Here is a 57,671-nt window from a genome sequence, read left to right on the forward strand (position 1 = left end):
TGCCGGTGATGGAAGGCAAAGCCGTGCTGTTCAAGCGGTTCGGCGGGGTGGACGCGGTGCCGCTGTGCCTGGCCACCAGCGACCCGGACGAGATCGTGGCGGCGGTGAAGGCGGTCGCGCCGTCTTTCGGCGGCATCAACCTGGAGGACATCAGCGCTCCGCGGTGCTTCGACATCGAGGAACGGCTCACTGCGGAGCTGGACATCCCGGTGTTCCACGACGACCAGCACGGCACGGCGATCGTGGTGCTGGCCGCGCTGCGCGGCGCGTCGCGGCTGACCAACCGGTCGCTGGACAGCCTGCGGATCGTCATCGCCGGTGCCGGTGCGGCCGGTGTCGCGGTGGCGCGGATCCTGCTGGCCGCCGGCGCGCACCACGTGGTGGTGACCGACTCCAAAGGCATCCTGCACACCAGCCGGCCCGACCTGAACCCGGTGAAGGCGGCGCTGGCCGAGGACACCAACCCGGACGGCATGGAAGGCGAGCTGTCCGACGCGCTGGCCGGCGCCGACGTGTTCCTCGGGCTGTCCGGTGGCACCGTGCCGGAGGAGGACGTGGCGCGGATGGCTCCCGGCGCGTACATCTTCGCGATGGCCAACCCCGACCCGGAGATCCAGCCGGACATCGCCTACCGGTACGCCAGCGTGGTCGCCACCGGTCGCAGCGACTATCCCAACCAGATCAACAACGTGCTCGCCTTCCCCGGCGTCTTCCGCGGCGCGCTGGCCTGCCGCGCGAGCCGTATCACCGAGGCGATGAAACTGGCCGCCGCCGAGGCGCTGGCCGGCCTGGTCGCCGACGAGCTGCGGCCCGACTACATCATCCCGTCGGTCTTCGACGAGCGCGTCGGCCCGGCGGTCGCGGCCGCCGTGGCCGCCGCCGCCCGCGCCGAAGGCGTCGCGCGCGCCTGACCGACGACGCAATCGGATTCCGATTGCGTCGTCTGCGGCGCTCTGACCAGCGCAAACTGTTTCTCCGGTCGCAATCGGACACCGGTTTCGGCGTCCGATTGCGACTTTGTTGACGCCTACCGGCGAGTAGCTGGGTAACAAAGTCACAATCGGACAGCGGTGACAGGGCCAGCACCGGAAACTAGGGTCAGAGACCATGCTTGCCGCCTACGCAGCCAGGATCGACGCAGACAACCCACTGTCCGGACTGGAGGTCGGCGAGATCGCCGACCCGAAGCCGCCGGCCGACGACTGGGTTGTGGTGGACGTACGCGCGACAGCGCTCAACCACCACGATCTCTGGTCGCTCAAAGGCGTCGGTCTCGGCGCCGACCAGCTGCCGATGGTCCTCGGTTGCGACGCGGCCGGCCTCGACCCGGACGGCAACGAGGTGGTCGTACACGCGGTCATCGGTGACCCGGCCGCCGGCGGCGGTGACGAGACGATGGACCCCAAACGCAACCTGTTGTCCGAGCGTTATCCGGGGACCATCGCCGAGCAGGTCGCGGTGCCGCGCCGCAACCTGGTCGCCAAGCCAGCCGAGCTCAGTTTCGAGCAGGCCGCCTGCCTGCCGACCGCGTGGCTCACCGCCTATCGGATGCTGGTCACCCGCGGCCAGCTGCCCGACGGCGGCAGCGTGCTCGTGCAGGGCGCGGGCGGCGGTGTGGCGACGGCGGCCATCGCGTTGGCGAAGGCACTCGGCGCCACCGTGTACGCGACGAGTCGCGACAAGGCCAAGCTGGAGCGCGCGGAGGAACTCGGCGCGACCGCGGTCGAGTCCGGCGGCCGGCTGCCGCAGCGCGTCGACGTGGTGATCGAGACGGTCGGCAAGGCCACGCTCAGCCACTCGATCAAGTCGTTGAAACCGGGCGGCCGCTGCGTGATCGCCGGGTCGACCAGCGGTCATCTGCCGGAGGTCGATCTGCGCCAGGTGTTCTTCAAGCAGCTGTCGCTGGTCGGTTCGACGATGGGTACGCGCGACGAGCTGGAGGCGCTGCTGCGGTTGGTGGCCGACACCGGCGTACGTCCAGTCGTCGACTCGACCTTCGCGCTGGCCGACGCTCGTGCCGCGTTCGAGCGGCTGGAACACGGCGACGTATTCGGAAAAATCGTCCTCACCGCGGGGTGACCTGCGGCAATCCTGGTGACACGGCCGACGAATCCGTCCACCCGGCTGCATAAGCGTGCGTCGCTGTGACACGATGGCTGCCGACAACCGCGTGACACGGGGGTGACGCTCGGCAGTTTGCCGAGCTGAAGCCGCTGTGTTCGGAGGACTTGTCCTGCTATTCTGCTTCCCGCTGAAAGGGGCAAGATGCGCGTTATGACCGTTTCAAAGAAGAATCGTCGACGCCTCGCCGGAGCTGGACTGCTGGTGTCCGGCCTGGTGCTCGCGGCGGTGGCGCTGACCGGTACGTCCGCCGCGGCCGATGACGCGCCGACCGGCACGAAGGCCGGCACCCTCGTACTTGGCCAGCCGAAGGCCGCCGCCAACGACAACGGCGGCTTGGTCGACGGTCTGGTGACCGTCGGCGGCAGCGACGACTCCGGTGGCCCCGGCTCCGGCGGCAGCTCGTCCGGCAACACCTCGTCGTCATCCAGCAGCTCCTCATCCAGCAGCTCGTCTTCCAGCAGCTCGTCGTCCGGCACTTCGGACACCGAGACCGGCGTGACGACGAACACGACGCAGACCGACCAGGGCACGACCGACCAGGGCACCACTGACCAGACGTCGCAGAGCACGACGCAGACCAGTCAGGGCACCACCGACCAGACGTCGCAGAGCACCACGCAGACGACGCAGAGCACGACCCAGACCACGCAGAGCACGACCCAGACGACCCAGAGCACCACCCAGACCACGCAGAGCACGACGCAGGGCACCACCAACAGCAGCACCACCAACTCGAGCACCACCAACTCCAGCACCAGCGGCTCGAGCAGTGGCTCGTCCGGCAACACGCCGGCGAGCACGACCGGCGCGGAGACCCCGGCCAACCAGCAGCAGGCCGGTGGCTCGCTGCCGGTGACCGGCTCGCCGGTAACCTCCATGCTGTGGTTGTCCGCGTTGATCCTCGGCCTCGGCGGTCTGTTCCTGCTGCTGGGTCGCCGGCCGGAGGTGGCGGCCGCGCTGGCCGCGCCGACGGTGTCGCTGATCAAGCCGGTCTCGCTGGTGAAGCGGTCGGCCAGGAAGTGACGCTCGCGGGAGCAGGTCGGCATGCCTGATCCCGCTGGTACGAGCAAGCTGCGCGCGGCCCGGGCCTGGATGGGCGACCTTCCGGCCCGGGCCGAGCGCACTCCGCTGGGACAGGGCGTGATCAGCGCGATCGTGATCTTCGTCGTGCTGTCCGGCATCGTGTGGAACCTGCCCGACTCGCCGCTGCGGACGCTCTTCCAAAACAACATGCAGCCGGCCGTCAACGCCGCGACCCTCGACCAGAACTGGGGTGTCTTCGCTCCGAACCCGCCGCGTCAGCTGACCTTCCTGACGGTCTCGGTGACCACCAGCAGCGGCCGCCAGCTGGTCTGGAAACGTCCGGCGTCCGACCCGGTGATCAGCCACTACTGGGTCTATCGCTGGCGCAAGCTGGACGAGAACCTGACGCGCACGGAGGACATCCGCAAACCGTTCGCACACTGGGTCATCGGCCAGCTGACGACACCGGCCGACCCGGCCGTACGCGTGAAGATCACCGCGAGATACGTGCCGATGCCGCCGCCCGGCGGTGGCCAGGTCGGTAAGGAACAGACGGCCGTCCTCTACGACGAGGTGTTGAGCGGCGAATGAGCGGTGCGGTGCGCGCGGTCGGCGACCGGCTGGCGAAGGCCGGCTCCGGAGTGCTGGCCGGCTGGGTCAGGTTCTGGTTCCGGCCGATGTCGATGTATCCGCTCGGCGTCCTGCGGATTTTCTTCGGCACCATCGTGTTTCTCTGGGCCTGGTCGCTGCTGCCCGGCCTCAGCTCGCTGATCGGGCCGCACAGCGTGCTGGCCGATCCCAACCGCGGCGGTCCGCTGACCTGGACGCTGTTGTCGGTCTTCAACACCGACACCGCCGTGCTGATCCTGTGGGCCGTGTTGGTGATCGGGTCCGCGGCGCTCGTGCTCGGCTGGCACAGCCGGCTGGCGGCGCTGGTCGTTTTCGTTGCGATCGTGTCCTTCGAGCGCCGGCAGCCGTGGATTTTCAACGCCGGCGACGGAATGCTGCGGATCGAGTCGCTCTTTCTCCTGCTGGCGCCAGCCGGCGCGGCGTTGTCGCTGGACCAGCGCCGCCGGACGGGCGCGTTCTTCAGCGCCGAGGACCGCGCGCCGTGGGCCCTGCGGCTGTTCCAGATCCAGCTGTCGATCGTCTATCTGGCGACCGTGTGGGACAAGGTGCGCGGCGACACCTGGAACGCCGGCACGGCCGTGTCGTACTCGCTGCGGCTGCTCGACCTGCAGAACTTCGTGGCACCCGAGTGGCTGGTGATGAACCCGCTGCTGATGAACCTGGCGGCCTGGGGGACGCTGGCCATCGAGCTGGGGATCGGGATGTTCGTGTGGCACCGCAAGGCCCGGCCGTGGGTCCTCGCGGCCGGAGTGGTGCTGCACCTGACGATTCTGCTGTCGATCGCGGTCGGCTTCTTTTCCTTCGCCGTCTTCGTCCTCTATTTGTCATTCCTGTCACCGGAAACGGCGCGCCGCGGGGCCGAATGGATGCGTGGCAGACTCCGCCGCCGGCCGCCACCGGACCCCGCCGAGGGCGACGTTCTGACGGTCGAGGTGCCCGAGGAGACCGTCAAAACGCCGACCTCGCCGTGACTCAGGCGCGGTCGATGACCGCGTGCAGGAAGTCGCGCGTACGTTGGTGGTCGGGGTCGTTGAACAGCTTGTCCGGTGGCGCGTCCTCCAACACCTGACCGTTGTCGAACATCAGTACGCGGTCGGAAATGTCCCTGGCGAACTGCATTTCGTGGGTGACCAACAGCATCGTGATGTCGGTGTTGGCGGCGATGTCGTGCAGCACGCCGAGCACCCCGGCCACCAGCTCCGGGTCGAGCGCGGAGGTGACCTCGTCCAGTAGCAGGACATCTGGCTGCATCGCCAGTGCCCTGGCGATCGCCACGCGCTGCTGCTGGCCACCGGACAGCTCGGTCGGATGCGCCTTTTCCATGTCCGCGAGGCCGACCAGCTCCAGCAGGTCGCGAGCGCGCTGCTCGGCCTCGGCGCGCGGCAGGCCGAGCGAGCGGATCGGTGCCTCGGTGATGTTCTGCAGCACTCGCATGTTCGGAAACAGGTTGAACTGCTGGAAAACCATGCCGATCCGTTTGCGTACGCGGTGCAGATAACGCTCATTGGCCGGCACCAGCCGGTCGCCGGACGGCATGTGGCTGAGGCAGTCGCCGTCCACGTAGATCCGGCCGCCGTCGACTTTTTCCAGCGTCATCAACAGTCGCAGGATCGTCGTCTTGCCGGAGCCGCTCGGCCCGATCAGCGTGATGCGTTCGCCGGGCTGCACCTGGAAATCCAGCTCGCGCAGCACGACCTTGTCGCCGAACTTCTTGACCACTTTCTCGAAGCGGATCATCGGGCCGTTATCAGCCGATTTCTTGTCAACGGTGACTGACACGGCGCTCCAATCTTCTCACCAGGATCGACGAGGGATAGCTCAGGATCAGGAACAACAGGCCGGCCAGCGTGTACGGCTCCACCACGCGGAAGCTCTCGCCGCCGACCTCCTTGGCCTGGTTGACGATGTCCAGCACGCCGATCGCCAGCAGCAGCGGCACTTCCTTGAACATCGCGATCGTGTAGTTTCCCAGTGCCGGCAGGATCCGCGGAATGGCCTGCGGCAGGATCACCCCGGTCCACACGCGATATCGCGGCAGGCTCAACGAAAGACACGCTTCCCACTGGCCGACCGGGACCGCCTCGATGCCGGCGCGATAGACCTCCGACGCGTAGGTGGCGTAGTGGACACCAAGCGCGATGACGCCGGTCGTCAGCGCCGACAGCCGGATGCCGGTGGTCGGCGGAAGGACGTAATAGAGGAAGAAGACCTGCACCAGCAGCGGCGTGCTGCGGACGAACTCGACGAACAACCACACCGCCTGGCTGAGCACCGGCACGCGGGATCGCCGGACCAGCGCGAAAACCAGGCCGAGCGCGTACGAGACCAGCGAGGCCAGCACGGTGATTTCCAATGTCACCAGCAAACCCTGCAGGAGGGCCGGGATGATCTCGGCGACGTAACTCCAGTCCCACTCCATTACGACAGCCCCGCGACATCCGGCTCGATCGCACGTGCCAGCAGGCCGGTGCGGGGGATCGGACGGCGGCCGATGTTGCGCGCGGTGATCCGCTCCAGCAGCCGCATCGCCGCGGTGATGAGCAACGCGATCAGCAGATAGAGCACCAGCTCGACCAGATATATCAGCAAAAGCTGGCTGCCGAACTGCGGCCGCAGGATCTCACCCTGGTTGGCGATCTCGGTGACCGTGATGAAGGACAGCAGCGCGGTGCTCTTCATCAGCTGGATGAACAGGTTGTTGAACGGCGGGATCATCTCCACCACCGCCTGCGGCAGGATGACCCGCCACATTCGTTGCGTGGCGGTGAGATTCAGCGCGATGGCGCCTTCGTGCTGCGGCTGCGGAACCGACTGCACCGCGCCGCGGACGATTTCCGCACCGTATGCGCCGTGGTTGAGACCCAGCACCAGAATGCCGGCCCACAGTGGCACGAGCTGGAAGCCGATCAGCGCCGGCAGCACGAAATAGATCCAGAACAGCTGCACGACCTCCGAGGTGCCGCGCAGGCCCTCGACGTAGACGCGGCTGATGAACCTTACCCACCGGTGCTTGGACAGCAGCGCCAGGCCGGCCGCGAAGGACAGCGGGATGGTCAGCAGGACACCGCCGACGGTCGCCGCGAGCGTCGCCGGGAGGCCGGCCAGGATGGTCGCGGCGATGTGTCCGAAGTCGTTGAACATGCGACCGTCAGGCCGTGCAGAGCTTCTCGGTGGTCAGGTCCGGCTTGACGAGATTGTCCTGCGTGAAGCCGAAAGGCTGCACGATCGTCAGCCACTGGCCGTTGCCGTGCAGCTTCTTGAGCTCGGTGTTGAATGCGTCGACCAGGTCCTTGTCGGCCTTACGAAACACGAACCCACCGGCCGAGACCTGCGGCTTTCCGCTGATCTCCGGCACGAATCCCTTGGTCACCTCGACGGCCGCGTTGGCGTTTTGCTTGACCAGCCACTTGAACGAGATGTCGGTCAGCGCGGCGCAGTCGACGCGTTTGTCCGTCACCGCGCGCAGCATGTCGTCCTGCGTGGCGAGCGTGGTGATCTGGCCGGCCGCGACACCGGCGCCGGTCGCGAAGTCCTTCTCGACAGCGGCGGAAAGTACGGCGATCTTCGCCTTCTTCGTCGCGACGTCCTGAAAGTTGGTCAGGCCCTTCGGATTTCCCTTGGGCACCAGCAAAGCCGTGAGCGCCGAGTAGTCAGGCAGTGAGAACGTCGCGCTTTTGCAGCGTTTCGGGGTAATGTTCATGCCGGCCGCGACCATGTCGAACTGCTTGGCGTTCAGACCGGGGATCAGCGAGTCGAAGGCGACCTGCTGCGCGTCGACCTTGTCGATGCCGAGTGCCTTGAAGACCGCCTTGGCCACTTCCGGCGCCTCTCCGGTCAGTTTTCCGGAACTGTCGGTGAAACCGTACGGTTGCTCGCCGGCGATGCCGACCTTGATGACCTTGTTCTTTTTGGCATTCTCCAGCGTGTTTCCGCTGCTCGTACTGGTACACGCGGCGAGCAGGCCAGGTCCGGCCACCGCGACCGCCCCGAGCACGGCCGAGCGCTTGAAGAAGGCACGACGCGACCACTGGACGTCTGACATGGGAATGTCCTCTCGTAAGTGACCCGTGCGCCGACCCTAAGACGGCACGCGAATCGCGTCAAAAGATGTTCATCCCGTTTGGCGCTCCAATGGAGATTTGCGCTGGTCAAAAGGTGGCGTAGTGGTGCGAGCGGTTGCGGATGTGGTGAAAACGGTGCTGTGGCGGGAAAAAGTGCGATTGGGAGAGTTCTCGTTTTTGTTGCGTTGGGGAGAGGGTTGGGTTTCATGATTGTTGCGTTGGGTGCGTGGTTGTGGCTTCTGGTTGTTGCGTCTGGGGTGGTTTCGCCTGCGCGGCGGGCGCTCCTGCGCGGAGGGCGACCTCAAGGGGAGGGTGCGCGGGGTTTGGCTGTTGGTCCGGTTGGGTGCGGCGCGTACGGTTGGTTTGTGGGTGGACCAGGAGTGTGGCTGGGGCGCCGGAGTTGCGGTGGCGTCTCGGTGGGTGGCGTGAAGGTCCACTTGTGGGACGAGAAGGCATGTGGAGCGCTAAATGTCCGGATTGCGAGGCTCGCTGATGGCATGAATGTCGAGTTACTTGCGTTGGACGCAAGAAACAAGGCTTTCACGCCGCCGCGACCCCCGAAGGCTGTGACGGGTGTGACCACTGAGGCTGATAATGCTGTTGTGACTGCTCGCCCGCGACAGATGTCCGTTTTGATGTCTTGTTAAACAAGTATTACGCAGTCAGCGGCTACAGCGCGATCGTTTGGCGTCCATCCGGACGGGTTGCTTCCCATACGTGACCCCTATGCACACCGATTGGCATCCACGCGCTCCCTCCCTTGAGGTCGCCCCACTCACCCGCGCAACCACCAAGAGACGCACCACTCACCAACACAACAATCAGCAACCACCCGCGTACTTACTCCTCGGCGTCGTCCAGGCGAGCCAGCCACGACGCCAGCCGCTCGACCGGCACCTCAAACTCCGGATTCAGGTCGACGAAATCCCGCAGCCGCTCGGCGAGCCAGGCCAGCGACACGGTTTCCTCGCCGCGCCGCTGGTCCAGCTCCTCGATCCCTTTGTCGGTGAAATACATCAGTCCGTCTTCGCCGGAGCGGCGTCGGTGGTCGTACGGGCACCGGCCGTCGCGCCGCCGAGGAGCGCGGCGGCGATCAGGTCGGACTGCTGCTTGGCGTGCACCTTGCCGGAGCCGGTGGCTGGCGCGGCCGCCGACTTGCGGGAGACGCGGCGCAGGCGTACGCCTTCCAGGTGCTCCAGCAGGTTGAGCGCGATGAACGACCACGCGCCCTGGTTGGCCGCCTCCTCCTGCACCCAGACGTGGTCTTCGGCGTTGGGGTAACGCGACAGCGCCGCGCGCACCTCGTCGATCGGCAGCGGATAGAGCTGCTCGAGCCGCAGGATCGCGGTGTCGGTGATGCCTTGCTCGTCGCGCGCGGCGACCAGGTCGTAGTAGACCTTGCCGGAGCAGAGCAGTACGCGCTTCACGGCCTTGGCGTCGACGCTGTTGTCGTCGATCACCGGCAGGAACGTGCCGGAGGTGAAGTCCTTCACCTCGCTGACCGCCGCCTTGTGCCGCAGCAGCGACTTCGGCGTGAAGACCACCATCGGCTTGTGCAGCGTGGTCAGCGCCTGCCGGCGCAGCGCGTGGAAGTAGTTGGCCGGGGTCGTGCAGTTGACCACCGTCATGTTGTCTTCCGCGCACAGCTGCAGATAGCGCTCGATCCGGCCGGAGCTGTGGTCGGGGCCCTGGCCCTCCAGGCCGTGCGGCAGCAGCAGCGTGACACCGGAGGTCTGGCCCCACTTGGCCTCGCCGGAGGAGATGAACTCGTCCACTACCGACTGCGCGCCGTCGGCGAAGTCGCCGAACTGCGCCTCCCAGAGCACCAACGCGTCCTTGTTGGCGACCGAATAGCCGTACTCGAAGCCCATCGCGGCGTATTCGCTCAGCAGCGAGTCGTAGACGAAGAACCGGCCCTGGTCCTCGGCCAGGTTGCTCAACGGCGTGTACTCCGTGCCGTTGTGCCGGTCGACCAGCACCGAGTGCCGTTGTACGAACGTGCCGCGCCGCGAGTCCTGGCCGGCCAGCCGTACGTTGACGCCGTCGAGCAGCAGCGCGCCGAAGGCGATCAGCTCACCCATGGCCCAGTCGATGTGACCGTCGCGGGCCATCTCGGCACGGCGCTGCAGCAGCTGCGCGATCCGCTTGTGCGGAGTGAAGCCCTCCGGCAGGTTGAGATGCGCGTCGCCGATCTTGCGCAACACCTCGGCGCTGACCGCGGTGCTCACCGGCTCCGGCCGGTTGGACACCGGCTGGCCGTTGGCCTGGTCGCCGCGCGGCGGCTGCGCGTCCTTGGTGGCGCGGAAGACCCGCTCCATCTGCTCCTGGTAGTCCTTCAGCGCCGCCTCGGCGTCGGCCAGCGAGATGTCGCCGCGGCCGATCAGCGCCTCGGTGTAGAGCTTCCGTACGCTGCGCTTGGTGTCGATGATGTCGTACATCAGCGGCTGCGTCATCGACGGGTCGTCACCCTCGTTGTGGCCGCGCCGGCGATAGCAGACCAGGTCGACCACCACGTCCTTGTTGAACGCCTGGCGATACTGGAAGGCCAGCCGCGCGACGCGTACGACCGACTCCGGGTCGTCGCCGTTGACGTGGAAGATCGGCGCCTGGATCATCCGCGCCACGTCGGTGCAGTAGAAGGACGACCGCGAATACTCCGGAGCGGTGGTGAAACCGACCTGGTTGTTCACGATGACGTGTACGGTGCCGCCGGTGCGATAGCCGCGCAGCTGCGACAGGTTGAGCGTCTCGGCGACCACACCCTGACCGGCGAAGGCCGAGTCACCGTGCACCAGCACCGGCAGGACCGTGTAGCCCAGCAGCCGCTTGTCGATCAGGTCCTGCTTGGCGCGTACGACGCCTTCCAGCACCGGGTCGACGGTCTCCAGGTGGCTGGGGTTGGCGACCACCGAGACGTTGGTGGTGTATGTGCCGTCCGGGGTGGTGAACTTGCCCTCCGCACCGAGGTGGTATTTCACGTCGCCGGAGCCGTGTGAGGAGCCCGGGTCGATGTTTCCCTCGAACTCGGCGAAGATCTTCTCGTACGGCTTGCCGATGATGTTGGCCAGCACGTTGAGCCGGCCGCGGTGCGCCATGCCGATGACGACCTCGTCCAGCTCGGCCTCGGCGGCGGCCTGCAGCACCTCGTCCAGCGCGGCGATCACGCTCTCGCCGCCCTCCAGCGAGAACCGCCGCTGGCCGACGAACTTGGTCTGCAGGAAGGTCTCGAAGGCCTCCGCCGCGTTGAGCCGGCCGAGGATGTGCTTCTGCTTCTCGGTGTCCGGCTTGTCGTTGTGCACCTCGACGTGCTCCTGGATCCAGCGGCGCTCCTCCGGATCCTGGATGTGCATGTATTCCACGCCGACGCGGCGGCAGTAGGAGTTGCGCAGCACGCCGAGGATGTCGCGCAGCTTCATCACCTGCTTGCCGGCGAAACCGCCGACCGGGAACTCCCGGTCGAGGTCCCACAGGGTCAGGCCGTGCTGCAGGATGTCCAGGTCGGGGTGCTTGCGGACCTTGTATTCCAGCGGGTCGGTGTCGGCCATCAGGTGGCCGCGTACCCGGTAGGAGTGGATCAGCTCCAGCACCCGCGCGCTCTTGTCCAGGTCACCCTCGTGCTGGCGGCCCATGTCGCGGACCCAGCGGACCGGCTCGTACGGCAGCCGCAGGCTGGCGAAGATCTCGTCGTAGAAACCCTCCTCGCCGAGCAGCAGCTGGTGGATCTTGCGCAGGTATTCACCGGAGACCGCGCCCTGGATGATCCGGTGGTCGTACGTGCTGGTCAGCGTGATGATCTTGGAGATCGCGCGGTCGGCGAGCGACTCCTCGGCCATGCCGGAGAACTCGGCCGGATATTCCATCGCGCCGACGCCGATGATCGTCCCCTGGCCCGGCATCAGCCGCGGCACCGAGTGCACCGTGCCGATGCCACCGGGGTTGGTCAGACTGATCGTGACGCCCTGGAAGTCCTCGGCGGTCAGCTTGTTGCCGCGGGCCTTGCGGATGATGTCCTCGTACGCCTGCCAGAAACCGCGGAAGTCCATGTCCTCGCAGTTCTTGACCGCGGCGACCACCAGCGAGCGCGAACCGTCCGGCTTCTTCATGTCGATCGCGATGCCGAGGTTGACGTGCTGGGGCTCGACCAGCGTCGGCTTGCCGTCGACCACCGCGTACGAGTTGTTCATCTGCGGATATGCGGCCAGCGCCTTGACCATCGCGTAACCGATGATGTGGGTGAAGCTGGTCTTGCCGCCGGCGCTGCGCGCGAGGTGGTTGTTGATGACGATCCGGTTGTCGGCGATGATCTTCGCCGGCACCGCGCGCACGCTGGTCGCGGTCGGGATCGTCAGCGAGTTGTCCATGTTGCTGACGATCCGCGCGGCGGCACCGCGCAGCTGCTGCAGCTCGGCCTGCGCCGGCACCTTGGTGTCGGCTGGCTTGGGTGCCGCCGGCTTGGTCTGGACCGGCTGGGGCGCGGCCGGCTTGGGCGCCGCCGGTTTGGCGGCGGCCGGCGCCTGCGGTTTCGGCGCCGACGGCGGTGGCCCCGGCTTGGGGATCGGCCGCGCCGGCGGCTCGGTCACCTTGGTGGCGGTCTGGCCGTTGGGCGACTGGGTCGCCTGGCCGCCGCCCTGACCTGCCGACTCGCCGCGGATCGGCTTGTAGTCGGCGAAAAAATCGTGCCAGGCCTCGTCGACCGTTGCTGGATCGTTCAGGTACTTCTCGTACATCTCCTCGACGATCCACTCGTTCGGTCCGAACGAGGTGAGGGATGGGTCCGCGGAACTGCTCTCGGTCGACACGGCCGTAAATTCGCCTTCTTCCATCACGACGACTGCGGTGTCAAGGCTACGCGGTAGGTAAACCCCGAGAGAAACCTGTCCGTACGCACGTACTGGCTGATCTGTCACAGTTTGGTGGCATGGCCCCGCGCGTGCGTCCGACGCACACGTGGGGCCATGCGGTCAGCCGTTGGCGAGCGCCTGCAGCCGGTCGTATGCCCCGTTGAAGGTGTCCTGGTCGCCGGGGAAGGTGCCGCTGTCGGCGTACTGCCAGATCGTCCAGACGCCCCAGTTGTAGGGCAGCGTGCCGGGGGAGCCGTTGTAGTTGGCCACCCACAGCGGGTTGGTGGAGCTGAAGTCGCCGGTGTTGCCGGTGCACGCGCTCCACCACGAGGTGGCCGTGTAGATGACCGGCCAGCGGCTGGTCTTGGCGTGGTACTCGTCGCTGAACGCCTTGATCCAGCTGACCATCTGGCCGGCGCTGAGGTTGTAGCAGGAGTTGCCGGAGGCCGGATACGGGTTCCACTCGATGTCCAGCGCGCCAGGCAGCGTCTTGCCGTCGCCGGACCAGCCGCCGCCGTGCGCGACGAAGTAGTCGGCCTGCGCGGCACCGCCGGACTCGTTTGGCAGCGCGAAGTGGTAGGCGCCGCGGATCATGCCGACGTCGTACGAGCCGTTGTACTGCTGCGCGAAGTACGGGTTGGTGTAGCCGGTGCTCTCGGTCGCTTTCACGTACGCGAACCGGCCACCGTTGTTCCACGCCGTCTGCCAGTCGACGTTTCCCTGGTGCGAGCTCACGTCCATGCCGGCGACCGTCGCGGTGATGGCCGGTCGCGGTGCTTTGCTGGCGGTGCCGGTGAGACTGTGGTTGGCGAGACCGGAGCCGGCGTGGTCGGCGTCCGGGTGGCTGGCTGCCCCGTGCACCGCGGCGAGCGCTGCCGCTTGGGCCGGGATGGCTCCGGCGACCAGCGTCAGCCCCGCCGCGGCACAGACCAGACCGACCGCGGTACGCAGCCCGCCGGTCCGCAGCACCGGAACTCGACACGACAAACCGAACATGTCAGGGCCTCCCTCGTGTACCCCGAAATATTGGGAATCGCGTCCGCGGCGCTGGTAACACTTTGCACCGCTAACCTGATTTGCGGAAGTCTTTCCCTACGAACCGGAAGATTTCGCGGTACGTGCGCGAGGAATGTCCGAATAGACCTTGTTGGTCGATCGGATCGCTGGTGATCGCTTAGGCTCGGCAGGGATGACGAAGACTGGCGCGTTGGCCGGGGTCGTGGTGGCCGACTTTTCCCGCATCCTGGCCGGTCCGCTGGCCGCCGCCGCGCTCGGCGACCTCGGCGCGACGGTCGTGAAGGTCGAGCGGCCGGAGTCCGGCGACGACACCCGGCAGTGGGGTCCGCCGTACGCGAGCGACGGCACCGCCACCTACTACCTGTCGGCCAACCGCAACAAGCGCAGCGTCACCCTCGACCTGGCCGATCCGGCCGGCCTGGCCAAGGCCGTACGGCTGGCGACCAGGGCGGACGTGCTGATCGAGAACTTCCGGCCCGGCGTGGCCGACCGCCTCGGCCTCGGCTACGAGCGGCTGCGGCAGGCCAATCCGCGGCTGGTGTACGCCTCGGTGACCGGTTTCGGCAGCCGCGGCGAAGGCGCCAGGCTCGGCGGATACGACTTCCTGGTGCAGGCGGTTGGCGGCCTGATGAGCATCACCGGCTGGCCGGACGGTGAGCCGACCAAGGTCGGTGTGGCCGTCGTCGACGTGCTCGCGAGCCTCAACCTGCAGGTCGGCATCCTGGCCGCGCTGCAGGCTCGCGAGCGAAGCGGCCGGGGCCAGCACGTCGAGGTCAGCCTGCTGAACGCCGTGTTGGCCGCGCTGGTCAACCAGGCCTCCGGCTATCTCAACGCCGGCAAGGTGCCGGGGCGGCTCGGCAACGAACATCCGAGCATCGTGCCTTACCAGACGTTGCGCGCGGCCGACCGCCCGCTGGCGGTCGCGGTCGGCAACGACGCGCAGTTTTCCAAGCTGTGCCACACGATCGGCGCGCCGGAGCTGGCACGCGATCCGCGGTACGCGGCGAATGCCAGCAGGGAAGCCAATCGCGCGGATCTCGTGGTGGCGCTGGAAAAAGCGCTCGCCGCGAAACCGGCCACTGAGTGGACAGCCGTCCTGCAGGCCGCCGGGCTGCCGGCCGGTGTTGTCAACGACCTCGCGGAAGCCTTCGCGTACGCGGAAAATCTCGGCTGCGAGCCGGTGGTCGAGCTGCCCCGCGGCGTACGCCAGCCGGCCAGTCCGATCCGGCTGTCGGCCTCGCCGGTCAGCTACGAGCTGCCGCCGCCGCGACTCGGCGAGCATTCCGACTGGTTCGACGCCTGGCTGGAGGAAAAGTGAGGCAGTGGTGGCGCGACGCGGTGATCTATCAGGTCTATCTGCGGTCTTTCGCCGACTCAACCGGTGACGGCATCGGCGATCTCGGTGGCCTGCGGCGAAAACTGCGGCACCTGGTCGACCTCGGCGTGGACGGCCTGTGGCTCAACCCGTGCTATCCGTCGCCGCAGCACGACCACGGCTATGACGTCGCCGACTACCGGGACATCGAGCCGGCGTACGGAAATCTCGACGAGCACGCGCGTCTGCTGGACGAGGCACACGACGCCGGCCTGCGCGTGCTCATGGACCTGGTGCCCAACCACTGCTCCACCGACCATCCGTGGTTTCAGGCCGCGCTCAAGGCGGCACCCGGATCGCCGGAGCGCGAGCGTTTCCTTTTCCGTGAGGGCAACGGCGACCTGCCTCCGAACAGCTGGAAGTCGTCGTTTGGCGGACCGGCGTGGACGCGCGTGCCGGACGGCCAGTGGTATCTGAACCTTTTCGACTCCTCGCAGGCCGACTTCAACTGGCGCAACCCGGAAGTCGCCGAGATGTTCGACGACGTCGTACGGTTTTGGTTCGACCGCGGCATCGACGGCTTCCGCATCGACGTGCCCGACTCGATGATCAAGCAGAAGGACTTCCGTGACCACGACGGAAGCCGCCGCGTCAATCCGTACACGCACGGCCAGCCGGAGCTGCACGACATCTATCGGCGGTGGCGGCGGATCGCCGAGTCGTACGACCAGACGCGCGAGCTGAGTTTCGTCGGGGAGATCTGGACCGGCGACATGGACCACCTGGCAGCGAGCCTCACCGACGACGAGCTGCACCAGGCCTTCTATTTCGATCTCCTGCTGCAGCCGTGGGACGCGACCGACGTTCGCAGATCGCTGGAAAACGCCAACGGCGTGCTGCGCGCCGGCCGCAGTTTGGCCTGGGTCCTCAACAATCACGACGTGTGGCGGACGCCGAGCCGCTATGGTGGCGGCGAGCTCGGGCTGCGACGCGCGCACGCGGCGGCGCTGTTGATGCTGGCTTTGCCCGGCACCGCGTACGTCTACCAAGGCGAAGAGCTCGGTCTGCCGGAGGTCGTCGACCTGCCGGACCAGGCACGGCAGGATCCGCGGTGGATCCGGTCCGGTGGCACCGATCTCGGCCGCGACGGCTGCCGCGTACCGTTGCCGTGGACGCCGGATCCACCGACTTTTGGCTTCTCCACGGCGAAATCCAGTTGGCTGCCGCAGCCGGACTGGTTCGGTGCGTACGCTGCCGCCGGCAATCCGACCCTGCGGATCTATCGGGCCGCGCTGGCCGCCAGGCGTACGGTTTTCCCCGCTGGCGGCGAGATCGCGTTTCTGGAGACCGGACGCGACGACGTGCTGGCGTTCAGGCGCGGCAATGCCGTCAGTGTCACGGTTTTCGGCGGCGACGCGTACGAGCTGCCGGCCGAGTGGGGATCGGTGGTGGCCGCTTCCGCCGAGGTGACCGGAGCCGTGCCGGCGGCGACAACCGTCTGGCTGAGTGCCGCGTGAAGCGCGCGCAACCGGAGTGCGTGATAATGCGTGGATCGAGGGGTGAGAACGCAGCGAGTTGCGCATAGAGCAGAGGAGTGCCGATGGCCCGGCATGAGCGGTTGAGTACGTTGTTGAGCCTGCTGGGTCAGCGGGAGACGCTGGACGTGGAGGAGGTCGCCGAGGAGCTGCGGGTCTCGCCGTCGACCATCCGGCGCGACCTCGACCACCTCGCCGAGCAGCAGCTGCTGACGCGTACGCGCGGCGGTGCGGTCGCCAACGATCTCGCGTACGACCTGCCGTTGCGTTACAAGACCGCGCGGCACGCGCCGGAGAAGCAGCGGATCAGCGCCGCGGCCGCCGCGCTCGCGCAGCCTGGCACGGTTGTCGGTCTCAACGGCGGCACGACGACAGCGAGCATCGCGCGCGCGATCGCGATGCGGCCGGATCTCGCCAACCGCGGCGAGGGGCCCGGCCTCACGGTGGTCACCAACGCGCTGAACATCGCCCACGAGCTGGCCGTACGGCCAAACATCAAGATCGTCGTGACCGGCGGCGTGGCGCGGCCGCAGTCCTTCGAGCTGAGCGGACCGCTGGCGACCTGGGTCCTCAACGAGCTGACCCTCGACCTGCTTTTCCTTGGCGTGGACGCGTTCGACGCCGATGCTGGCGCCTTCGCCCACCACGAAGGCGAGGCGAGCATCAACCGGCTGATGGTCGATCGCGCGGAGCGCGTGGTCGCCGCGGCCGACGGCTCCAAGCTCGGCCACCGCGCCTTCGCCCGGATCTGTCCGGCCGACCGCGTCCACACGCTGGTCACCGACACCGACGCCGATCCGGCGCAGATCCGCGCCTTTGAGGCGATCGGCGTGGAGGTCGCCGCCGTCTAGACAGGTCCGCATTGGCGGACTGCCTTTTCCGACATAACCGGCAAGCCGGATCGGCCTGGTGACATCCGCCAGGATCTGCGCTATACACAGTGCGCCATGCTTACGGATGCGCGAAAGGTGCTGTGAGTGAGCAGAGTTGCGCAATCGATGTTGCGTCTCGCCGCCGCGGTCGCACTGGGTCTGCCGGCACCGGCCTACGCCGATCCGGCGCCGCCCGGCCAGCTCGGTGAGCTGGCGAGCGTCGCCACCGACGGCCCGACGACCACGCTGACCTCGGGAAACGCGGCCGTACGGGTGAGCTTTCCGGTGGCCGGCGCGGTGCGGGTCTGGCTGGCGCCGGACGGTGCGTTCACCGATCCGGCCGGCAGCAGGATCGTGCTGCCGCGCGACGGCGCGCCGGTGACGCCGACGCGCGTCGACAAGGGGACTTATTGGGCCGTTTCCACGGCAAAGGCGACTCTGCGCGCGTACAAGCATCCGCTGACGTTCGCGCTCTACGACGGCGCTGACCGCCGGCGGATCTGGTCGGAGAGCGCGCCGATGTCATGGACCGCGACCACGACGACACAGACGCTGGCGCGCGGTGCCTCCGAGCAGTTTGTCGGCGGTGGCGAGCAAAACGGCCGGTCCAGCCATCGCGACCAGACGATCAGGATCTTCGCCGACGACAACTGGAACGACGGTGGTGCACCGAACTCGCAGCCGTTCTACGCGTCGACGGCCGGATACGGCGTGCTGCGCAACACTTTCGCGCCAGGCAGCTATTCCTTCGCCGATCCGGTGCGGACGACCCACGACGAGCGCCGCTTTGACGCCACGTACGTCGTCGGCGATCTGAAGGACACCATCTCCGGCTACACCGATCTGGTCGGAAAGCCATTCCTGCCACCGATCTACGGCCTGGAGACCGGAGATTCGGACTGTTACCTGCACAATGCCAACCGCGGCGAGCGGCACACGCTGGACGCGGTGAAGGTCGCCGAAGGTTACCCGGCCAACGGCATGCCAAACGGTTGGATGCTGGTCAACGACGGATACGGCTGTGGCTACGAAAATCTGCCGGAAGTCGGCGACGGCCTGCGCAAGAACAACATGCAGTTGGGGCTGTGGACCGAAAACGGCCTGCCCAACCAGGGCGCCGAGGTCAAGGCCGGTGTACGCGTGCGCAAGCTGGACGTGGCCTGGGTCGGCGACGGCTACCAGTTCGCACTGGATGCCTGTGACACCGCGAAAAGGGGAATCGAGGACAACAGCGACGCGCGCGGATTCGTGTGGCAGCCGGTGAGCTGGGCCGGCGCGCAGCGGTGTGCGGTGCTGTGGAGCGGCGACCAGTCCGGCTCGTACGACTACATCCGCTGGCAGATCCCCACCTACGCCGGCGCCACGATGTCCGGCATCGCCTACAACACCGGTGACATCGACGGCATTTTCGGTGGCAGCCCTCAGACGTACGTGCGCGACCTGCAGTGGAAGGCGTTCCTGCCGGCGGCGATGACCATGGACGGCTGGGCCGCCTCCGACAAGCAGCCGTGGCGCTACGGCGAGCCGTACACCTCGATCAACCGGAAATACCTGCTGCTCAAGGAAAGGCTGCTGCCTTACACGTACAGCTACGCGTATCAGGCGCATCAGACCGGTGTCGGCCAGGTGCGACCGCTCGCGCTGGAATATCCGAGCGATCCGAATGTGTGGACGGACAAGGCAAAGTACGAGTTCCTGTCCGGCACCGACTTCCTGGTGGCGCCGGTCTACCAGAAGGCGACCACGCGCGGGGGCATCTATCTGCCCAAAGGCACCTGGGTCGACTACTGGACGGGCCGCACGTACACCGGACCGACCACTGTGGACGGTTACGACGCGCCGCTGGACACGCTGCCGCTGTTCGTACGCGCCGGCGCGGTCGTGCCGATGTGGCCGGAAGGCACCAAGTCGTGGTCGACACGCGACAAAGGCGAGCTCGACCTGGACGTTTATCCGCGGGGACACGGCAGTTTCACACTGGCCGAGGACGACGGCATCACGCGGTCGCCGGCGCATGCCACGCAGACTTTCACCGTCGACGCACCGACATCCGGTCCCGGCACGGTGACCGTACGGATCGGCCAGAGCGCCGGCGCGTACGCGGGCAAACCGGTGACCCGGCGCTATCTGCTGACCGTCCACAGTGGATCCAAGCCGGCCGCGGTCCAGGCCGGTGGGTCGATTCTCCGGCAGTACGCGACGAAAGCCGCGCTGGACGCGGCGAACTCGGGCTGGTGGTATGACGACGGCGTCGTACGCGTCAAGACAGCGCCGACGGCCGGTCAGGACGTGCGACTCTTCGGCACCAGTGCGGTCGGCGGATATTTTCTCGCCGACAACGACGCGTTCGTCAAACTGACCGCGCCTTCGCTGGTGTCGCCAGGGAAGACCGCCGACGGCACGCTGAGTTTCACCAACAGCACGCCACTTCCGGTGCGAGACGTGACGTTTTCGGTCGATGGCCTGCATGCGGTGGTTGGCGGCGGCCTACGGTCGGTCAGTCCTGGCCAGACCGTCACCGTGCCGGTGAAGCTGACGCCTGACGCGACACTGAAACCGGAGGATTACAAGGTGACCGCCACTGCGACCTACCGTGCGCGGGTCGCCGATCACCGGGTCGTCGACTCAGCGACCGTGACCGTGCCGTACGCTTCTTTGGCGGCGGCGTACGGAAATGTCGGCGTGACGGACGCGGCACATGTGACTGCCGGCGACATCGACGGTGGCGGCAGCAGCTTCCGGGCAGAGGGACTGACCGATGCCGGCCTGCGCGCCGGCGCCACGTTCACCGCGAATGGCGCACGACTTACCTGGCCTGCGCAAGGAAACGGCAGCGTGGACAACGTCGTCGGCGGTGGCCAGACGATCGCCTTGTCAGGCAGCGGCTCGAAACTCGTACTGGCCGGCACCGGCACCGGCACGGCGAAAGGCTCCGTGACGGTCTGGTATGCCGACGGCTCGACCAGCCAGGCCGACACCGGATTTCCGAACTGGTGTTGCGCCGATCCGGCACAGTACGGCGCGGCGACCCTCGCCACGGTGATGGGGAAGAACACCCAGAGCGGACCGGCCTATCCGACCGTCGCGTATCGCGTCTTCTCCAACACGATTCCACTGACCGCGGGAAAACAGGTCGTCGCGATCACCCTGCCGGCCAACGCGGCACTGCACGTCTTCGCCGCCGGCATCGCGTGAAACCGCGGGGACTCCCTGCGCACGTAGGGAGTCCCCGCGGCCTACAGCATGCCGCGGCGAGCGAGGACATTACGCGTCTGTACGCCGTGGACGAAGTGGACGCCGGCGGCCAGTGCCGAGCTGGTGTGGATCACCTCATGGATCTGCTCGACGGTGATGTCCTTGTCCAGACACGTGTTCGTGAACGAGTCGATGCAGTAGGGACACCGGTGCGCATGCGCCAGCGCCAGGCCGATAAGTGCCTTCTCGCGCGCAGTCAGCGCGTGGTGCGGCAGGTCGGCCACCTCCGGCACCTTCACGTGGACGTGCACCGAGTCGGCGCGGGCCATGGCTCGCGCGTACGCGAAATCGGGCTCGAACATCGCGAGCACCTCGGCTGACTCGTCGGCGGTGACCAGGTCGAGCTCGGTGAAGAAGGCCAGTGTTGCCTGGAACGAGTCGCGGTCGAGCTTGCCGGTCTGCTGGGACAACGTCATCGCACAACCTCCGATAGACCGGCTACTTGTCGCCGCGAAGGATCGCCGCGCCGGAGGTGCCTTTGGCGCGCGTGTACGCGTCATACCACTCGGTGTCGTAGTGGTCGAGGTATGCCTGCGCGCGTTGGCCGCCGAGGTGGCGGACGAGTTGTTCGAGCCGAGCCTCGTCAGTGTGGTCGTTCAGCTGCGACAGGTTGATCAGGTGCGGTTTTCCGTGGTCATAACGGACGAAATCCTTGACGAGCTCCTTGACAGCCGGGTCGTGGCTGTCGTGCAACAGATTCTCGTGCGTGGCGACCCATGCCTCGGCGTAGTCGTGGGCGGCGCGTACGTCGCCGGAACCCTGGCCGTCCGGCGGCTGGAAGGACGCGGCCAGATCCGGATCCGGCGCGGCGATCTGGTTGTGCGTGAAAAGATCGACCAGCTGGCCCAAGGCAAAACTGGACACGCCTTTGTCGCCGACCAGGCCGAGGCCGAACTGAGCCGACGATCGGCCGAGGTTGAGGTAATACTGCGTGTCGCCGTACTTCTTCGCGTCGTGCTCGAATTTCAGCTCCTTGTCGATCAGCTCGACGTTCGCGGGAGTGGCGTCCAGTTCGCCGTTGAGGATGGAAACCGACCGCAGCGCGTCGGCCGAGTCGAGTTTGCCGTGTACGGTGTCCTGCAGCAGATGCGCCTCGTATTCGCCTGCTTTCAACGACAACGCGTTCAAGGCGTTGGGATCGGCGCCGATCAGAGCGAGGAAGTGTTGCCGGTCGACCGACCGGATCGTCAGCGTGCCGTCGTTCTCGATGCCGGTCCGCTCGTTGGCCAGCGCCTTCTCCGCGAAGTCGCCGATGTAGGTGTCGGCGATGTTGGCGAGGCTGCCGGAAAACGCGGGATTCTTGTGGAAGTCGGCGTAGAAGTTCTGGAACGGCGAGCTGCCGCCGTTCGCGGTGGTGTCGTCCAACGCGTGCAGCAGCACTTCCGCCGCCTGGGTCGCGTGCTTGTACGTATCGCTGCCGTGATCGGGATTTCGGCCGTCCTCGGCGATCCAGTTGACCAGTCCGGAGGCCGCGGCACCGCGGTCCGGCCAGTCGAAATGCGTGAGGTTTCCCAGGACGTACGCGCCGTCCGAGCCGGTCAGGACGGCGTAGTCGGCGTCGTGATTACGCGTGGAGACACCAATAAGTCCCTGCGCGATCGTCTTGATGTGGTCGTAGTCGTACAGGTCGGCGTTGGAGACGCCGATCGTCTTGCCGTTCTCGTGGACCGTCTGCGCGGTCGAGGCGATCTCCGATACGCGGAGGGTGAGATTTTCGGAGAACTGCGTGCCGCCGACGAGGCTGGGGTCGGCCTGGCTCAAGGCGGCGGCGAGGTTTCCGAAGGTCCGCAGCTCCGGTATGCCGAGGGTGGGGACCGGTGCCGTTCCTCCAGTCGAGTAGCCGTACTCGACGGCCGACTTGTCCAGGATGTCGCGGAGATACTGGGGCAGGTCACCGTAGGAGCCGCCGAGCTTTTCGCTGGACAGCGCGAGTAATCCACCGCCGAGTGCCTTCAGCTGTGCCTTGTTGCCGGCGCTCGCCTCGATCGCCCTGTTGAGGTCTTTCTTGTCGAGGTTTCCATAGAAAGCCTTCAGATAGGCCAGCTCGCCGGCGGTCAGCTTGTCGCCGTTTTTCTGTGCCTGCACCGAATACGCGGAGAGCAGGCCGAGCAGCGCCAGTGCCTTGCCATAGTCCGGATCGTCCGGACCGCGCCGGACAACGCCCGCGGCCCAGCTGCCGTCCGCAGCCGTGAGCGGCGGCGGCACCTTCGGATCGGCCTGCTTTCCCAGGCTGAGATAGGTCCCCCAGGAAAGGCCACCGGCTCTGGCCAACGCGAGCAGGTCGCTGTCGTCCGGCGTGTGCCGGATCCGGCCGGCCCAGTCGTTGGCCTGGTCGCGCAGCTGGTTGAGCAGCGCGTACGCGCGCAGGCTGAGGTCGTTGGCGGCGGTCTGCCGCGCGCTGTTGAGCTGGCTGTCGTATTTCTGGTTGGCGGCCGTGCGATCGGCGTCGCTGGCGTTGGCCGGGATCGTCGGCTGGTTGACGCCGAAGTTGACGCTGTTGTCGAACTGCCAGTTGGCGAGCAGCTTCTGCCGCTCGGTCTTGAACGTCCGCACGTCCTGCGACCAGCTGTGCGTGATGTCCGCGCCGTAGGCGACCGCGGCGAAGGCGGCCTGGAACGCGGCCAGGTTTTTCGTTGCCAGCGTACGGATCGGTCCGCTGACGACGTCGGAGAACTGCAGCGCCGCGGTGTTGACCGCCGCATTCACATCGTCGCCGTGGCCGGTGAGGACTGCCGCGACCTTGCGCAGATCGGTGGCGCTGGCCTCGATGGTGCCGGGGTCAGCCGGTGTGTCCGGAATATCTGGTTCGATCGCCATGTCCCCGTCTCCCTGCCGTCAGGTCAACTCTCGTGTACGCACCGTAGGCTCCGGTAGCGCCGGCGAGATCCCCGATTCGTGCCACCTTTGGCGCTTTTCGAGACAGGTAAAGGAAATATGGCTATCGGATGGCGGCCGGTGGGAGATCGGCGTACGAACCGGCCGGCCAGCTGCTCGGGTCGGGACCGAGCGCGGCCAGTTGCTCGGCGCACCACGGCGAGATCGGCTGCGCGCCGTCGGCAACCGCGGCGAGGAATCCGGTCCAGTCGACCCAGGCGTACGCCTCGACCTCGGTTGGGTCGGGCACCGGCTCGGTCGCCGTGACGGCACGAAAGACCGGGCACATCTCGTTCTCGGCGATGCCGTCCATCGTTGCCGTGTAACGGAAATCCGGCAGGATCAGGGTCAGCTCGGCGACCGTCAGGCCGAGCTCGGCGGCCAGCCTCCGGCGTACGGCGCCGGTCAGCGGCTCGGCCGGCAGCGGATGGCCACAGCAGGAATTCGTCCACACACCGGGAAAAGTCTTCTTCGTCGACGCTCGCCGCGTGAGCAGGAAGCGGCCGGCCGGATCGAAGACATAGCAGGAAAACGCAAGGTGCAGCGGCGTACGCGCGTTGTGCACACTCGCTTTGTCCGCGGTGCCGATAGCGTTGCCTGCCTCGTCAAGCAACACAACGCTCTCCATCAAGCCCTCCTCAATGAGAGGAAACGAGCTCCCGCGTCTCCTCCTCGGCCGGCTCGTCGGCGGTGGCCAGCAGCCGCCGGCGCGCCAGCAGACCGGCCAGCGCGGTGATGCCAAGGCCGAGCACCAGGCCGCCGACGAAAATCAACCACGAGTACTGATCGAACCAGATCCGGGCCGCCGAGCCCAGCGTGTACATCAGCGCGGTCATGCCGCCGGCCCACACGATGCCGCCGGCGACGTTGGCCGGCAGGAATCGCTTGTACGGCATGCCGAGCGTGCCGGCGATCGGCCCGGCCAGGATCCGCAGCACCACGATGAACCGGCCGAAGAACACGGCCCAGATGTCCGAGGTCGCGAACGCGCGTTCGGCCGTACGGATCTTCGCCGGGCCGAAATGCCGCGGAAAACGCCCGCCGAGCTTGTCCAGCAGCTTGCGGCCGCCGCGTTTGCCGATCAGGTAGCCGAGCGAGTCGCCGACCACCGCGCCGGTGATGCCGGCGGCGGCCACGCCGACCGGGTCGACCGTGCCGGTGGTGGCCAGCAGTGCGGCGCTGATCAGGGTCGCCTCGCCGGGCAGCGGGATCCCCATGCTCTCCAGGCCGATCAGCAGGCCGACCGTGACGTACACCAGCATTGCCGGCGCGTGGCTGAGCCACAGCTCGATGTCGTGCATAGCTCCTGACGTTTTCAGCCAGCCAGTGGATCGGCAACGGGGTTCCCCCTGACCTCATCCCTGATCTTGCGAGATCGAGCCGGAATGATGAGAGGCGTACCACTTTCGGGGTCATCGATGACCCGGCACGTCAACCCAAAGACGTCTTGAACCAGCTCGGCGGTCATGATCTCGCCCGGCTGGCCGGCCGCCACGATCCGGCCGGCGTCCATCACGATCAGGTGTGTCGCATAGCGGCAGGCGTGGTTCAGGTCGTGCAGGACGGCCACGAGCGTGTGGCCGTGATCCGAGTGTAGGTCAGCGCACAGGTCGAGCATCTCGATCTGGTGGCCGATGTCCAGGAACGTGGTCGGCTCGTCCAGCAGCAGGATCGAGGTCTCCTGGGCCAGGATCATCGCCAGCCAGACGCGCTGCCGTTGGCCGCCGGACAGCTCGTCCACATAGCGTGCGGCCAGGTCGGTCACGCCGGTCGCGGCCATCGCGCGCGCGACCGCCGACTCGTCGGCCGGCGACCACTGCTGCAGCAGCCGCTGGTGCGGATAGCGACCACGCGCGACCAGGTCGGCGACCGAGATGGCGTCCGGCGCGATCGAGCTCTGCGGCAGCAGGCCGAGCCGGCGCGCCACCTCCCTGGTCCGGTACGCGGAGATGACCGAGCCGTCCAGATACACCGCGCCGGCGCGCGGTTTGAGCATCCGCGACAGCGCGCGCAGCAGCGTCGACTTGCCGCAGGCGTTGGGACCGACGATCACCGTGAAGGAGCCGTCGGGGATGCCCACCGACAGGTCCTCGACGACGATCCGTGTGTCGTACGCGAGATGCAGGTCCTTTGCGTGGAGTCTCACGCCGTCGTCCTTTCGCGTCGCCACTGGAAAGCGAGCAATCCGATCAGGTAGAGGCCGCCGACCGCGCCGGTCATCACGCCGACCGGCAGTTGGACGCCAGGGATGAGCCGCTCCGCCGCCTGGTCGCTGACCAGCAACAACACGGCTCCCATCAGGCCGGCCGGGACGATGCCGGCACCGGCCGCTTTGGTGAGCCGGCGCGCCAGGTGTGGCGCGGCCAGCGCGACGAAGCCGATCGGTCCGGCGGCCGCCGTCGCCGCCGCGGTGAGGCCGACGCCGACGACGAGCAACCAGCCGCGCGTCGACTCCACGCGTACGCCCAACGCGCGCGCTGCATCGTCACCCATCTCGAGCGCGTCCAGACCGCGGCCCAGCGCCAGCGCTGCTGGCACGAGGAGCAGCAGGCCGATCGCCAGCGGCCACACCTGTGACCAGCTGCGCGCGTTGAGGCTGCCGATCAGCCAGACCGCGGCCTGCTGCGCGTCGTCGACGCGCGCGCGTGTCAGCAGATACGAGTTGACCGAGGTCAGCGCGGCGCCGATGGCGATGCCGACGAGGATGAGCCGATAGCCTTGCGCGCCGCGCTTGAACGCCAGCGCGTACACCAGCAACGCCGTCAACGCGCCGGAGCCGACCGCGCCGAGCGCGATGCCGGTCTGGTCGCTGCCGAAGATCAGGATCATTACCAGCGCGCCGGTCGCCGAGCCGTTGGTGAAGCCGACGATCTCCGGGCTGCCGAGCGGATTCTTCGACAGGCTCTGGAAGATCGCGCCGGCCATGCCAAGGGCGAGGCCGCACATGACCGCCACGATCACGCGCGGCAGCCGCAGGCCGAAGATGATGAAGTCGTTGACGCGGTCGCCGGCGCCGATGAGCGTACGGACGACGTCCAATGGCGCGATGGGGAAGTCGCCGGTGCCGGTTGCCACTACGACAAGCACGAGCGCGACGATGGCGAGCGCCACGCTGACGATGACCGTACGCGGATGGAAGCGCAGCGAGACGCGGCGCGCGCGGCCGCGTGGCAGCGAGAGCACGGTCATAGCTGCGGGATCCGGCGTCGGCGTACCAGCATGATGAACAACGGTGCTCCGATCAGCGGGGTGACGATGCCGACCTGTAGCTCGCCGGGACTGCCGAGCCAACGGCCGGCCACGTCGGCGGCGAGCAGCAGGGCCGGCGAGATGACCAGCGAGTACGGCAGGACCCAGCGCTGGTCAGGGCCGGTGATGGCGCGCGCGATGTGCGGCACCGTGAGGCCGACGAACGCGATCGGACCGACCGCCGCGGTCGCCGCGCCGCACATGAGCGTGATGGCGACCGTGCCGACGCCGCGCGTCAGCTCAACGCGGGCGCCGAGTGCACGAGAGGCATCTTCGCCGAGGGCGATCGCGTTGAGCGGGCGTACGAGCGCCAGCGCCAACAACACGCCGACCAGCAGAAACGGCGTGACCTGCGACAACGTGCCATAGCTGGCGGCGCCGAGCGAGCCGACCGCCCAGAACCGAAACTGGTCGAAGGTCGCGGTGTCCAGCAGAGCGACGCCGGAGACGTACGCGGTGAGGGCGAAGGTGACGGCTGTGCCAGCCAACGCCAGCCGCACCGGTGATGCGCCCCCGCCCCGGTTGGCCAGGGCGTACACGACGATCATCGCGACTGCCGCGCCAGCCAGCGCGAACCAGACGTAGCCGGCGAGCGAGCTGAGGCCGATGAACGCGATCGCCGTGACCACGGCGGCCGACGCGCCGGCGGTGACGCCGAGGATGCCCGGATCGGCCAACGGGTTGCGGGTGAGTGCCTGCATGAGCGCGCCGGCGACGCCGAGCGCGATGCCGACCTCGGCGCCGAGAAGCGTACGCGGGATGCGGAGCGTACGGATGATCTCGGCGTCGCGACCCCGCAGGCCGCCGAAGAGTGCGTCGAGGGTCGTACCAAGGGGGATCGCGCGTGCGCCGATCGCGATGCTGGCGATGAGGACGAGCGCGAGGACGGCGAGGCCGATGAGCAGACCGAGCAGCCGCCACTGTGCCTTGGTCGCCAGCCCTTGTCGCGTCTTCGTCTTTGGTCGCTTCGTCTTTGGTGGCTCAGCGACCGCGACGTTGCTCACAGGGCTCGGCCTCCAGATGGCGAAACAGGGCTTAGGTTAGGCTAACAAAGCTGTCCGGTAGGCCAGTGGTGATGTCAAATCTGTGATGAGCGGCATCCATTTGGCGGATGTTCAGCTGCGACCAATCGACTACGGTGCGTTAAGTGATAGCGATCATGGAAGCCGTCCGGCGAGGCGGCAGACGGCGGGTGAGGCCCGTGGCCGGTAGGACCGACCGGCCGTACGTGCTGTTGAGCTGCGCGATGTCCGTCGATGGCTTCATCGACGACGCGACTCCGGAGCGCCTGCTGTTGTCCAACGCCGCCGACTTCGACCGGGTCGACGGCGAACGCGCCGCCAGTGACGCCATCGTCGTCGGAGCCAACACGATCCGCCGCGAAAACCCCCGCCTGGCCGTACGCTCACCGGCCCGCCGCCAGGCACGCGTACGCTCCGGCCGGCCGGCGACCCCCGCCAAGGTGACCTTGACGGCGTCCGGAGACCTCGACCCCTCCGCCAACTTCTTCGCCGACGACACCCTGACGCTCGTCTATTGCCCCTCGTCCGCACGCGCCGACCTCGCCACCCGCCTGGGCGACCACGCCGAGGTCATCGGCGTCGGTGGTTCCCTGGATCTGTCTGCTGTACTGAAGGATCTCGGTGAGCGGGGGATTCAGCGACTGATGGTCGAAGGCGGATCCTCAGTCCTCACGTCGTTTTTGACCGCCGGCGTCGTCGACGAGCTCCACCTCGCCGTGGCGCCGTTTTTTGTCGGGGATGCCGAAGCGCCCCGCTTCGTTGGGGCGGGCCGGTATCGGTGGACGCCAACGGAAACGATGCGCCTGGTCGACACGACAGCCATCGGAGACGTGGCGTTGTTGCGGTATCGCCTGTCTGATCGCGAGGCGCCAGCCTGAGGCCGTGGCTGGTCGGGCTGCGGGTAGGTGGCTGGGCCGGAGGTAGTTGGGCCTGAGGTTGTTGGTTCTGTTGGGTGCCGCGGGTGCGGTTGTGTTTGTTGTGTGGACCAGGAGCGTGGCTGGGGCGCCAGAGGGTGCCGTGGCGTCTCAGCGGGTGGCGTGAGGGTCCAGTATGTGGGACGCGGACGGCGTGTGGAGCGCTAAATGTCCGACTTGTGAGGGTCGCGGATGGCATGAATGTCGAGTTACTTGCATTGGACGCAAGAAACAAGGCTTTCACACCGCCGCGATCACCGGAGGCTGTGACGGATGTGACTACTGAGGCTAGTAATGCTGTTGTGACTGCTGGGCTGCACCAAATGTCTATTTTGATGTCTTGTTAAACAAGTATTACGCAGCCGATCCGTCTCACCCGCATTGCCAGCCACAGTAGCCACATCAGCACCACCCCGGACGCTGTGATGGCGTCCATGTTGACGGGTTGCTTCCCACACGTGACCGAGCAAGCCCAGGAGACCCAGCCCCGCACGAAACCGCCGCCCCCACCCCCATGCACACCGATTGGCGGCCCAACCACCTCCCCAACGCAACAAACGTGAAGACGTCACCCACTCCCCACACGCAACGTTCGTCCCCGCCCGCCCTGCCCTCGCCCGCCCCCCCGACCACACCGCGTAACCACCACGCCGCGGCGCACAATAGGACTCGTGCCAACCGACCACGACTTCCTCGCCGCCGCCATCGACCTCTCCAAGCAATGTCCGCCCTCGCGCACCGCCTTCTCGGTCGGCGCGTACGTGGTGGACCGGGACGGCACGGTGCTGGCGACCGGATACTCCAGGGAAGGCGACCCTGTCGTCCATGCCGAAGAGTCAGCACTTGGCAAAGTTCGCGAAAAGGACCTCGCGAACGCGACTGTCTACAGTTCGTTGGAGCCGTGTTCGCGGCGTGCGTCGCGGCCGGTGACATGTGCGCGGCTCATTCTGGCGGCTGGCGTGCGGCGGGTGGTGTTCGCGTGGCGAGAGCCGGCGATCTTCACTGACTGTGATGGTGCGGAGATCCTCCGTGCCGGCGGGGTGGAGGTCGTCGAAATTCCTGAGCTGGCCGCCGGCGTACGTGCAATTAATCAGCATTTACTGCCTTCTTGAGCGATCAACAGGACGGGATAAACGCCACCAAAGCTCGCATTTTTCCGTGTTAACTACACAGAAAAGAATGAGACGTCGGTCTCCATCCGCCGGCCGATACGGCCGAATCCGGCAATGGGTTTCGCGGCAGCGGTTACTCTTAGGTGCCGCTTTCCACCCGGCGAGCGGTGATGGGATGCCTATCCGGCGCCATCGGGACTAGACTTTTCCCAGGTGGGGTGCGGTCCGCGATGGGGTCACCCGGTGTCGAGCGACATCGAGAGCCCTGGGAGGCTGTGAGACCAGTCACGGCCAATCGCACTCCAGGGGGTACGTAGACCCTTCTGGGGCAAGGAGAGGTCTACGTGACGAGAGGGACCGGGGGGAAGACATGAGCGTGGACACCGAGCAACGGGTGGTCCCCGGCGGCATGCGCCGCACGGCAGACGATCCGCCGCTGATCGCCGACCGCCTGCAGGAGGCCTACCGGCAGTGGTGGCGCAGCGTCACCCAGGTGCATGCGGTGCTGGAGAAGCTGGAGCCGTCGCCGGCCGAGGTGACCGAGCGGTTCGAGGCCGAGTACGCGGCGCGGCGTGAGTACGCGACGCAGCTGCGCGGCTCCGGTCGCGAGGTGCCGGACTACCTGGCCGCCGACCGGGCCTTCCCGCCGCTCTGGCCAGAGCCCGAGCCACCGTCGGCGCTGTAGCCGCAACACACCGAGCACCGGCCGGGTCACGGACCGATTTGTGACGTCGGACCAGGTCGGGTGCAGTGCGTACGTCGTGGCCCCACGTCCGCTAGAAAGGACATCGTGACCACGACTGCAGACGATGCCGGCCGGCGCAGGTTCAGCTACCTGGACGATCCGGCGCCTGGCTACGGCGGCCTGCCGCCGCGGTCGACCTTCACCTCGACCGCGGCGCGGCTGCCGCTGGACGGCGAGTGGCGGTTTCACCTCGCGCCGACGGTGACCGAGGCACCGGCCGGCTTTCACCTGACCGGGTTCGACGACTCCGGCTGGGACGCGCTTGCGGTGCCGTCGAGCTGGCCGATGCACGGTTACGGCCGGCCGGCGTACACCAACGTCGTCTATCCCTTCCCGGTCGATCCACCGTACGTGCCGACCGAGAATCCGACCGGCAGCTTCCGCCGCGCCTTCGAGGTGCCGGAGACCTGGCAGGACACCGACGCCGTGCTGCGCTTCGAAGGCGTCGACTCGTGCGCGCGCGTCTGGCTCAACGGCACCGAGCTCGGCGTCACCAAGGGCAGCCGGCTGCCGACCGAGTTCCGCGTACGCGAGGCGCTGCGCGTCGGCCGAAACGTGCTCGCGGTGCAGGTGCACCAGTGGTCCTCCGGCAGCTACCTGGAAGACCAGGACATGTGGTGGCTGCCCGGCATCTTCCGCTCGGTCGCGGTGATCCGCCGGCCGGCCGCCGCCATCACCGACTTCTTCGTGCACGCCGACTTCGACCACACCACCGGCCGCGGCACGCTGCGCGTCGAGGTCGACGCCGGTGTCAATGGGGTCGCGCCCGTACGCCTCACGGTCGAGGAGCTCGGCATCATCGACAAGCCGGCCGGAGAGGTCTTCGAGCTCGACGAGATCGAGCCGTGGACGGCCGAGACGCCGCGGTTGTACGACGGCGAGCTGTTCACCTCCGACGAGCGGGTGCCGATCCGGATCGGATTCCGTACGGTCGCGATCGTCGACGGCCAGATCACCGTCAACGGCCGGCCGATCCTGATCCGTGGCGTCAACCGGCACGAGCACCATCCCGACTTCGGCCGTGCGGTGCCGGAGGACGCGATGCGCGAGGACCTGCTGCTGATGAAGCGGCACAACGTCAACGCCATCCGCACCAGCCACTACCCGCCGCATCCGGCGATGCTCGACCTGTGTGACGAGCTCGGGTTCTGGGTCATCGACGAGTGCGACCTGGAGACGCACGGTTTCGGCGTACTGGACTGGAAAAACAACCCTTCCGACGATCCACTGTGGACCGATGCGTATCTGGACCGGATGCGCCGGACCGTCGAGCGCGACAAGAACCATCCGAGCATTTTCCTGTGGTCGCTCGGAAACGAGAGCCACACCGGCGCCAACCTGGCGGCAATGGCCGACTGGGCCAGGGATCGCGATCCGAGCCGGCCGATCCATTACGAAGGCGACGCGGCCTGCGAGTACGTCGACGTCTACAGCAGGATGTACGCCTCGGTGCCGGACGTCGACCTGATCGGCAAGCAGGAAGAGGAAAAACACGAAAACGCCGACGACGCCCTGGACGCGAAGCGGCGCGCGATGCCGTTCATCCTGTGCGAGTACGCGCACGCGATGGGCAACGGTCCCGGCGGACTTTCCGAATACCAGGAGCTGTTCGAGCGCTATCCGCGCTGTCAGGGTGGCTTCGTCTGGGAGTGGATCGACCACGGCATCCGGCAGCACACGGCCGACGGCCGCGAGTTTTTCGCGTACGGCGGCGATTTCGGCGAGCCGCTGCACGACGGCAACTTCGTCATCGACGGCCTGGTTTTCCCTGACCGGCAACCCTCTCCCGGCCTGCTGGAGTTCAAGAAGGTCATCGAGCCGGTCGTTATCCGCGCCGGCGACAACTCGCTGATCGTGGAAAACCATTACGACTTCGTCACCACCGGCCACCTGGCGTTTCGCTGGGCGCTGGAATCGGCCGGTGAGAAGGTGGCCGACGGCGAGTTGGTGGTGCCGCCGGTCGCGCCGGGACAGCGCGCCGAGCTGCCGCTGCCGAAACTTCCGCGCACCGACGCGGAAAGCTGGCTGACCGTACGCGCCGAGCTGGCCGCCGACCAGCCGTGGGCCGCCGCCGGGCACGAGATCGCCTGGGGGCAGCTGCCGGTCAAGCCGGCCGCTCCAGCGCCGGCTTTCGCCGGCCGCCGGCCGCAACTTCGCAGTGACCACATCGTTTTCGGTCCAGGTGTCTTCGACGCCGGCCGGGGAGTGTTGCGAAAGCTGGGAAACCTGGTCGTCGACGGTCCGCGGCTCGACCTGTGGCGTGCGCCGACCGACAACGACCGCGGCGGCGAACATTCCGAAGAGCTGCGGTGGCGCGGAAACGGGCTGCACCGGCTGCAGCACCGCACGATCGACGTGAAGACCGGCAGCACCGAGCTGGTCGTCCGCAGCCGGGTCGCCCCGGCCGGCCTCGGCTTCGGCGCCCACGTCTGGTATCGCTGGCGTGCCGGCGAAAACGGCCTGACGCTGACCGTCAACGTCGACCCGGAAGGCAACTGGCCGGACACCGTGCCGCGGATCGGCCTGCGCATGCGCATCCCGTCCACTGTGGACAACATCGACTTCTTCGGCCTGGGCCCTGGCGAATCGTATCCGGACAGCGTCAAGGCGGTCAGGGTCGGCCGCTATCAGTCCACTGTGGACGACTGGCAGACGCCGTACGTTTTCCCGCAGGAAAACGGGAACCGCTCCGGCGTACGGTGGGCTCAGCTCACCGACGCGGACGGCGTCGGCCTGCGGGTCGACGGCTCGCCGACGATCAACCTGTCCGCCCGCCGCTGGACGAGTGAGGATCTCGACCGCGCCAGGCACACCACCGACCTGCGGCCGAGCGAGTTCGTCTACCTGAACATCGACGCCGCTTTGCACGGTCTCGGCACGGCTTCCTGCGGACCCGGCGTGCTCCCGCCATACCAGCTGCGGCCGGTGTCCACCTCGTTCACGGTCAGTTTTTCGCCGCTGCCAGTGGAAGAGGACGACGAGTGATCACGCCGGAGGAGGCGGCGGCGATCGTCCGGCAGCACGTGCGCGTGTTGCCGGCCGAGCGGTTGCCGCTGGTCGAGCTGGCCGGCCGCGTGCTGGCCGAGCGCGTCGAAGGCACCGAGGACCTGCCGCCGTTCTCCGCGTCCACAATGGACGGTTACGCCGTACGCAGCGCGGACAGTGGCGACCGGCGGCTGGTCGGTGACCGGTTCGCCGGCCGGATGGACGAGCTCACCGTCGGGCCTGGCACCGCCGCGTACATCACCACGGGCGCGCCGATCCCGGACGGCGCCGACGCGGTGGTCAAGGTCGAGCTGACCAGCGAGAGCGACGGCGTCGTCCGCATCGAGGAGGAGCCGCCGGCCGGCCACAACATCCGCGCGCCGGGCTATGACCTGCGCAAAGGCGAGCTGGTCGCGGACGTCGGCACGATCCTCAACCCGGCCTCCATCGGTCTGCTCGCCTCCGCCGGCCGCGTCGACGCGCTGGTCGGCCGGCGGCCGCGGGTGAGCGTGCTGTCGACCGGCGACGAGCTGGTCGAGCCCGGCCGGACGCCGGGGCCCGGCCAGATCCGCGACTCCAACCGCTATGCGCTGCTGGCCGCGCTGGCCGGCCTCAACGTGGACGTACGCTTCGCCGGCCTGGCGCCGGACGAGGAGGACGCTCAGCGTGCCTTCCTGACCGAGCGGATCGCCGACTCCGACGTGCTGATCAGCTCCGGCGGTGTGTCGATGGGGCGCAAGGACCTGATGAAGCGGCTGCTGCCGGAGCTGGCGACCGTCCACTTCCAGCAGGTCAGCATGCGGCCGGGCAAGCCGGTCACGTTCGCGACCGTCGAGGGCGGGCCGCTGATCTTCGCGCTGCCGGGAAATCCGGTGTCGTCGCTGATCGGCTTCGAGCTTTTCGTACGGCCGGCGCTGCTGTCGCTGCAGGGCGCCGGCTGGCCGGAGCGTCACCGCGTACGCGTGCGGCTCACGCACGCCACCAAGCCGACGCCGCGGACCGACTACGTGCGAGCTGTTGTGACGCGCGATCGCGAGGCGCTGGTGGCCACCGCCACCGGCGAGCAGGGCTCGTCGAGGCTGGCGTCGCTGGCCGCCGCCAACGCGCTGCTGGTCCTGCCACCCGAAGGCGCGCCGTACAAGACCGGCTCGATCGTCGACGCCCTCCTCCTGTAGTTATGGTGCGAGGGTCCGCCAAGGAGGGGAGAGCAGCGTGCGTACGTTCGCGTCGATCGATGAGCTGAAGGCCGCGGTCGGAGAGCCGCTCGGGGAGAGCGAGTGGCACACCATCGGACAGCAGCAGGTCAACCTGTTCGCCGACGCCACCGGTGATCACCAGTGGATCCACGTGGACATCGAGAAGGCCAAGGCCGGACCGTTCGGCGGACCGATCGCGCATGGGTTCCTGACGTTGTCGCTGTTGCCGCAGCTCGCGCACGAGGTGTACGCGGTGGAAGGCGCCAAGATGGGCATCAACTACGGCCTCAACAAGGTGCGTTTCCCCAGCCCGGTGCCGGTCGACTCCAAGCTGCGCGGCTCGGTCACGCTGGCCAGCGTCGACGACATCCCCGGCGGCGCGCAGGTCGTCGCCAACATCACCGTCGAGGCCGAGGGCATCGCCAAGCCGGTCTGCGTGGCCGAGTTCGTCACGCGCGTACTCGTCTGAGATTCGGCCAAAAGACAGAGGCCGTGGGCTCCCGCGGCGAGCAGTCTCGGTGGCATGACGAGAAGATGGGGTGGTTACGCGGGGTTCTGGTGGGCCTTGGCGTACGTGCCGATCCATGTTTACTGGGCCTTCGGCGGTTCGGCGGCGTTTCTCGGCCTGACCAGGTCGACGCCGGAGTTCGCGCTCGCCAACTGGGGTGCCTGCGTGGTGATCGTCGGCGCCGCGCTGGTGTCGCTGGCCCTCGTACGCGACTGGGGCCGGCTGGCGCCGCGCTGGGCTCTGCAGGGCACGGCGTGGATCGGCGCGGTCGCCGGCATCCTGCACTGGGCCGCCTCCACCACGGTCGCCCTCACCCGGCTGAGCGGCCCGGACTGGTGGAACCTGCTGGTCTTCGAGCCGTGGTTTCTGCTGATGGGGATTTTCCTCATCGTCGCCGCGATCCAGAACCTGCGACTGTTTCCGCGCGGTGAGCGATCCGGCGGCGTGGTGCCGGCGACTTTCCTGCTCGGCGGCCTGATTGTCGTGCTGTGGGGCGTCTATACGTTCAACGCGTGGCTGTTTCTGTTGTACGGACCGGCAATCATGCTCGCCGGACTCGTCATCGCGTGGGCAGCCAAACGCATTACCGGCGCGAGGAGATCGTCTAGAGTCGCAGGAAGAGCACTATAGCGGCGAGAGTTAGGTAAGGCATGGCTTACCAGAAGGATCGCCCACTGCGGGTCGCGGTGATCGGTGCCGGCCCGGCCGGCATCTACGCGGCCGACGCGCTGACAAGCTCCGACCTGCCGGTCACCGTGGACGTTTACGACAAGCTGCCGGCGCCGTACGGCCTGGTGCGTTACGGCGTGGCGCCGGACCATCCGAAGATCCAGTCCATCTCGGAGAAACTCCGGCTGATCCTGGAGCGCGACGAGGTGCGCTTCTTCGGCAACGTGGCGATCGGCGACGATCTCACGCTCGACGATGTGCGCCGGCATTACGACGCCGTGTTGTTCAGCACCGGCATTCCCGGCCACCGCGACCTCGGCGTGCCGGGTGACAACCTGCCGAGCTGCCAGGCCGCCGCCGACTTCGTGTCCTGGTACAACGGCCATCCCGACGCGCTGCCGGCGCGGCCGCTGGAGTCCGAGCGCGTCGCGGTGATCGGCGCCGGAAACGTGGCGCTCGACGTGGCGCGCATGCTGGTCACCCATGCCGACGACCTGGCCAGCACCGACGTCCCCGACGACGTGCTCGCCGCGCTGCGCACCAACAAGGTCACCGATGTCTACGTCGTCGGCCGCCGTGGTCCGGCGTACGCGAAGTTCACCGCGCCGGAGCTGCGCGAGCTGCCGGAGCTGGACGACGTCGACCTGATCGTGCATCCGGACGACATGGTGCTCGATCCGGCCAGCCAGGAACTCGTCGACGGCAACCGGAAAGTGCGCACCAACGTCAACCTTTTCACCGAGTGGTCGAAAAAACCGCTGACCGGTGCGTCGCGCCGGCTGCACCTGCTGTTTTGGCGCAAGCTCAAGGATGTCACTGGCACCGACGACGTGACCGGCGTACGGTTCGAGCGTACGCATCCGGGATCGGAGCACCTCGGCGAGATCGACGCGATCGAGGTGCAGGCGGTTTTCGCCGCCATCGGCTATGAAGGCCAGCCGCTGCCGGGCCTGCCGTTCGATCCGTTTTCCGGCACGGTGCCGCACGAAACCGGTCGTGTGGTGGAAAACGGCGCCGTGGTGCCGGGGCTTTACGTTGCCGGCTGGGTGAAACGCGGTCCGATCGGCGTGATCGGCAACAACAAAGCCGACGCGGTGGAGACCGTACGCAGCCTGCTCGCCGACGCGGAGTCGTTGCCTGGCGCGGAAAATCCCGATCCGGCGGCGGTGGACGCGCTGTTGGAGTCGCGCGGTGTGCGTTTTGTGACATACGACCACTGGCTGCGGCTGGAGGCGCACGAGTTGGCGGCCGGCGCGGCGCAGGGTCGTACGCGCTCCAAGGTCGCCGAGCGCGCGCGGATGCTCTCCATCTGCCACCCCGACACTCAGTAGGCGCCGCCGAGCTTGCGGTGGTCCCAGCTGACCACGTGCGTCGGCGTGAAACGCAGCAACACGCGTTTGCGCGCCTGTGCCTCGACTCCGGTGCGCGCGGCGTCGGTGAGTGCGCCGCCATAGCGTTGGGCCATCGCCAGGCCGATCCGCGCCACCTCGTCGTACGTGTCGTCGATGACCGTGTCGCATTCCAGCGAAACGCCACGCAGCTGGTCGTACGAGTCGCCGGTCTCGATCAACACCGTCGCGTGCGGATCGCGGCGGAGATTGTGCACTTTCTGGCTTTTTCCGTATGTCCACGTCTCGATCACCTGGCCGGTCGGCCAATACCACAGCGGCACCAGGTGTGGCCGGCCGTTGGGACCAATGCTCGCCACCACGATGGTCCGCTGCTCGGCCAGGAAATCGGCGATTTCCGTCGCTGACATGGTGATCGCAGCGCGTCGCGACATGGTCACACTCCCTTCCTCGACAATCCACAATAGACTCACGAGCATGGTGCTCCGGGTAGGTCTGGTCGGCGCGGGTCCGTGGGCTCGCAACGCACACGCTCCGATGCTCGCCGCCGGTCCGGAGACGACGCTGGCGGCGATCTGGGCTCGCCGGCCGGAGGCGGCGGCGGAGTTGGCCGCACAGCACGGATCCGTGGCCGCCGGCTCGTACGAGGAGCTGCTGGAGCGCTGCGACGCGGTCGCTTTCGCGGTGCCGCCGGCCATCCAGGCGCCGCTGGCGATCACCGCGGCACGCGCCGGAAAGGCTTTGCTGCTCGACAAACCGATCGCCGGCGACCTCGACACGGCCGGCGCGCTGGCCGAGGCGGTGGCCGAGGCGGGGGTCGTCTCGCAGCTCATGCTGAGCTTCCGCTATCACCGGCAGACCGACGATTTTCTCGCTCAGGCCGCGGATTTTCCGGTCGTCGGCGCGCGATCGGCGTTCGTACACGGCAGCCTGATCCCCGGCCACTGGGCCGCGGTCGGCTGGCGGACCGTCGACGGCGTTCTGCTCGATCTGGCGCCGCATCTGTTCGACCTCATCGCCGCCGCGGTCGGTCCGATCGACTCGGTGCACGCGACCGGTGACCCGCTGCGCTGGGTCGAGGTGACCTGCCGGCACGAAAACGGCCTGGTCACCCAGGCGTCTTTCTCCGGCTCGGTCGGTGGTCCGGACGGCGGCATCCGGCTCGACCTGTATGGCGAGCCCGGCGTGCTGTCCTTCGACGGCCGCGACCTCGACGACACCGAACGTTTCGCGCGCGTACGCGCCGAATTCGCGGAATCCGTGCGAAAAGGGGTGTCCGGACCGCTGGACGTGCACCGAGGTTTGATGCTTCAGCGGCTGATCGACCAAGCCACCCGTACGCTCGGGGAAAAGCGATAGTTGGGGGAATGACGTGGAACTGGCTCGCGGCGCGAACACGGCGATTGCCGACGGCAAACTGCATATCGGAGTGGAAGGCAGCAAACCCGGCACGGTCGATCTGCTGGTCCTGCAGCTGACCGAGCAGCGCCGCGTACGCACGGACAACGACCTGGTTTTCTTCAACCAGCCGACCTCGCCGGAAGGCGCCGTGACGGTGTCCAGCAGCGCGGTCGACATCGACCTGGCGCGCGTGCCGGCTGATGTCGCGACGCTCGCCGTGGCCGTGTCGCTCGACGATTCCGTGCCGGGGTCGCTGGCCGCGATCCCTTCTCTTGGCGTGACCGTCTCCACCGGCGTACGCGCGTCGGCGGCAGGATTCACCTCCGAACGTGCCGCGCTGCTGGTGGAGATCTATCGGCGTGGCGGTGCCTGGAAAATCCGCAACGTGTCGCAGGGATGGGCCACCGGCCTCGCCGCCGTGCTGCGCGAACACGGCATCGACGTGGCCGACGAACCGGCCGCCGACCAGCCGCGGACCGTGCCAGGCGAGGAGAAGCTTTCCCTGGAGAAAAAACAGAAACTCGACATGCGCAAGAAGGAGGTCGCCAAGGTCCTGCTGACCAAGCAGGCCGCCGGCGTACGCGCACGGGTCGTGCTGGTGATGGACAAGACCGGCTCGATGTACAAGCAATATCGGCAAAAGGTGGTGCACCGGGTCATCGAGCGGATGGTGCCGGTGGCCGTACAACTCGATGACGACGGCACGCTCGAGGCGTACCTGTACGCCAGGCAGTTCTTCCGGCTGCCTGACCTGCGGGTCGCCGACCTGGAGACCTGGCCGGAGCAATACATTCACCTGAGCGGGAAACACAGCGGCTTCGACTACGACCGGATCGGCGCGGCAAACGACGAGATTCCGATCATCAACGCCGTGTTGGCCACCGCGACCGACCCGACGGTGCCGACGCTCGTCCTTTTCTTCACCGACGGCGGTTTCTCCAAGCGCCGCGAGATCACGCAGCTGATGGTGCAGGCCGCGAGCCGGCCGGTCTTCTGGCAGTTTGTGGGGATCGGCAAGGCAAACTACGGCCTGCTGGAGGCGTTGGACGACATGCCGGGTCGGGTCGTCGACAATGCCGGCTTTTTCGCGCTGGACGACATCGACCGGGTGTCCGACGGCGAGCTTTACCAGCGTCTGCTCAACGAGTTTCCGGACTGGCTGCGCGCCGCCAAAGCCGCCGGCATCCTGCGTTAACTGCCGAGCTATTCTTCACCTGTATGAGGCCGGCGCTGATCGTCCCCTCGTTGGCGATGAGGTTTCTCGGCGCGGCCGAGGGCTCGTTCGCGCTCGCGGCGGGTCGCAACCGAACGTGAGCACCACAGCAGGCCCGTCAACGCGACGTTTTCTGGCGAGGCGCGATCCTCGTCGTGGTGTCACTTCGGTTGGTGGCCCACCTGTTCGGGTTTAGTTGAACAGGTGGTAGGTATTTCGTAGCGGCTTTTGCTCGAAGTCCACGTACTGCGGTGGAATGAATTCTGGTACGCCGTCGACGATCTGGACTTGCCAGTCGCCGTGGTGGATCTGCCGGTGGTGAAATTCGCACAGCAGCACGCAATTGTCGATGGAGGTTTCACCTCCGTCGGCCCAGTGCCGCACGTGGTGTGCTCTCGTCCAGCGTACGGGTCGGGTGCAGCCGATCATCGCGCAGCCGCGGTCACGCGCGATCAACGCTTTGCGCAGCTCGTCGGTGACCAGCCGTTCGGTGCGGCCGACGTCCAATGCTTCGCTTTGGGTGCCGAGCACCAGTGGAGTGATGTCACAGTCGCACGCCAACCGCCGGGCGGCTTCGGGGCTGATGACGGTGTTTTCGTACGCGCGGACCTGCCCGAGCTTGTCCCTGAGCATCTCCCAGGACAGCGTGATCGTCAGATGCGGACGCTCGCGGCCCTGGATCGGCAGCTTCTCACTGTCCGCGATCAAATTCAGCGCATCGGCCAACGCATCACCATTGCGCTCAGCAGCCGAGCGGCGGTCTTTGGTTTTGCCCTTGTTGTCCGTGCGTGGCTTGGCCAGCGGCGAGAGGAGTTCCTGCATCAGGCTGCCCGTCTCGGCATCGAAGCTGCCGCGGAAGGCGAGCCGACCATCGGTGCCGGTGCGCAAATACAGCTCGCGGCGTGGCGTGGCGTTTTCTTCTTCCGAGGGCTGTGTTCCGTCGGGGTCGAGGTGGCCGTGGACGCGGTTGCCGAGCTGGTGCAACTCACGCGCCCGCAACTGCGATGCCGCGTCGACCAACGTTTTCTCGGCGAACCGCCGCTCCTGGATACCGATCCGACGCGGCAACTTGGTGATAATCGTCCGGATCGCGTCCAACTGCGAGTCGGCCAGCTCGCCGCGGCGCATGGCCTCGCCGGCGTATTCCAACTGCGGCGCCAGCTTCTCACCGGTGGCCAACGCGCGGCTGCCGCAGAACGTGCGAGCGCGCTGCACGCATCGGCTGGCCTCGGTGGGGGAGAACTTCAGGAAATCCTCCAGGAACGCGGCCGTGTCGGCGTGTCCGAACTTTGTCGCGATCGTCTGGTCATCGGCGGCTTTCACCACCGCCAGAAGCGCGGCTTTGGCCGTACGCACCGCCTGCTCCGCATACCGCAACGCGGCCGCGAACTCCTCCTTACCGGACAGCAACGACGGATCACCCGCCAGCTGAAATGAAGGAGTGGTCATGCCACCAATAATACCCTAGCGGCCGACAACGCCGCGCCGCCGGGGTCGAGTGTTTCTTTGTCTCACAAGGCAAACCGCGCCGCGGGCCGCTCTCCTCAGGTTTCTTGGGAAGCTTTGGTGTTATCCCGCCAGCAGAGCTAGATGTCAAGCAGCTCCGTGGCGAAGATCTCCTCGATTTTCCACCGACGCGTGGACAACCCCTGCTCGTAGTGATAGCGCAGATACGTCTCCAGAGTCCTACGGTTGGCGGCGATGCCATACGGCCACCAGTCATCCGGAAACTCGGTGGCATTACGCTCTACCAGCGCGTTCATCCACGGCACCATGGTCTGCACCTGATGGAGCCGGCGAGCACCACGATAGCGCTCCAGAGCCGCATCTTTTGCTTCGGCAAAGGCGCGATAGACCTCAGCCGCGAGGCGCAGGAGGTCACGTCGGATGACGATCGTGTGCATGATCGGGAAAATGCCGGTCCGGCGATGATAGTCGCGTTCCAGCGGCTCGAAATCGGCGAACAGGCGAGCGACGTTTGGTGATCTGTCAAGGAAACACTGCGGCACGTTCGCGGAGAACAGCGCGTCGATCTCGCCGTCGTCCAGCATTCTGTTGAGCGTCCGGCCGGCCGGTGCGACGCTGACGTCGACCTGCGGCGGATGTGGATGGGGGATGAAGTCGAACGGCGGCGCGGGATGCTCGAGGCCGCCGATGATCCATCTGTTGTCCTCGGGACGAAATCCGTGCTCGTCCATCAGGATTCCCTTGGCCCACACGCCGGAGTCCTGGCCGTACGTGCCAAACTCACCGATGGTCCGGCCGGTGAGGTCGGCCGGGCCGGTGATGCCGGAGTGGACGTTGACGAAGACGCACGAGTGGCGGAAGACGCGGTTGGGGAAGATCGGCAACGCCACGTACGGCGGGTCCTGCTCCAGCGATCGTAGATAAAACGTCAGTCCGAGCTCGGCGACATCGTACGCACCGCCGCGGACCATTCCCTCGAAGATCTCCGGCAGGGTCGCCGCGGTTTTCATGGTGGCGCCGGTGCTTCCTTCGAATAGCGAACGCGTTGTGTCATATCGGAAACATCCAATGGTGAGGGATTTCATGATTCGATCGTTCGCCGATCCGCGGCTGGTGTCCAAGACTCGTTTCGCACGGTCGATACCCGGTGAGTATCGTGTCGGCGTGGACCTGCGCCAACTGCGCTATTTCGTCGCGGTCGCCGAGGAAGGCCACGTCGGCCGTGCGGCGGGCCGGCTGCACATGACCCAGCCGCCGCTGAGCCGTGCGATCCGCCAGCTCGAGGACGAGCTGGGCATCAGGCTTTTCCACCGTACGGCCAAAGGCGTCACGCTCACGGCGGCGGGTGCGGTGCTGTTGGCAGAAGCCGGTGCCCTGCTCGGCCACGTCGACCGGGTCCGCGACCGGGTGACCGCCGCGGCGGGTGCCGCCACTCTCGCGATCGGCACGCTGGCCGACGCGGCCGAACAGGTGGGCGGCGAGCTGGTCGCACATTTCCGTGCTCGTCATCCGCACGTGAGCGTCAGCGTCCACGAGAGCGACCTCAGCGACCCCACGGCCGGCCTGCGTGCCGGCCTGGTCGACATCGCGATGACCCGCACTCCGTTTGACCAGACCGGAATCGGCACATACGTCCTGCGCTCGGTGCCGGTCGGTGTCGTCGTACGCGACGACGATCCGCTCGCCGGTCGCGCGACGGTGACCGAGGCGGATCTGGCCGGTCGCCGGTGGGTCCGGCTGCCGGATGGCGTCGACGGCGTGTGGAAGGCGTTCTGGACCGGTGGCGTGCCCGACGAGCGTACGCCGGTGCGGCGGACGATCCAGGAATGTCTGCAGGCGGTGATGTGGAACGCGACATCGGCGCTGGCGCCGGTCGACCAGCCGCTGCCGGCCGGGCTGGCCGTCGTTCCGCTGGCCGGGCACGTGCCGAGCCAGCTCGTCCTCGCCTGGCTGGCGTCCGGCCGCAATCCATTGGTCAGTAGTTTCGTGCAGACGGCCAAAAGCGCGTTTCCCGGCCGCGCGTCGTAGTCTGACCGCATGTGGAGCGCTAAGGACGCGGCGGCGGCGCGGAAGAAGGTGGACGCGCTGGCCGCGCGGCTGCCGGAGCTGGTGGCCGAACAGTCACACGGCCACACCGGATATCTGTTGCGGGGCAAGCGGATCGCCTGGCTGGTGGTCGACCACCACGGCGACGGCCGGCTGGCATTGTGGGTCAAGGCACCGAAAGACGAGCAGGAGGCGCTGGTCGGCGGCGACCCCGACCGCTATTTCGTCCCGCCGTACGTCGGAAAGAGCGGGTGGGTCGGCGTGCTGCTCGATCCGGCCAGCGAGCCGGACTGGGGTGAGGTCGACGCGTTGCTCGAACAGGCCTGGCGGATGACCGCGACCAAACGCGCGATCACCGCCTTCGACGCCGGTTGAGCTCATCGGCGGGCCAGCACGGCACTGTCCTTTGTGGACCGAGTGCGCCGCGGCTGGTCCTGCCGTACGACGGCCAGTAGGATCGCGCCGAGTGTGACACCGCAGCCGGCCACCAGGAGGAGTGCGTGCACACCGGCGTCATAGCGAGCAAAACTGCCCAGGACGGTGCCAAGTACGGCGATGCCGAGCGCTCCGCCGACCTGCCGCGCGGTGTTGACGATCGCCGAGCCGACGCCGGCGCGTTCGCGCGGCACGTGCTGCAGGACGGCCGCGATCGCCGGTGAGATCGCCAAACCCTGGCCGATCCCGCAGATCACGAACAGCACCGCGACCAGCGCGTATGATCGCAGGCCGACGATGCCAAGGCCGAGCAGGCTCAGGCTGGTCGCGGTGTAGCCCAGCAGCATCGGCAGCCGTGGACCGTACGCGGCGGTCAGCCGGCCGGCCAGCAGCGACGACGGAATGATCGCCAGACTCATCGGTGCCAACAGAAAACCGGTCACCAGCGCCGAATTGCCATTTGACTGCTGCAAAACCACGGACAACAGCACAAACGCGCCGTTGGCGCCGAAGCCGAGCAGCACCGAGGCGATGTTGACGACCGAGAACCCGCCGTTGCCGAACAGCGAAATCGGCAACATCGGCCGCTTTTTCCGTGATTCGACAACGACGAACGCGATGCCGCACAGCGCGGCGGCTGCGAACAGGCCGAGCGTTTGCGCGGATGTCCAACCGGCCTCGCGCGCGTCGATCACCGCGAACACCAGCGAGCCGAGCGCGCAGACTGCCAGCACCTGGCCGATCGGGTCGAGCGCGGCATGCTCGGGATCGGCGCTTTCGACGATCGTAGGAAGGCCGACGCCGATCGCCACGACGCAGATCGGCAGGTTGACCAGGAAAATCGACGGCCAGCCGAACGCGTCGACCAGCAGCCCGCCGAGGATCGGACCGGCCAGCACCGCGACGCTCGCGGCCAATCCCCAATATCCCAGGAGCCGCGCCCTTTTCGCCGGATCCGGTGCGGCCTGCGCGATGATCGCGAGCGCGCCAGGCACCACCAGCGCGGCCGAGACGCCTTGTAACACACGGCCGGCGACCAGGACGCCGATCGACGGCGCGACCGCGCAGACCAGCGAGCCAGCCAGAAAGCCGGCCAATCCCAGCAGAAAACAACGCTTGCGGCCATAGCGGTCGCCGAGCGCGCCGCCGGACAGCAGGCAGACCGCCAGCGCGATCGAGTACGCGTCGACGATCCACTGCAGTCCGTCCAGGCCGGTCCGCAGGTCGTGCTGAATCCGCGGCAGCGCCACCGCCACGATCGTCAGGTCGAGCAACACCATGAACGTGCCGGCGAACGCCGGCAGCAAGATCCTCGTCCGCACCGATTCCCTCACGATCCATCACATGACTGACCGACAGTCGGTGACTGTAAATGAAAACGCTTGCCATGTACAGCGTGATGTGGGTAACGGCGGCCGGTCCGATACGGTCAGACCGACACGAAGGAGGCCGCGTGCCGCGGACGAAACCGAGCGAGGAGCGCCGTGCGGACCTGCTCGACGCTGCCGAAGAACTGGTGTTACGCGACGGTGTCGACGCGCTGCGCATCGACGACGTGACGCTCGGGGCCGGCGTCGCCAAAGGCACCTTCTACTTGCATTTCAAGACCAAGGACGAGCTGATCGCCGCGTTGGCCGAGCGCTATGTCCAGCGGTTCGTGGCCTGCCAGCGCGAGGCGTCCGACGGTTACGCCGGTGTCGAGCGGATCCAACGCTGGCTGGTCGCGGGCATCGACACCTACACCACCGACAATCGGCTGCACGACGTGCTTTTCCGGCATCCGGCCCACACCGTCTACAGTGGACACAACCTGGCCGCCGGCGACCTGCGCGACCTGCTCGTCGAAACTGTCGACCTGCCGGATCCGGACGCCACCGCGATTTTGCTTTACCACGCCTTGCACGGCGCGGCCGACCACGTCCTGCACACGCCGGCCGACCGCGACCGCATCGTCGCCGAGCTCGTCCGCCTTTGCCAGCTGGTTACTGCGCGGCGATGGTGAAATCGTCGAGCTGGATCCAGGTGTCGGTGCCAGGAGCCACAAAACCGGCGTAGACCGTCACCGTGTGGACGTTTGCCGGGATCGTGACCGTGACCTGCCGTTGCGCATACGCGTCGGTGGCGCCGAAGGTCGTCTGGCCGAGGACAGTGCTGCCATCGGCGCCCAGGCGTACGCCGAAGCGTCCTTCGGTCAGGGCCGACGACGACCTTTCCCAGGTGGAGAAGGTGTACGTCGTGCCTGGCGTCACCGGCACCTGCTGACTCAGCGCGCTCCAACCGGTCCCGGAGGTGCGGATCCAGCCGTTGTTCTGGCCGGAATGCGCGAATCCGAGGCCACGGTCGACGCCATGTCCCGCCGTGCCTTCGAAACTCCACGCCGACGGGCCGCCGGCCGGCGCCTCGAAACCGCCGTCGGCCAGCTGTGAGACATAGCTGGCGGCCAGCTCGGAGACCGAGGTGTACGTGCGCGTACCACCGGGCACGCCGTAGACGCGGATGCCGTCGGCCGCGTCGGGTTTGAAGGTGATCGTGTAGGTCTTGCCGGCGCCGGCGGTGTTGTCGCCCGGATAGGCCGGGCTGATCGACTGCGCGGTCGCGTCGACCCATTCGCCGTTGTGTCGCAGCTGCACGCGCGGCCGGCCGGTGAACCAGCCGCCGGTGTCGGTCACCGGACCGCTGGTGAAGTCGACGCGGTTGACGTTGTATTGCCGCGGCCACGTGTAGCCCCACCAGCTGGCCGTCTTCACCTCGCCGTCGCTGTCGTCCTCGGCGGTGTTTTTGTCGCCGTCATTGAGATAGTCGAGCCGGCCGGCGTGCGTCGACTTGGAGATCGGTACGGTGCCCGGCGCGGTGGCCAGGTTGACCGTGCCGTCGGGCAGGTTGGTCGGTTGGCTCGGTGTGGCCGGTGTCAGCTGCATCTTTCGCAGGCTGAAGTGGTAAACATTGCCGCCACCGCCACACGGGCACACGTTTGCCTGCACGTAGGCCGTACGCCCGTCGGCGCTGAGGAACTTCGACGGGATGGTCGTGCCATAGCCGCCGGCTCGCGCGGCCGACCACGGATAGCCGCCGAAATCCTTGCTGAGGAACCGTTTCCACGGCCCCCACGGCGTCGGCGACTCGTAGAACTCGAAGGTGAACTCGGTCCACGAGGTGTAGAGATAGCGCTTCAGCGGCTTGTCGTACGTGACGCCACCCTGGCTGACGACGCTCAGGTTGCTGACCAGGTTGGGGTTGTAGGTCTGCTGGTAGAGCCGGCGACCGTCGTGCAAAACCGAGACGCGCTTGCTGATGTCCCGGCTCCACCGCGGCCTTTCGGTCGTGCCGCTGAAGAATTCCCACGCCCTGCGGTCCTGCACCTTGGTTTTCGGCACGCGCGCGAGATAAACGTCCTGCGGGTCGGCGACCCGGTCGTCGAACGAGTCACGCCAGTTGTTGTCCAGGCCGTACGCGTAGACGTAGTTGTCCGGAGCCCACGCGCTGTCCTTTCCGAAGTCGGTGAAGAAAATCGTGGTGAACGCGTGGTTGTCGAACATCGGCTTGGAATGGTCCCAGGTCCACGTACGTCCGTGGTCGGTGGACTTCACGATGGTGGCCGCCGGCACTTCGTTGAAATCCAAGGCAAGATCCTGCACGGCGAGGTAGATCGTACCGTTCACGCAGACCATGCCGGTCGGTTTGCGCGTGTAACCAGGTCCGCTCCACACGCTGCTGATCCGCTCGCTGCGGCTGAGCGTCTCGCCGGTCAGCTTGGGCAACGTGCCACGGATCTGGCTGACCGCCACGTCGGCGAACGCGCCGTCGGTCGTGAAACCCTTGCCGTCGCCATTGGCGGCGTAGAGATTATCGTCGTTGGACCAGCACGATGGCCACAAATCGCCGTCGCTCGGCGTCGGCACCGTCTCGTGTTCCTCGATCGCGACGGTGGAAAACGCCGTACTCACCGGCGCGTCGACCGGCGCCGCGACGGCCGGCGTGCCGCCGAACGCGAGCGCGACGACCGTGGCAGCGGCGAGCAGGTTGCGGACCGACGGCATCGTTCCTCCTGGCAGCAATCGATTTCTCGGTAACGTACGGGGTGGCGCGTGGACCGTCAAGAGCCGGCCCGGCCGCGTTCGCTGAGTGTCGTATTTTTGGCACCGTTGGACGTCCGATGTGGTGAAAATACGGCTTGTTCGTTTTCCTTCGGCGGGCGGCGGGTTCTCATGTTTGTTGCGTTGGGTGGGTGGTTGGGTTTTTCGCCTGCGCGGCGGGCGCTCCCGCGGAGGGCGACCTCAAGGGAGGGGGCGCGTGGATGCCAGTTGGTGTGCATTGGGGGTGCGGGTGCTGGGGCGGTTGACTGCGTAATACTTGTTTAACAAGACATCAAAACGGACATCTGTCGCGGGTGAGCAGTCACAGCAGCAATATCAGCCTCAGTAGTCACACCCGTCACAGCCTTCGGTGATCGCGACGGCGTGAAAGCTTTGTCTCTTGCGTCCAGCGCAAGTAACTCGACCTTCATGCCATCCGCGACCCTCGCAAGCCGGACATTTAGCGCTCCACATGCCTTCTCGTACCACAAACCGGACCCACCCACAGACCAACCGCAACGCGCGGCACCCAACCCAACCAACAGCGAAACCCCGCGCACCCTCCCCTTGAGGTCGCCCTCCGCGCAGGAGCGCCCGCCGCGCAGGCGCCACCACCCCCAAAACGCACCAACCAGAAGCCGCAACCACCCACCCAACGCAACAATCATGAAACCCAACCACCCCGCGAAAGGGTCCGCGGAAAATGTCAGGAGGTGCGGTGGAGGTCAGCAGGGGAGAGCGACCCCACCGAGCTGTGCCCGGCCAGAGCCAGGGTCAGCTCGAGCTCGGCGAGGATGCAGCGGATGACGTGCTCGACGCCGGGCTGGCCGTCGATGCCGAGGCCATACATGTACGGCCGGCCGAGCAGTACGCCGCGGGCGCCGAGCGCGAGCGCCTTGGCGATGTCGTCGCCGGTGCGGATGCCGGAGTCGAACAGGATCTCCAGCCGGTCGCCGGCCGCCTCGACGACGCCGGGCAGTGCGTCGGCCGCGCCGATCGCGCCGTTGACCTGCCGGCCGCCGTGGTTGGAGACCACGACTCCGTCGACTCCGGCATCGACGGCTTTCCTTGCGTCGTCAGGATGTTGGATGCCTTTGAGGACGATCGGGCCGTCCCAGTGCTCGCGCAGGAACGGCAGGTTGTCCCAGGTTTTGCTGGCGTCGTTGAACAACTGTACGAAGTGCATGACCGCGGCCCGTGGGTCCTCGTGCACCGGCTTGCCAAGACCGGCTTCGAAAGCCGGATCGGTGAAGTAGTTGGCCGTGCCGACACCGCGTAGAAACGGCAGGTAGGCGGTGTCCAGATCGGTCGGCCGCCAGGCCAGCATGAACGTGTCGAGCGTGACGACGAGTACGCGATAGCCGGAGTTCTTCGCTCTGGCCAGGAAACTCTTCGTGACTTCCGGATCTTTCGGCCAGTAGAGCTGAAACCACCGCTCGGCGTCCCTCATCGCCTCGGCGACCTGCTCCATCGGCGTGCTCGACGCCGACGACAGGATGAACGGGATCGACTGCGCCGCGGCGGCTTTCGCAGCTGCCACCTCGCCGTCCGGATGCATGATCGACTGTACGCCGACCGGCGCCAACGCCAACGGACTGGCGGTTTTCCGGCCGAACAGCTCGACGGACAGGTCGCGTGCGCTGACATCGCGCAGCATCCGCGGCACGATCTCATAGCGGTCCAGCGCCCGCCGGTTGGCTCGTGCCGTCTTGCCGTCGCCGGCCGATCCGGCGACGTATCCGAACGGTCCCGGTCCGAGCCGCTGCCGCGCGACCTCCTCCAGTCGCGTCAGATCCGTCGGCAGCCGTGGCACCGCACCGGTGAACACACCGGCACCGTAGATCTCGTACTGAAAAGCGGCCCAGTCGGTCATCGGCACAGTCTGTCAGGTGATCGCCGTCAGCGCCGTGAGCCACGGCATCCAACGCGGATCGGGGCCCTTGCTGGGATCCCACGACAGGCTGGTGCCGGTGTAGCCGACCGAGAAACCGCTCTCCGGATCGGCGAACGCGAGCCGGCCGCCGGCACCGGCGTGGCCGAAACCGCCGGGACCGAGCATCGGATTTCCCGGTCGTGCCAGCTCAAAGCCGAGGCCGTGCCGCAGTGGATACGGATCCGGCATGGCGTCAAGCGGCGCCGGCGGACGCAGGCCGTCGGTCTGTGGCTTCCGCGCCGCTTCGACAGCTTCCGGCCGGAGTACGCGGATGCCGTCGACCTCGCTCAGCAGGGCCGCGTAGAAACGCGCGAGCGAACGCGCGTTTCCGATTCCGTTGGCCGCCGGCAGCTCGGCGGCGTGGAACTCGGCGGTGTTCAGCGCCGGCAACAGGCCAGAGACCGACCGGAAACCCGCGAGCAGCGCGAGCGTCACCGGATGCTCCAGGTCCACACCGAGGCCGCGCAGGATCTCGGCCATCTGCTCGCTGGAAACCGGCGGGTTCTGCGCGGAAACCGGCCGTACGCGCGACTCTTTGTCAGCGGGCAGGCCGATCCACAGGTCGAGGCCGAGCGGACCGCCGATCTCCTCGGCGAAAAGTCGTCCGACGCTGCGGCCGCTGACTCGCCGGATCACCTCGCCGACCAGGAAGCCGTAGGTGATCGCGTGATAGCGATATGCCGTGCCAGGCTGCCAAAGCGGCGTCATCGACGCGAGTGCCGCGACGCATTGGTCCCAGTCGGTCAGCTGTTGGGTACCGATGTCGAACGAGAAGAATCCGGCCGTGTGGCTCAACAGTTGCGCGACCGTCACGTCCGGCGAAAACTCCGGCCAGTAGGTGCTGACCGGCGCGTCGATCCGCAGCTGGCCGCGCTCGGCGAGCAGATGTGCGAGCGTGGCGGTGAGGCCTTTGGTGGCCGACATGAGCACCGTGAGCGAGTCGCCGTCGTGCGTCCACAGGTCGACGACCGGCTGGCCGTGCCGATAGACGGCGAGCTGCGCCTGTCCCACATCGGTTTTCTGCGCTTCGGCGAAGGCGTCGCGGACGGCTTCGTATCCGGTGGCGACGGTTCCGTTGACATCCATGACATCGACGCTAGCGCTCCACCGGCGTACGGCGAGTGCCTGACGCGCTGGACAGCCCGGGCCGATCGCGCACAGATCTTGGCCCACACAAATGTCACACCGGCACGGACTGGTCTAAAGAATTATCGGACCGGTCCGCGCCGAAGGCGCCGCCGATATTGGCAGTGGCGTGGTCGCGGTCCTATAAACGGCTGTCGCTGCTTTGGGGAGGACCGATGTTCAGGATATTCGCCGTGCTGGTGATGGTGGCTGCCACCATCGGGGTCGCCGCGCCGGCGGCCGCGGCCGGACCTCCGGTCACCAGTGTGTGGACGGAGAACTCGTCGGTCAACGTCTTCCAGGACGCTTTACCCAAACCTGGCTCGTCCAGCGGAATCGACCTGGTGCTGGCGAAAAACGAGTACGAAGCGGCGCAGGTCGTGCTGCGTAAGAACCAGCAGTTCACCATCCAACAGGTGACTTTCGGCAACCTGACCAGTGGTGGCAACACGTTGCCGGCGGCCAATCTGGCCTACCAGTTCGTCGAGTACGAGCACCTGAACCACAACACGCAGTTTGCCAACTGGCCGCTGGACAATCCGATCCGTACGCCCAGCGGCGACTTTCCGGACGCGCTGTCAAATGAGACCAGTCGCACTGTGCCGGCCAACACCTCGCAGCCGATCTGGGTCCGCGCCTACGCCCCGGCGAGCACCGCGGCCGGCGTCTACACCGGCTCGATGACAATTGTCACCGACGCCGGCAACTCGGTCGTGCCGATCAGCGTGGACGTACGAAACGTGACGATCCCGAACGCCAACCAGAGCGGCTTCACCAACGCGATGTGGATGCGGCTGCTCGGACCGCTCGACCTCGGCCAGACCGACCTCGTCTCGCGGACGTACGGGTACGCCAAATACAGCGCCGACTGGTGGACGCTCATGGACAACGTCGCCGCGTCGATGCGTGCCTATCGGCAAAACAGTTTCTCGCTGCCGCTGATCACCCTGATGCTGGACGGAAACTCCTATCTGGACGGCTCGACCTACCACTTCGACTTCACCCATTTCGACGAGGTCATCGACCGGTTCATGAACCGCGACCACGCGGTCAACCAGCTGGAGGGCTTTGGTTGGTTCTATGGCGGCGCCGGCCCCACGACCGACATCATCGGCGGCACGCCGAGCAGTCCGGTGCGCCAGGCCGTGCAGTCCGACACCGCGGCGGCCAGGCAGTGGCAGACGCAGTTCATCACGGCGTTGCGCGACCACGTACGCGCCAAGGGCTGGGAAAGCATTTTCTGGTTGCACGTGTCCGACGAGATCACGACCGACACGACGGCCCGTTATCGGGCGGCATGCGACACGATCCACGGGATCTGGCCGCAGGTCCGGATTTCGGACGCCAACAACAACGAGGACACGCAGGAAGCGGTGGCCGACAAGGAGAACTTCCTGATCCCGAGCCTGATCTCGGCCAACGACCATCCGGACTTCTATGCCGGTGCCGGAAAGCCGTTCTGGCTCTACACCGCCAACATTCCGACCGGCTCGTATCTGAACAGGTTCATCGACCAGCCGGTCTACGCGCAACGCGAAATGATGTGGTATGGCTATCGGCTCGGCGCGACCGGTTATCTGCACTGGGCCTATGACAACTGGGACTACACGATGGACAGCCAGGACACCAAGGGTGACGGCTGGATCGTCAAGCCGGACAAGGACCACCACACCATCAAGCCGACGATCCGGCTGGAGTCGCTGCGCGACGGCATAGAGGACTGGGAGCTGCTGAAGATCGTCGGCCAGACGAAACCGGCGCTGGCAAAGACGATCAGCGAGGCGCTGGTGAGCAGCGCGACCCGCTACAGCCAGGATCCGGCGTTCATCACGCGAATGCACAACGCGTTGGTCGCGGCGGCCGCTGGCGGACGCGTGTTCGACACCACGTTGACGGCGAGTGCGATCGCGTCCGCGTCGAGCGGATCGGCGCCAGGCAACGCGATCGACGGCGATCCGTCATCGAGCTGGCAGTCGGCCGGCGGCTCGCAGTGGTGGCAGGTCGACCTCACCAAACAGGCGCGGGTCGACGCGCTGCGGCTCAACTGGGCGACCGCACCGACCTCGTATCAGGTGCAACTTTCCTACAACAACACCACATGGTCGACCGCGTACGCGTCCACCACCAGCGCGGCCGACGTTTTCGCCGGCATCGACGGAAAGGCGCGATACCTACGCATCGCCGCGACCTGTCCGTCAGGGGGCTGCGCGCTCGCCGACGCGCAGATCGGCGGATCGTTCCTGCCGGCCGAAAACCTGGCCGGTGGCCGGCCATACACCGCTCCGGCGACCGACCCCGCGTACACCGACAGCGGGTTTTCCACCGACGGCGTGCTTGCCGGGCACTTCGACGACCGGCGCTCGTACGGCTATCACATCGGCACCTCCGGCACGTTCACCGCGACCGTACGCATCGACCTGCAGGCAACCAAATCCGTCGGCGACATCCGTGTGCACCGCTATCAGGATTACGAGCAGCATTACGATCCGGACTCGGTCGTCGTGGCGACCAGCGTCGACGGCGCCAACTTCACCCAGAAAGGCACGGCGGGAAAGACGAAGGACCTCTGGTATGACTTCACTTTCCCCGCCACGCAGGCGCACTACCTCCAGGTGACCTTCACCAAGACCGGTGGCGACTTCAAGGACTACCTGTTCCTGGACGAGATCGAGGCGTACGCGCCGCTGGCCGGCCAGGAGGTGAACGTCGCGCAAGGCGCCGCGTACACCAAGTCGGCGGCACCGGACGCCGCCTATCCGGACACCAACGACCGTGAGTCGACCGACGGGGTGATCGCCGGCGGCTACACCGACGGCGCCGGATATGGCTATCAACTGGCCAACACGTCGATGCCGCTGACGATCGACCTGGAGCTGCCGGCACCGAAGGACGTCAACCTGGTGAAATTCGCGAAATTCGACGACGGCGTGCACAACTACGCGCCGGACCTGGTCGACGTCTACACCAGCCTCGACGGCAGTTCGTACCAATATCGCGGATCCGCCGCGTGGCCCACCGGTCACTGGTACGAGATTTCCTTCGCACACACGGTCGCCGGCTATATCCGGTTGGTGCTGAGCAAGACCGGCAGCGCCGCGAATTACTCCGATTATCTGTTCGTCGACGAGATCGTCGCCTTCGGCAACCCGGCCGCGGCACCGGTCAACCTCGCGCTTGGCAAGCCCTACACCAAAACCGACGGCGTCGACCCCAACTATCCGGACAGCGGCACGGAATCCACCGACGGCGTCATCGCCGGCCATTACAGCGACGGCCGGTCGTACGCCTATCACCTGCAGCCGACGACCGTGACCGTCCAGCTCGACCTGGGGACGGCCAAGACGCTGAGCCTGGTCAGATTTTGGCGATACAACGACGGCGTGCACAACTACTGGCCCAGTTCGGTCACGATCCTGACCGGCGCCGACGGCACGACGTACGCGCAGCAGAAGGTCGTCACGACGCCGTCGCCGCACTGGTTCGCGGCGGCGTTGTCGCAGGTCAACGCGCGATTCGTACGCTTTCAGGCGACGAAGACATACGGCGACTTCGCCGACTACGTCTTCATAGACGAGATCGAAGCGTACTAACTCCGACAAGACCTCCTATCCTAAGATCGGCGACGCGCGTCTGAGGATGGGAGAGCTGTGCAGCAGGGCCAGCTGATCGGCGGACGTTATCGGCTGCGGGCCGTCATCGGCAGCGGTGGCATGGGACAGGTGTGGCTGGCGCGCGACGAGCAGACCGGCACCGAGGTGGCGCTGAAATGTGGCGGCACCGGCCGCGCCGCCTATCGCGGCGTGCGCGCCATGGAGGCGGCGAGCAAGCTCAACAACGCCAACGTGGTGCGGCTGCTCGGCGTGGTCGAGGACGACGGCTTCGTCTGGCTGGTGATGGAATACGTACGGTCCGCGAGCCTGGACCGGCTGCTGGAAAAGCAGCATCGGCTGCCGGTGCAGCAGGTCGCCGCGCTCGGCGCTCAGCTCGCGTCGGCGCTGGCCGCCGTCCACACGCTCGGCGTGGTGCACCAGGACGTGAAGCCGGGCAACATCTTGATCACCAGCGACGGCGTCGCCAAGCTCACCGACTTTGGCATCGCGCGCGTCTCGTGGGGCGATCCGACGCTGACCAACGAAGGCGGCGGCATCGGCACGCCGGCATACATGTCGCCGGAGGTCGCCGAGGGCGGCAAGGCGACCGCCGAGTCGGACATCTTCTCGCTCGGCGCCACGCTGTTCGCCGCGGTCGAAGGCGAGCGGATCTATGGCACCGAGGACAATCCGCTCAAGATCCTGCGCACCGCCATGCGGCGCGAGATCGCGCCGCCGCGGCTGGCCGGACCGCTGGCCACCGCGCTCATCGAGATGCTGTCGATCACCCCGAGCGACCGGCCGACGGCGGCGCAGGCCGAGCGGATGCTGGCCGAGGTCGCCGACGGCGCGCCGGCACCGGCCGCGCCGGAAAAGCTGCTGACGGTGGCCGGCGGCGACCGCGCACGGCCACGCGGCTGGCTGTCCAGCCGCACCGGCCGTACGGTCGGCATCGCCGCGGTCGCGCTCGTGGTCGTTGCCGTGCTCGGCCTGGTTTTCCTGCCGCGGCTGTGGCCGCAGCCGGAAACGCCTTCGGCGGCCAGCCCAAAGCCGACCGCGGCCGGCGCCGGCACGGTCGGCGACCAGCGCACCGCCGACCCGTGCAGCCTGCTCAACCGGATGTCGTACGACTCGTACGGCCGGACCGAGCTGAACAACGCGCAGGGCAACTTCAACCGCTGCGACGTGATCGTCCACCCGCCGAACCAGCCCGCCATCGACCTCCACGTCGACCTGGAGAGCGACCCGCCGAGCCAGGTCGCCGGCATGACCGTGGCGAAGGTCGGCAAGGTGACCGCCTATCGCTATGTGATGGACGATGGCGACTGTGAGCGCGCGATCGCGATGGCCGACCACACGACCGCGTTTCTGACCGTCGACGCGAAAGGCAACGCGCGGCCGGACGCGTGCAAGATCGCCGACCTCATGCTGCGGGACGCGCTCGCGGTGATCGATCGCGGTCCGTTGGCGCGCCGGCCGGTGCCGATCCAGCGCGCGTCGCTCGGCAGGCTCGACGCGTGCGCGATCATGCCGACGAGTGCGCTGTCCAACCTGCTCGGCGTGACGTTGCGGCAGGACTACCGCGGTTTCGGCGGCTGGCACTGCGAGTGGATCACCCAGGTCGGCCACGTGACCCTCACGGTGGCCTACGACCACGGCCAGGATCTTGGCGACGGCAAGCCGTACAAGGCCGGGCGCCGCGACGCGGCGGTGCAGCCCAACGCCGACGACGACCACATGTGCCAGGTCAACCTCGGCTATCGCAAGACGACGGACCAGAACGGCGACGACACCCTGGAGATCATGCAGATCAAGCTCTCCAAGGACGACGTCGCGGGTGACAAGCTGTGTCCGGCGGCGCAGCAGGTGGCCACGGCGATCTCGGCGCGGGTGTGAGCCGGGAGGGGTCCCCGGCGGCGGAGCTACCCTGCTCGGCGACCAGGAGGGGTGAGATGGCGAGCAAGCTGCTGGCGGCCGGGATGCGGGAACTGGCGCCCAACCACGAGAGCCTGGCGCTGGGTGTACAGGCACCGCGTACGCGCACGATCTTCGCGCTGGCCATCTCCGGCGGCATCGCCGTGCCGCCGCGCAACGGCCGCGAGGTGCTCTTTGGCCGCAACCGCGACGAGGTGCACGTCTGCCTCGGCGAGGACGACCCGAAAGTGAGCCGCCAGCACGGCAGGCTCACGCATCGCGACGACCAGTGGTGGGTCTCCAACACCGGCCGGCTGCCGATGCGGATGTCCGGCCAGCGGCTGCTCTATCCCGGCGAGGAGGACATCCCGCTCGCCGAGGGTTACACGCCGCTGTTCATCCGCGGCTCGCGGCAGCGCGAGCACCTGCTCGAACTTTTCGTCACCGGCCAGGAAGGCGGCCGTCCCAAGCCGCTGCCGCGCGACCCGACGCAGCCGACGCGCACGTACCGGCTGAGTCAGGAGGAACGGCTCGCGCTGATCGTGCTCGGCCAGCGCTATCTGTGCCACGACCTCTATCCGCAGCCGCAGACCTGGAAGCAGGTCGCCGAGCGGCTCTCCCGGCTGCAGCCCGACCACGGTTGGACGCAGCGCAAGGTCGAGCACCTGATCGGGGACGTACGCGACCGGATGTCCCGCGAGGGCGTGAGCGGCCTGTCGCGCGAGGAGGTGGGCGAGCCGGTCGGCAACTCGCTCAACCACAACCTGATCCAGGAGCTCATGCTGTCGATGACGCTGGTGCCGCGCGATCTCGCTCTCATCGACGACCAGGACTAGGGTTACTAGCCAGTAAGCTGCTGGCATGCGTGACTCGGTGAGCGTACGGATGGCCGCTCCGGCGAGCCGGATCTGGTCGCTGGTCAGCGATGTCACCAGGATCGGCGAGTTCAGTCCGGAGACCTTCGAGGCCGAGTGGCTCGGCGGCGCCACCGGACCGGCACTCGGCGCGCGGTTTCGCGGACACGTCAAGCGAAACGGCCGTGGACCGGTCTACTGGACGACCTGCCGCGTGATCGCCTGCGAGCCGGAGCGCGAGTTCGGGTTTGTCGTCGAGGCCGGGAAGCTGTCGATCAACACGTGGCGCTATCGCATCGAGCCGACCGACGACGGGGCCGTGGT

The 57,671-nt window shown here is 67.2% G+C and carries 47 protein-coding genes (2 of these 47 only partly in view); 26 read left to right on the forward strand and 21 right to left on the reverse strand.

Annotated elements, in window-relative coordinates; translation table 11 throughout:
* The 5 genes from GNX95_RS22470 to GNX95_RS22490 all read left to right on the forward strand — a co-directional run.
* Window positions 1–911, forward strand: partial view of an NAD(P)-dependent malic enzyme gene (locus GNX95_RS22470; RefSeq protein WP_163509358.1) — the 3' portion only. It extends 277 nt beyond the left edge of the window; 911 of the gene's 1,188 nt are visible here — the last part of the coding sequence; its start codon lies off the left edge, out of view; its stop codon occupies window positions 909–911.
* 196 nt (window positions 912–1,107) lie between these two features.
* Window positions 1,108–2,079, forward strand: a complete 972-nt coding sequence (locus GNX95_RS22475; RefSeq protein WP_163509359.1) for a zinc-binding dehydrogenase — start codon at window positions 1,108–1,110, stop codon at window positions 2,077–2,079.
* Window positions 2,080–2,274: 195 nt separating this feature from the next.
* Window positions 2,275–3,147, forward strand: coding sequence for a hypothetical protein (locus GNX95_RS22480; protein WP_163509360.1), 873 nt, complete (start codon window positions 2,275–2,277; stop codon window positions 3,145–3,147).
* A 21-nt stretch (window positions 3,148–3,168) separates the two neighbouring features.
* Window positions 3,169–3,738, forward strand: a complete 570-nt coding sequence (locus GNX95_RS22485; protein WP_163509361.1) for a hypothetical protein — start codon at window positions 3,169–3,171, stop codon at window positions 3,736–3,738.
* A complete protein-coding gene (locus GNX95_RS22490) occupies window positions 3,735–4,748 on the forward strand; it encodes an HTTM domain-containing protein (RefSeq protein WP_163509362.1) in 1,014 nt (337 codons plus the stop codon). Before GNX95_RS22485 ends, GNX95_RS22490 begins: the two co-directional genes overlap by 4 nt.
* A 1-nt stretch (window position 4,749) precedes the next feature.
* On the opposite strand, the gene ehuA is transcribed toward GNX95_RS22490, so the two are convergent.
* The 7 genes from ehuA to GNX95_RS22525 all read right to left on the reverse strand — a co-directional run bounded on the left by ehuA (window position 4,750) and on the right by GNX95_RS22525 (window position 13,675).
* The gene (gene ehuA / locus GNX95_RS22495; protein WP_163509363.1) at window positions 4,750–5,514 is read right to left on the reverse strand and encodes an ectoine/hydroxyectoine ABC transporter ATP-binding protein EhuA; all 765 of its coding nucleotides are present in this window, start codon (window positions 5,512–5,514) and stop codon (window positions 4,750–4,752) included.
* Window positions 5,515–5,539: 25 nt separating this feature from the next.
* Window positions 5,540–6,196, reverse strand: a complete 657-nt coding sequence (ehuD, locus tag GNX95_RS22500) for an ectoine/hydroxyectoine ABC transporter permease subunit EhuD (RefSeq protein WP_163509364.1) — start codon at window positions 6,194–6,196, stop codon at window positions 5,540–5,542.
* Window positions 6,196–6,918, reverse strand: coding sequence for an ectoine/hydroxyectoine ABC transporter permease subunit EhuC (gene ehuC / locus GNX95_RS22505; RefSeq protein WP_163509365.1), 723 nt, complete (start codon window positions 6,916–6,918; stop codon window positions 6,196–6,198). Before ehuC ends, ehuD begins: the two co-directional genes overlap by 1 nt.
* Before the next feature lie 7 nt (window positions 6,919–6,925).
* The gene (ehuB, locus tag GNX95_RS22510; RefSeq protein WP_163509366.1) at window positions 6,926–7,819 is read right to left on the reverse strand and encodes an ectoine/hydroxyectoine ABC transporter substrate-binding protein EhuB; all 894 of its coding nucleotides are present in this window, start codon (window positions 7,817–7,819) and stop codon (window positions 6,926–6,928) included.
* Between the two features lie 859 nt (window positions 7,820–8,678).
* Window positions 8,679–8,855: a DUF6104 family protein gene (locus GNX95_RS22515; protein WP_163509367.1), complete on the reverse strand. Its 177-nt coding sequence runs from the start codon at window positions 8,853–8,855 to the stop codon at window positions 8,679–8,681.
* Window positions 8,855–12,661, reverse strand: coding sequence for a multifunctional oxoglutarate decarboxylase/oxoglutarate dehydrogenase thiamine pyrophosphate-binding subunit/dihydrolipoyllysine-residue succinyltransferase subunit (locus tag GNX95_RS22520; RefSeq protein ID WP_222853819.1), 3,807 nt, complete (start codon window positions 12,659–12,661; stop codon window positions 8,855–8,857). The genes GNX95_RS22515 and GNX95_RS22520 overlap by 1 nt, the downstream gene beginning before the upstream one ends.
* 138 nt (window positions 12,662–12,799) lie before the next feature.
* Entirely contained in the window at window positions 12,800–13,675 is an 876-nt protein-coding gene (locus tag GNX95_RS22525) for a lysozyme (RefSeq protein ID WP_163509369.1), read from the reverse strand.
* Between the two features lie 193 nt (window positions 13,676–13,868).
* On the opposite strand from GNX95_RS22525, the gene GNX95_RS22530 reads away from it, so the two are divergent.
* The 4 genes from GNX95_RS22530 (at window position 13,869) to GNX95_RS22545 (ending at window position 20,613) form a co-directional block, all read left to right on the forward strand.
* The gene (locus tag GNX95_RS22530; protein WP_163509370.1) at window positions 13,869–15,014 is read left to right on the forward strand and encodes a CaiB/BaiF CoA transferase family protein; all 1,146 of its coding nucleotides are present in this window, start codon (window positions 13,869–13,871) and stop codon (window positions 15,012–15,014) included.
* Complete coding sequence (locus tag GNX95_RS22535; RefSeq protein WP_246281706.1) at window positions 15,011–16,528, forward strand: alpha-amylase family glycosyl hydrolase; 1,518 nt, start codon at window positions 15,011–15,013, stop codon at window positions 16,526–16,528. Before GNX95_RS22530 ends, GNX95_RS22535 begins: the two co-directional genes overlap by 4 nt.
* Before the next feature lie 83 nt (window positions 16,529–16,611).
* Window positions 16,612–17,397, forward strand: a complete 786-nt coding sequence (locus GNX95_RS22540) for a DeoR/GlpR family DNA-binding transcription regulator (protein WP_163509371.1) — start codon at window positions 16,612–16,614, stop codon at window positions 17,395–17,397.
* Between the two features lie 126 nt (window positions 17,398–17,523).
* On the forward strand, window positions 17,524–20,613 hold the full coding sequence (locus GNX95_RS22545) for a TIM-barrel domain-containing protein (protein WP_246281707.1): 3,090 nt from the start codon (window positions 17,524–17,526) through the stop codon (window positions 20,611–20,613).
* Window positions 20,614–20,654: 41 nt separating this feature from the next.
* Here the strand turns inward: GNX95_RS22545 and GNX95_RS22550 are convergent, their stop codons facing one another.
* The 7 genes from GNX95_RS22550 to GNX95_RS22580 all read right to left on the reverse strand — a co-directional run bounded on the left by GNX95_RS22550 (window position 20,655) and on the right by GNX95_RS22580 (window position 27,800).
* The gene (locus GNX95_RS22550; RefSeq protein ID WP_163509372.1) at window positions 20,655–21,089 is read right to left on the reverse strand and encodes a carboxymuconolactone decarboxylase family protein; all 435 of its coding nucleotides are present in this window, start codon (window positions 21,087–21,089) and stop codon (window positions 20,655–20,657) included.
* 22 nt (window positions 21,090–21,111) lie between these two features.
* Complete coding sequence (locus tag GNX95_RS22555) at window positions 21,112–23,490, reverse strand: TPR repeat domain-containing protein (protein WP_163509373.1); 2,379 nt, start codon at window positions 23,488–23,490, stop codon at window positions 21,112–21,114.
* Between the two features lie 121 nt (window positions 23,491–23,611).
* Window positions 23,612–24,175 (reverse strand): isopentenyl-diphosphate Delta-isomerase, encoded by a 564-nt coding sequence (gene idi / locus GNX95_RS22560; protein ID WP_163509374.1) that lies wholly within the window; start codon window positions 24,173–24,175, stop codon window positions 23,612–23,614.
* A 10-nt stretch (window positions 24,176–24,185) separates the two neighbouring features.
* Entirely contained in the window at window positions 24,186–24,848 is a 663-nt protein-coding gene (locus tag GNX95_RS22565) for a DedA family protein (protein ID WP_163509375.1), read from the reverse strand.
* A 14-nt stretch (window positions 24,849–24,862) separates the two neighbouring features.
* Window positions 24,863–25,693: an ABC transporter ATP-binding protein gene (locus tag GNX95_RS22570; RefSeq protein ID WP_246281708.1), complete on the reverse strand. Its 831-nt coding sequence runs from the start codon at window positions 25,691–25,693 to the stop codon at window positions 24,863–24,865.
* Complete coding sequence (locus GNX95_RS22575; RefSeq protein WP_163509377.1) at window positions 25,690–26,736, reverse strand: FecCD family ABC transporter permease; 1,047 nt, start codon at window positions 26,734–26,736, stop codon at window positions 25,690–25,692. Before GNX95_RS22575 ends, GNX95_RS22570 begins: the two co-directional genes overlap by 4 nt.
* Window positions 26,733–27,800 carry a FecCD family ABC transporter permease gene (locus GNX95_RS22580; RefSeq protein ID WP_222853820.1) on the reverse strand — a complete coding sequence of 356 codons (1,068 nt, stop codon included), beginning with the start codon at window positions 27,798–27,800 and terminating at the stop codon, window positions 26,733–26,735. Before GNX95_RS22580 ends, GNX95_RS22575 begins: the two co-directional genes overlap by 4 nt.
* Window positions 27,801–27,955: 155 nt before the next feature.
* Between GNX95_RS22580 and GNX95_RS22585 the strand changes: the two genes are divergently transcribed.
* The 8 genes from GNX95_RS22585 (at window position 27,956) to GNX95_RS22620 (ending at window position 37,278) form a co-directional block, all read left to right on the forward strand.
* Window positions 27,956–28,696, forward strand: coding sequence for a RibD family protein (locus tag GNX95_RS22585; protein WP_163509378.1), 741 nt, complete (start codon window positions 27,956–27,958; stop codon window positions 28,694–28,696).
* Between the two features lie 707 nt (window positions 28,697–29,403).
* Window positions 29,404–29,844 (forward strand): cytidine/deoxycytidylate deaminase family protein, encoded by a 441-nt coding sequence (locus GNX95_RS22590; protein WP_222853821.1) that lies wholly within the window; start codon window positions 29,404–29,406, stop codon window positions 29,842–29,844.
* A gap of 370 nt (window positions 29,845–30,214) precedes the next feature.
* Window positions 30,215–30,529 carry a hypothetical protein gene (locus GNX95_RS22595; RefSeq protein ID WP_163509379.1) on the forward strand — a complete coding sequence of 105 codons (315 nt, stop codon included), beginning with the start codon at window positions 30,215–30,217 and terminating at the stop codon, window positions 30,527–30,529.
* Between the two features lie 105 nt (window positions 30,530–30,634).
* Window positions 30,635–33,574 (forward strand): glycoside hydrolase family 2 TIM barrel-domain containing protein, encoded by a 2,940-nt coding sequence (locus GNX95_RS22600; RefSeq protein ID WP_163509380.1) that lies wholly within the window; start codon window positions 30,635–30,637, stop codon window positions 33,572–33,574.
* Window positions 33,571–34,749, forward strand: coding sequence for a molybdopterin molybdotransferase MoeA (locus GNX95_RS22605; RefSeq protein ID WP_222853822.1), 1,179 nt, complete (start codon window positions 33,571–33,573; stop codon window positions 34,747–34,749). Before GNX95_RS22600 ends, GNX95_RS22605 begins: the two co-directional genes overlap by 4 nt.
* 37 nt (window positions 34,750–34,786) lie before the next feature.
* Entirely contained in the window at window positions 34,787–35,239 is a 453-nt protein-coding gene (locus tag GNX95_RS22610; protein WP_163509381.1) for a MaoC family dehydratase, read from the forward strand.
* A 54-nt stretch (window positions 35,240–35,293) separates the two neighbouring features.
* Complete coding sequence (locus tag GNX95_RS22615) at window positions 35,294–35,908, forward strand: DUF3995 domain-containing protein (protein ID WP_163509382.1); 615 nt, start codon at window positions 35,294–35,296, stop codon at window positions 35,906–35,908.
* A gap of 20 nt (window positions 35,909–35,928) precedes the next feature.
* Window positions 35,929–37,278: an FAD-dependent oxidoreductase gene (locus GNX95_RS22620; RefSeq protein ID WP_163509383.1), complete on the forward strand. Its 1,350-nt coding sequence runs from the start codon at window positions 35,929–35,931 to the stop codon at window positions 37,276–37,278.
* On the opposite strand, the gene GNX95_RS22625 is transcribed toward GNX95_RS22620, so the two are convergent.
* Entirely contained in the window at window positions 37,272–37,730 is a 459-nt protein-coding gene (locus GNX95_RS22625) for a TIGR03618 family F420-dependent PPOX class oxidoreductase (protein ID WP_163509384.1), read from the reverse strand. The two genes, GNX95_RS22620 and GNX95_RS22625, sit on opposite strands and share 7 nt — an antisense overlap.
* 43 nt (window positions 37,731–37,773) lie before the next feature.
* Here GNX95_RS22625 and GNX95_RS22630 point away from each other — a divergent pair, with 43 nt between their 5' ends.
* Window positions 37,774–38,655 carry a Gfo/Idh/MocA family protein gene (locus GNX95_RS22630; protein WP_163509385.1) on the forward strand — a complete coding sequence of 294 codons (882 nt, stop codon included), beginning with the start codon at window positions 37,774–37,776 and terminating at the stop codon, window positions 38,653–38,655.
* Between the two features lie 13 nt (window positions 38,656–38,668).
* Window positions 38,669–39,892: a VWA domain-containing protein gene (locus GNX95_RS22635; protein WP_163509386.1), complete on the forward strand. Its 1,224-nt coding sequence runs from the start codon at window positions 38,669–38,671 to the stop codon at window positions 39,890–39,892.
* 210 nt (window positions 39,893–40,102) lie between these two features.
* Here the strand turns inward: GNX95_RS22635 and GNX95_RS22640 are convergent, their stop codons facing one another.
* A complete protein-coding gene (locus GNX95_RS22640) occupies window positions 40,103–41,359 on the reverse strand; it encodes an HNH endonuclease signature motif containing protein (RefSeq protein WP_163509387.1) in 1,257 nt (418 codons plus the stop codon).
* A gap of 137 nt (window positions 41,360–41,496) precedes the next feature.
* A complete protein-coding gene (locus GNX95_RS22645) occupies window positions 41,497–42,387 on the reverse strand; it encodes a phosphate/phosphite/phosphonate ABC transporter substrate-binding protein (RefSeq protein WP_246281709.1) in 891 nt (296 codons plus the stop codon).
* 73 nt (window positions 42,388–42,460) lie between these two features.
* Between GNX95_RS22645 and GNX95_RS43845 the strand changes: the two genes are divergently transcribed.
* Together GNX95_RS43845 and GNX95_RS22655 are read left to right on the forward strand one after the other, a co-directional pair.
* Window positions 42,461–43,405 (forward strand): LysR family transcriptional regulator, encoded by a 945-nt coding sequence (locus tag GNX95_RS43845; protein ID WP_222853824.1) that lies wholly within the window; start codon window positions 42,461–42,463, stop codon window positions 43,403–43,405.
* Between the two features lie 9 nt (window positions 43,406–43,414).
* Complete coding sequence (locus tag GNX95_RS22655) at window positions 43,415–43,798, forward strand: MmcQ/YjbR family DNA-binding protein (protein ID WP_163509389.1); 384 nt, start codon at window positions 43,415–43,417, stop codon at window positions 43,796–43,798.
* Between the two features lie 2 nt (window positions 43,799–43,800).
* Here the strand turns inward: GNX95_RS22655 and GNX95_RS22660 are convergent, their stop codons facing one another.
* A complete protein-coding gene (locus GNX95_RS22660) occupies window positions 43,801–45,180 on the reverse strand; it encodes a DHA2 family efflux MFS transporter permease subunit (protein ID WP_163509390.1) in 1,380 nt (459 codons plus the stop codon).
* Window positions 45,181–45,311: 131 nt separating this feature from the next.
* Here GNX95_RS22660 and GNX95_RS22665 point away from each other — a divergent pair, with 131 nt between their 5' ends.
* Entirely contained in the window at window positions 45,312–45,860 is a 549-nt protein-coding gene (locus tag GNX95_RS22665) for a TetR/AcrR family transcriptional regulator (protein ID WP_163509391.1), read from the forward strand.
* Here GNX95_RS22665 and GNX95_RS22670 read toward each other — a convergent pair.
* The 3 genes from GNX95_RS22670 to GNX95_RS22680 all read right to left on the reverse strand — a co-directional run bounded on the left by GNX95_RS22670 (window position 45,841) and on the right by GNX95_RS22680 (window position 50,950).
* Window positions 45,841–47,895 (reverse strand): DUF4185 domain-containing protein, encoded by a 2,055-nt coding sequence (locus GNX95_RS22670; RefSeq protein WP_163509392.1) that lies wholly within the window; start codon window positions 47,893–47,895, stop codon window positions 45,841–45,843. The genes GNX95_RS22665 and GNX95_RS22670 overlap by 20 nt on opposite strands.
* A 742-nt stretch (window positions 47,896–48,637) precedes the next feature.
* Entirely contained in the window at window positions 48,638–49,804 is a 1,167-nt protein-coding gene (locus tag GNX95_RS22675) for an alpha-hydroxy-acid oxidizing protein (RefSeq protein WP_163509393.1), read from the reverse strand.
* Window positions 49,805–49,816: 12 nt separating this feature from the next.
* Window positions 49,817–50,950, reverse strand: a complete 1,134-nt coding sequence (locus GNX95_RS22680) for a serine hydrolase domain-containing protein (RefSeq protein ID WP_163509394.1) — start codon at window positions 50,948–50,950, stop codon at window positions 49,817–49,819.
* Between the two features lie 215 nt (window positions 50,951–51,165).
* Between GNX95_RS22680 and GNX95_RS22685 the strand changes: the two genes are divergently transcribed.
* The 4 genes in view from GNX95_RS22685 to GNX95_RS22700 are tightly spaced (at most 57 nt apart) and all read left to right on the forward strand, a layout consistent with a single transcriptional unit that may run on beyond the window.
* The gene (locus tag GNX95_RS22685; protein ID WP_163509395.1) at window positions 51,166–54,579 is read left to right on the forward strand and encodes a discoidin domain-containing protein; all 3,414 of its coding nucleotides are present in this window, start codon (window positions 51,166–51,168) and stop codon (window positions 54,577–54,579) included.
* Between the two features lie 57 nt (window positions 54,580–54,636).
* Window positions 54,637–56,475: a serine/threonine-protein kinase gene (locus tag GNX95_RS22690; RefSeq protein WP_163509396.1), complete on the forward strand. Its 1,839-nt coding sequence runs from the start codon at window positions 54,637–54,639 to the stop codon at window positions 56,473–56,475.
* 56 nt (window positions 56,476–56,531) lie between these two features.
* Window positions 56,532–57,329 (forward strand): FHA domain-containing protein, encoded by a 798-nt coding sequence (locus GNX95_RS22695; protein ID WP_222853825.1) that lies wholly within the window; start codon window positions 56,532–56,534, stop codon window positions 57,327–57,329.
* 25 nt (window positions 57,330–57,354) lie between these two features.
* A protein-coding gene (locus GNX95_RS22700) for an SRPBCC family protein (protein WP_163509397.1) crosses the window boundary here: on the forward strand, window positions 57,355–57,671 show its 5' portion. It continues 142 nt past the right edge of the window; only the first 317 of its 459 coding nucleotides appear in the window; its start codon is at window positions 57,355–57,357; the stop codon falls past the right edge of the window.

Origin of the sequence: Fodinicola acaciae, assembly GCF_010993745.1 — a bacterium.
In the GTDB taxonomy this organism is placed as follows: domain Bacteria; phylum Actinomycetota; class Actinomycetes; order Mycobacteriales; family HKI-0501; genus Fodinicola; species Fodinicola acaciae.

Excerpts from the sequence above, each read along its gene's own strand:
- GNX95_RS22475 (WP_163509359.1), top strand. The coding sequence starts at position 1,108 with ATGCTTGCCGCCTACGCAGCCAGGATCGACGCAGACAACCCACTGTCC.
- GNX95_RS22480 (WP_163509360.1), top strand. The coding sequence starts at position 2,275 with ATGACCGTTTCAAAGAAGAATCGTCGACGCCTCGCCGGAGCTGGACTG.
- GNX95_RS22485 (WP_163509361.1), top strand. The coding sequence starts at position 3,169 with ATGCCTGATCCCGCTGGTACGAGCAAGCTGCGCGCGGCCCGGGCCTGG.
- GNX95_RS22490 (WP_163509362.1), top strand. The coding sequence starts at position 3,735 with ATGAGCGGTGCGGTGCGCGCGGTCGGCGACCGGCTGGCGAAGGCCGGC.
- ehuA (WP_163509363.1), bottom strand. The coding sequence starts at position 5,514 with ATGATCCGCTTCGAGAAAGTGGTCAAGAAGTTCGGCGACAAGGTCGTG.
- ehuD (WP_163509364.1), bottom strand. The coding sequence starts at position 6,196 with ATGGAGTGGGACTGGAGTTACGTCGCCGAGATCATCCCGGCCCTCCTG.
- ehuC (WP_163509365.1), bottom strand. The coding sequence starts at position 6,918 with ATGTTCAACGACTTCGGACACATCGCCGCGACCATCCTGGCCGGCCTC.
- ehuB (WP_163509366.1), bottom strand. The coding sequence starts at position 7,819 with ATGTCAGACGTCCAGTGGTCGCGTCGTGCCTTCTTCAAGCGCTCGGCC.
- GNX95_RS22515 (WP_163509367.1), bottom strand. The coding sequence starts at position 8,855 with ATGTATTTCACCGACAAAGGGATCGAGGAGCTGGACCAGCGGCGCGGC.
- GNX95_RS22520 (WP_222853819.1), bottom strand. The coding sequence starts at position 12,661 with ATGGAAGAAGGCGAATTTACGGCCGTGTCGACCGAGAGCAGTTCCGCG.
- GNX95_RS22525 (WP_163509369.1), bottom strand. The coding sequence starts at position 13,675 with ATGTTCGGTTTGTCGTGTCGAGTTCCGGTGCTGCGGACCGGCGGGCTG.
- GNX95_RS22530 (WP_163509370.1), top strand. The coding sequence starts at position 13,869 with ATGACGAAGACTGGCGCGTTGGCCGGGGTCGTGGTGGCCGACTTTTCC.
- GNX95_RS22540 (WP_163509371.1), top strand. The coding sequence starts at position 16,612 with ATGGCCCGGCATGAGCGGTTGAGTACGTTGTTGAGCCTGCTGGGTCAG.
- GNX95_RS22550 (WP_163509372.1), bottom strand. The coding sequence starts at position 21,089 with ATGACGTTGTCCCAGCAGACCGGCAAGCTCGACCGCGACTCGTTCCAG.
- GNX95_RS22555 (WP_163509373.1), bottom strand. The coding sequence starts at position 23,490 with ATGGCGATCGAACCAGATATTCCGGACACACCGGCTGACCCCGGCACC.
- idi (WP_163509374.1), bottom strand. The coding sequence starts at position 24,175 with ATGGAGAGCGTTGTGTTGCTTGACGAGGCAGGCAACGCTATCGGCACC.
- GNX95_RS22565 (WP_163509375.1), bottom strand. The coding sequence starts at position 24,848 with ATGCACGACATCGAGCTGTGGCTCAGCCACGCGCCGGCAATGCTGGTG.
- GNX95_RS22575 (WP_163509377.1), bottom strand. The coding sequence starts at position 26,736 with ATGACCGTGCTCTCGCTGCCACGCGGCCGCGCGCGCCGCGTCTCGCTG.
- GNX95_RS22585 (WP_163509378.1), top strand. The coding sequence starts at position 27,956 with ATGGAAGCCGTCCGGCGAGGCGGCAGACGGCGGGTGAGGCCCGTGGCC.
- GNX95_RS22595 (WP_163509379.1), top strand. The coding sequence starts at position 30,215 with ATGAGCGTGGACACCGAGCAACGGGTGGTCCCCGGCGGCATGCGCCGC.
- GNX95_RS22615 (WP_163509382.1), top strand. The coding sequence starts at position 35,294 with ATGACGAGAAGATGGGGTGGTTACGCGGGGTTCTGGTGGGCCTTGGCG.
- GNX95_RS22620 (WP_163509383.1), top strand. The coding sequence starts at position 35,929 with ATGGCTTACCAGAAGGATCGCCCACTGCGGGTCGCGGTGATCGGTGCC.
- GNX95_RS22625 (WP_163509384.1), bottom strand. The coding sequence starts at position 37,730 with ATGTCGCGACGCGCTGCGATCACCATGTCAGCGACGGAAATCGCCGAT.
- GNX95_RS22630 (WP_163509385.1), top strand. The coding sequence starts at position 37,774 with ATGGTGCTCCGGGTAGGTCTGGTCGGCGCGGGTCCGTGGGCTCGCAAC.
- GNX95_RS22640 (WP_163509387.1), bottom strand. The coding sequence starts at position 41,359 with ATGACCACTCCTTCATTTCAGCTGGCGGGTGATCCGTCGTTGCTGTCC.
- GNX95_RS22645 (WP_246281709.1), bottom strand. The coding sequence starts at position 42,387 with ATGAAAACCGCGGCGACCCTGCCGGAGATCTTCGAGGGAATGGTCCGC.
- GNX95_RS43845 (WP_222853824.1), top strand. The coding sequence starts at position 42,461 with ATGATTCGATCGTTCGCCGATCCGCGGCTGGTGTCCAAGACTCGTTTC.
- GNX95_RS22655 (WP_163509389.1), top strand. The coding sequence starts at position 43,415 with ATGTGGAGCGCTAAGGACGCGGCGGCGGCGCGGAAGAAGGTGGACGCG.
- GNX95_RS22670 (WP_163509392.1), bottom strand. The coding sequence starts at position 47,895 with ATGCCGTCGGTCCGCAACCTGCTCGCCGCTGCCACGGTCGTCGCGCTC.
- GNX95_RS22675 (WP_163509393.1), bottom strand. The coding sequence starts at position 49,804 with ATGACCGACTGGGCCGCTTTTCAGTACGAGATCTACGGTGCCGGTGTG.
- GNX95_RS22680 (WP_163509394.1), bottom strand. The coding sequence starts at position 50,950 with ATGGATGTCAACGGAACCGTCGCCACCGGATACGAAGCCGTCCGCGAC.
- GNX95_RS22685 (WP_163509395.1), top strand. The coding sequence starts at position 51,166 with ATGTTCAGGATATTCGCCGTGCTGGTGATGGTGGCTGCCACCATCGGG.
- GNX95_RS22695 (WP_222853825.1), top strand. The coding sequence starts at position 56,532 with ATGGCGAGCAAGCTGCTGGCGGCCGGGATGCGGGAACTGGCGCCCAAC.